This is a genomic window from Mesorhizobium sp. Mes31, from assembly GCF_024519675.1.
In the GTDB taxonomy this organism is placed as follows: Bacteria; Pseudomonadota; Alphaproteobacteria; order Rhizobiales; family Rhizobiaceae; genus Mesorhizobium.
On the sequence record NZ_JALJRL010000022.1, the window covers coordinates 57,672 to 104,872 of the forward strand.

Below are 47,201 nucleotides of genomic sequence, written 5' to 3' on the forward strand. Positions count from 1 at the left end.
AAGATGAATGGAGGCGCCGGTTTTGTCTGGAAAAGGCAGTAATTCTGTCAAGGTTCGGCATTACAATGAGCGTTTCGTGCTCGATGCCATCCGCAGACTGAAGGAGGCTTCCAAGTCTGACCTGGCGCGCGCCGCAAATCTGACACCGGCCGCTGTCGCAGCCATTGTCGACGGGCTGGAGTCCTCTGGTTTCGTAAAGCAAGTGGGAAAAAGGTTCGGGCAACGCGGATCTCCTTCCACACTTTACAGGCTGACGCCGGAGCGGATCTACAGCGTCGGCATCAAGATCGGCCGGCGTGCGCTGGAAGCCGTGCTGGTAGACTTCGCCGGCGAGGTCCGTGCCCGCGAGTCGCACGAATACCGGTTTCCGGATCCCGATCTGGTGCTCAGGGCCGGAAATATGTCGCTTGCCAATTTCGACAAGGTGGTCGCCGGTCTTGGCGATGCCAGCATCGTCGGCGTCGGCATTGCCTCGCCCTATTTCCTCGGTGGCTGGAGCGAAGAGCTCGGCTTTCCCGATGATCTTGGCAGCCGCTGGGATGCGATCGACCTGACGACATTCTTCACCACCCGGTCGAAGACCCCGGTCTTCGTGGAGAACGACGCCTCATCGGCGGCGTTGGCCGAACTCATCCAGGGGGCCGGCGCACGGTTCCGCGACTTCATGCATATCTCGATCGACACTTTCGTCGGCGGCGGGCTGGTGCAAGGCGGCAAGGTCCATACCGGTCCGCATGGCAACAGCGCCGCGCTCGGCCCGCTGCCGGTCTCGCCTTCAAGCCTCGATTCGGTGGCAGCCAAGCCGGCGCGCTACCAGAGCCTGCTGCATCGCGCCTCGATCTACGTGCTGGTCAATCATCTCAAGTCGCGCGGCGTCGAGATCAATCGTGTCCGGGAACTGGATCCGCTGCCGCCAGGAGCGCGCGAGCCACTGTTCGAATGGATCGACGATTGCGCCAACGCGCTGGTCGAGGCGATCATCGCCATCACCTCTGTCATCGACATCGAGGCGATCGTTCTCGACAGCATCCTGCCGCGGCCTATCCATCTCGAGCTGTTGGCAAGGGTGCAGACCCAGTTCAACCGGACCAGCGCCATCGGCATCGTGGCGCCGGAAATCGTTTCTGGACAATTCGGCCCCGAGGCGTCGCCGATCGGCGCGGCCATGTTGCCGTTCTCCGCGCTGCTGGCCCCTGACAGCGGCGTGCTGATGATCGGCAAAGACAGAACAATGTTGCTGGGCAGCCTCTCGAGGCTTGCCGGCCAAAGGTAACGGGCAAGATGCTCGCTGTCTTGTATGCAAGGCAGATGCGCTGCAATTCAAAGAGTATGAGTGATTTCAGAGGAAACGCTGGTGCTGCGAGAGAGGATTGAACTCTCGACCTCTCCCTTACCAAGGGAGTGCTCTACCACTGAGCTACCGCAGCCGCCGATGGCGGGGCTTCTGCCATATCGAACCGGCAAGCGCAAGGCCAAGAACCACGCATCTGTGAAAGCCTTTGCCGGATACCTTTTAATGACATGGCCGCGCCACAATGTTGGCTATGCCTGAATGGCAGGCTGGCCGGTCGCCGGCCGGGGCGGGACGATGAGCGATAAGACAATACCACCGAAGAAGGACGGCACGAACCGCAAGGACCGGCTCGCCGAGCAATTGCGCGCCAATCTGCAGAAGCGCAAGGCGCAATCGCGCTCGCGCCGCAGTGGCGACGCCGACAAGCGGCGCGCCGGGGAAACCGACCAGCGTCCGGATGGGTTGGGCGGATCGAAGGAAATGCAAAAAGATTAACTCAAATCAGCCACGCTTGGCCGAGGGTGGCCGAAATCCTAATTCTTGAACCAGACCGGCCAATGGTCTAGACGGGCCGATACTCAAACGATTGAACCGGCCTTTCCTGGCCGAGAGGGACGTTCTTCCATGGATCGCATCAGAATTGTCGGCGGCAACAAGCTCGCCGGAAGCATTCCGATCTCGGGCGCGAAAAATGCGGCCCTGCCCCTGATGATCGCCTCGCTTCTGACCGACGACACACTAACGCTGGAAAACGTGCCACATCTGGCCGATGTCGAGCAGCTGATCCGTATTCTCGGCAATCACGGCGTCGACTATTCGGTCAATGGCCGCCGCGAGAAACAGAATGAGGGCTATTCGCGCACCATCAATTTCTCCGCCCGCAACATCGTCGACACGACAGCGCCTTACGAGCTGGTGTCGAAGATGCGCGCGTCGTTCTGGGTGATCGGCCCGCTGCTTGCCCGCATGGGCGAGGCCAAGGTGTCGCTGCCGGGCGGTTGCGCCATCGGCACTCGGCCGGTCGATCTGTTCCTCGAAGGCCTGCAGGCGCTGGGCGCCGACATCGACGTCGACACCGGCTATGTCATCGCCAAGACCAGAAATGGCCGGCTCGTCGGCAATCGCTACGTGTTCCCGAAAGTCTCTGTCGGCGCCACCCATGTGCTGATGATGGCGGCGTCGCTGGCCAAGGGCGAGACGGTGCTGGAAAACGCCGCCTGCGAGCCCGAGATCGTCAACCTTGCCGAGTGCCTCAACGCCATGGGCGCGAAGATCCATGGCGCGGGCACGCCGACCATCACCATCGACGGCGTCGAATCGCTGTCGGGCGCCCGGGTCCGGGTGATCCCCGACCGTATCGAGACCGGCACCTATGCCATGGCGGTGGCGATGACCGGCGGCGACGTCGTGCTCGAAGGCGCGCGACCAGAGCTGCTGCAGACCGCGCTGGACGTGATTTCGCAGACCGGCGCCGAGATCACGCAGACCAATTCCGGCATTCGTGTGAAGCGCAACGGCGCCGGCATTTCGCCGGTGGACGTGACGACGGCGCCGTTTCCGGGCTTTCCGACCGACCTGCAGGCTCAGTTCATGGGCCTGATGACCATGGCCAAGGGCAAGTCGCGCATCACCGAAACGATCTTCGAGAACCGCTTCATGCATGTGCAGGAACTGGCCCGGCTCGGCGCGCACATCACGCTGTCCGGCCAGACGGCGATCGTCGACGGCGTGCCGAAGCTCAAGGGCGCGCCGGTCATGGCGACCGATCTTCGCGCCTCGGTGTCGCTGGTCATCGCCGGTCTCGCCGCGGAAGGCGAGACCACGGTCAACCGGGTCTACCATCTCGACCGCGGCTTCGAACGGCTGGAGGAAAAGCTGTCCAATTGCGGTGCGGTGATCGAGCGGATTTCGGGTTAACGATCGCTTCCGACAAGGACCAATCGCCGAAGTCAGCGCTGCCGCTTATCGACCTGCCAGCACTTTCTCCCCGGATAGTGACGGGGAGAAGTGCCCTGCAGGGCGATTTGGGGCAGCGCCAACCGAAGTTATTGGCGCGGTTGCAGCGAGCGACAAGACCGGCAAATTTCCTGCCGGAGCATGATCTTTTCCGAAAACCGGTTTCCACTTTTCGGGATCATGCTCTAACAGAAGGCTGAACAGTCAACTTCCAGGTGCGAAATCCGCATGAATGCCCTCAAGCTTATCGCACTCGACGATCAGGATCTGAGCATCGTCTCGGCCCATGTCCAGGACGCCGTGATGAAGGTCAGTGACCTTGAATTCCTGCCTGCGGCCAAGCGTTTCGTGCTGACCATGAACCGCTTCGTCTGGGAGGCCAAGACCGGCCTGTTTCGCCGGCACAATGAACGGCGGCAGGCCGTGCTGCATTTCGACCGCGTGCTTGGCGTCAAGACCAACGGCATCGCCCGCAACAAACCAGGCGAGATCTTGTCCCTGCTGGCGATCAGCTTCATCGAGATCAGCAAGCCGGCCGGCATCGTCGAACTGATCTTTTCGGGCGGCGGCACAATCATGCTCGACGTCGAGTGCATCGAGGCCCGCCTTGCCGATGTCGGCGGCGCCTGGGAAGCCACGTCGCGTCCCATCCACAAGGCTTGAGCGTCCGATGGCCATCACGCTTCGTCAGTCCGACGCCGATTTCGAGCAACATTTCGCCGCCTTCCTGCTGACCAAGCGGGAAGTGTCGGCCGATGTCGACGCGGCGGTGCGCGACATCATCGCGCGCGTGCGCGCCGAGGGCGACGCGGCGCTGATCGACTACTCCAGGAGATTCGACCGCGTCGACCTGGAAAACGTCGGGATTGCCGTATCGAAGGACGAGATCGCCAACGCCTATGATGGTGCCGACGCGCTGACCATCGAAGCGCTCAAATTCGCGCGCGACCGTATCCGCGCCTATCACGAGCGACAGCTGCCGAAGGACGATCGCTACACCGATGCCGCCGGGGTCGAGCTTGGCTGGCGCTGGACGGCGATCGAGGCCGTCGGGCTCTACGTGCCGGGCGGCACGGCAAGCTATCCGAGTTCGGTCCTGATGAACGCCATACCGGCCAAGGTTGCCGGCGTCGAACGCATCGCGATATGCGTGCCGGCCTCGGGCGGCGCCATACCGCCGCTGGTGCTGATCGCGGCCGACATTGCGGGCGTTTCCGAGATCTATCGCGTCGGCGGCGCGCAGGCGATCGCCGCCCTTGCCTATGGCACTGGAACGATCAAGCCGGTGGCCAAGATCGTCGGCCCCGGCAATGCCTATGTCGCGGCGGCCAAGCGACAGGTGTTCGGCACCGTCGGCATCGACATGATCGCCGGGCCATCGGAAGTGCTTGTCGTGGCCGACGGCAACAACGATCCGGACTGGATCGCCGCCGACCTGCTGGCCCAGGCCGAGCACGATGCGTCGGCGCAGTCGATCCTGATCACCGACGACCCGGCTTTCGGCTCGGCGGTCGAACAAGCCGTCGAGCGTCAGCTGCAAAGCCTGTCGCGCGGCGAGACGGCAGCCCGGAGCTGGCGCGATTTCGGCGCGATCATCCTGGTGCCGACGATCGAGGCGTCGCTGCCGCTGGTCGACCGCATCGCCGCCGAGCATGTCGAACTCGCCATCGACGATGCCGAGGGCTTCCTGTCGCGGATGCGCAATGCCGGTGCCGTCTTTCTCGGCCGCCATACGCCGGAAGCCATCGGCGATTATGTCGGCGGCTCCAACCACGTGTTGCCGACGGCACGCTCGGCGCGCTTCTCGTCGGGCCTGTCGGTCCTCGATTTCGTCAAGCGCACCTCCATCCTCAAGCTTGGACCGGAGCAGCTGCGGATTTTGGCGCCGGCGGCCATCGCGCTGGCCAAGGCGGAAGGCCTTGACGCGCACGGACGCTCCGTCGCCATACGGTTGAACATGTAGGCCATTATGTCGGACTACGATCGAACCCGCGCCAGGCTGATCGATGTCGAACTCGACGAATCGATCGGCCGCTCGACGCCCGATGTCGAGCATGAACGCGCGGTGGCGATCTTCGACCTAATCGAGGAGAACAGTTTCCAGCCCGTCAATGACAGTGGCGCCGGCCCCTACCGGCTGAAACTGTCGCTGGCCGAGCAGCGCCTTGTCTTTGCCGTGTCGCGCGAGGACGGCACTCCGGTCGTCACCCACATCCTGTCGCTGACGCCGCTGCGGCGCATCGTCAAGGACTACTATATGATCTGCGAAAGCTACTATGACGCCATCCGCTCCTCGACGCCGAGCCATATCGAGGCGATCGACATGGGGCGCCGCGGTTTGCACAATGAGGGCTCGCAGACACTGATGGACCGGCTGGCCGGCAAGATCGACATCGACTTCGACACGGCGCGCCGGCTGTTCACGCTGGTCTGCGTGCTGCATTGGCGGGGCTAGTCCTGGCACCCGGCGCCCTGCCTCGCTCTATCCTGTTCGTGTGCGGCATGAATGCCGTGCGCTCCCCGATGGCGGAGCAGTTGGCGCGCCGGATGCTGCCCGCCACTATCTTCGTCGCCTCGGCCGGCGTTCGTGCCGGCGAGCGCGACCCGTTCGTCGATGCGGTGCTCGCCGAGGAGGGCCTGTCGCTGGGCGAGCGTCACCCAAGGACGATGGACGATCTCGAGGACGACTATTTCGACCTCATCGTCACGCTGGCGCCGGAAGCGCACCACGCCGCGCTCGAGCTCACCCGCTCGCTCGCCGTCGAAGTCGAATACTGGCCAACGCCGGACCCGACCAATGCCGGCGGCACGCGCGAACAGATCATGGCTAGCTATCGCGACGTGCGCGAGCGGCTGAAGTTGCGCATAGGTCGACGTTTTTTGCTTCCAGAGGCAAAAAACGCGACGGATTAAGCGTGTTCACAAGCGCACGATTATCATATAGGTTCCGCCGAAATTCCGGCTAGAGTCGGATGATTTCAGGTCTGTTCGACCTGAAATCTGAATCCGGCTCTAAACCAAGAAGTAGAGCATGATGTCGACCGAAAACCGCTTCACACTTTTCGGCATCATGCTCTAGGCGCTGGAACTGCCATCCAAGCAAAGGTATCGAATGCCGAAGGAAGAAGTCCTCGAGTTTCCGGGTGTCGTGACGGAATTGCTGCCCAACGCGATGTTCCGGGTCAAGCTCGAAAACGAACACGAAATCATCGCCCATACGGCCGGCCGCATGCGCAAGAACCGCATCCGCGTGCTGACCGGCGACAAGGTCCTGGTCGAGATGACCCCATACGACCTGACCAAGGGCCGCATCACCTATCGTTTCAAGTAAGCGAAGCCCGGCCGGAGCGCGATGAGCATTTTGCAGAAGCTCGTGCTTGCCTCGGGTTCGCCGCGCCGGATCGAACTGCTGCAGCAGGCCGGCATCGAGCCCGATCGCGTGCTGCCGGCCGATGTCGACGAGACGCCGCTGCGCGCCGAACATCCCCGCTCGCTGGCCAAGCGGCTGTCGAAGGAAAAGGCCGAGAAGGCGTTCGCGTCGCTGAAGGCCGAAGCCGACTATGCGCCAAGCTTCGTGCTGGCCGCCGACACGGTGGTCGCGGTCGGGCGGCGCATCCTGCCAAAGGCCGAAACCCTCGACGATGCCGCCAACTGCCTCGGGCTGCTGTCCGGCCGCTCGCACCGGGTCTATTCCGGCATCTGCCTGATCACGCCGGGTGGCAAATTGCGCCAGCGGCTGGTCGAGACGCGGGTGCGCTTCAAGCGGCTGCCGCGCGAGGAGATCGACGCCTATGTCGCCTCGGGCGAATGGCGCGGCAAGGCCGGCGGCTACGCCGTCCAGGGTCTCGCCGGCTCGTTCGTCGTCAAGCTGGTCGGCTCCTACACCAACATCGTCGGCCTGCCGCTCTATGAGACAGTGGCGCTGTTGAGCGGCGAGGGTTTCAAGGTGCATGGCGGCTGGCTGGCGGGAAGCCGGCCATGAGTTCCGACCCCAAGGTCACGCCGCTGCGCCCAAAGCGCCCCTGCCCCGAATGCGGCAAGCCGTCGGCGCGCGACACCTTTCCGTTCTGCTCGACGCGCTGCAAGGACATCGACCTCAACCGCTGGCTGAAGGGCGCCTATGTCATCAGCGCCCGCGACGACGAGGAAGAGCCGGACAACGACGGTCCGAAGTAGGCCACGGTCAAGCGGCCTCATTCTTCCGGTTGACCCGCGCCCAGGCCGGCACCCAGTCGCCATGAGCGGCGAGAAGATCATCGACCAGCGACCATATCTGGTCGAGATCAAGCTCGGCGGCGGTGTGCGGGTCCATCATCGCCGCATGGTAGATGTGCTCCCGGTTCTCCGTCATCAGCGCCCGCACAGTCAGTTCCTGAACGTTGATGTTGGTGCGGATCAGCGCGGTCAATTGCGGCGGCAGCTCGCCGATATAGGTCGGCTGGGTGCCGGAGGCATCGACCAGGCACGGCACTTCGGCGGCGCAATCGCGGGGCAGCGAGGTGATGCAGCCATTGTTGCGGACATTGCCGTAGATCACCGAGGGTTCGCCGGTCCAGACCGAGTTCATGATCGAGGAGGCATATTCCTTCGACTGCTCGACCTCGATGCGGTCGGCCGAGCGATAGGCCTGCGCCTGCCCCTTCCAGCGCTCGATCTGTTCGATGCAGCGCTTGGGATATTCATCGAGCGGGATGCCGTATTTCTCGATCAGGTCCGGGCGCCCCTCCTTGATGAAATAGGGCGTGTATTCGGCGAAATGTTCGGAGCTTTCGGTGACGAAATAGCCCAGCCGCGTCAGCATTTCGTAGCGCACCTTGTTGGGGCAGCGCGGGTTCCAGCCGGGTTTGGGCGCGCGGCCTTCGCGATAGGCACGCACGAGATCGGGATAGAGGTCGCGGTAGGAACCGTCCGGCTGGCGGTGCTCGAACTTCAGGTAGAAGGCCATGTGGTTGATGCCGGCCGAGCGGTAGCGGATCTCCTCGAAGGGAAGGTCGAGGTCGTGCGCCAGTTCCATCGCCGTGCCCTGCACCGAATGGCAGAGGCCGACCTGCCTGATATCAGGATATTTCTCTGATATCGCCCAGGTGTTGATCGCCATCGGGTTGACATATTGCAGCATGATCGCCTGCGGGCAGACGGCGAGCATGTCCTCGCAGATCTTCCACAGATGCGGCACGGTCCTGAGGCCCCGCATGATGCCGCCGACGCCGAGCGTGTCGGCGATTGTCTGGCGCAGGCCGTATTTCTTCGGCACTTCGAAGTCGGTGACGGTGCAGGGCTCGTAGCCGCCGATCTGGAAGGCGACGACGACGAAGTCGGCGCCCGCCAGCGCCTTGCGCTGGTCGGAGTAGGTCTCGGCCTTCGCCTTGACGCCGAGCGTCGCGATCAGCTTGTTGACGACTATGGCGCTCTCTTCCAGCCGCTGCGGATTGATGTCCATCAGCGCGATCGTCGCGCCCGAAAGCGACGGCCGCTGCAGCACGTCGCCGACGATGTTCTTCATGAACACCGTCGAGCCGGCGCCGATGAAAGTGATCCTTGGATTTCTTGCCATGCTAACCTCCGGCATATGGTCAGGCCACGTCGAAAGCGGCCCTGACGAGCCGTTCGGTGTAGGCGGTCTTGGGATGGGACAGGACGTCATCGACGAGGCCCTGCTCGACGATCTTGCCGTTCTGCATGACGATGACGCGGTGGCACAGCGCGCGCACCACTTTGAGATCGTGCGAGATGAAGAGATAGCTCAAGCCCCGCTCGTCCTGCAGCTTGCGCAAGAGGTCGATGATCTGCGCCTGGACGGAGAGGTCGAGCGCCGATGTCGGTTCGTCGAGCAGGATGAATTCGGGTTCGAGCGCTATGGCGCGGGCGATCGCGATGCGTTGGCGCTGGCCGCCGGAGAATTCGTGCGGAAAGCGCGACAGGATATCGCCGGGCATACCGGCGCTGACCAGCGCTTCGCGCACCCGCTCGACCCGCTCGCGCCGCGTCGCCCCGATGCTGTTGACGATCAGCCCTTCCTCGATGATCTGGCCGATGGTCATGCGCGGGTTCAGCGAGGAGAACGGATCCTGGAAGACGATCTGCATGCGAGAACGCAGCGGCCGCATCTCGGTCCGTGAGAGGCCGTGGATCGGCTCGCCGTCGAAGCGGATCTCGCCGCGCTTGGCATCGATCAATCTCAGCAAGGTCTGGCCGAAGGTGGTCTTGCCGGAGCCGGACTCGCCGACAAGCCCCAGCGTCTCATGGCGGCGCAGGCTGAGGTCGAGGTCGTCGACGGCGACCAGCTCGCGCCAGTCCGGTTTCAGGAAGGTGCCATGGCGCAGCATGAAGCAGACACGCACGCCGCTCGCCTCGAGGATGGTGCCGCAACCTTCCGGCAGCGGTTGCGGCCGGCCACGCGGCTCCGAGGCCAAAAGCCGCCGCGTATAGGGATGCCGCGGATCGGCGAACAGCCGTTCGGTGACGTTGTGCTCGCACATTTCGCCGTGCTGCATGACATAGACGTAGTCGGAGAATTTGCGCACCACGGTCAGGTCGTGCGTGATCAGGATCACCGCCATGCGCAGCTCTTTCTGCAGGCTGCGGATCAGGTTCAGGATCTGCGCCTGGACGGTGACGTCGAGGGCCGTGGTCGGCTCGTCGGCGATCAGCACATCAGGATTGTTGGCCAGCGCCATGGCAATCATTACCCGCTGGCGCTGACCGCCCGAGAGCTGGTGCGGGTATTGCCTGAGCCGCGCGACGGGGTCTGGAATCTGCACGTGCTGCAAGAGTTCGAGCGCCCGCGCCTGCGCCTGCCTGCGGCCGATCTTGCGATGCACCCTGATCGCCTCGACGATCTGGCTGCCGACCGTGTAGATCGGGTTGAGCGAGCTCATCGGCTCCTGAAAGATCATCGAGATGCGGTTGCCGCGCAGCTTGCGCCGCTCGCGCTCGAGGAAATTCAGGATGTTCTGGCCATCATAGCAGATGCTCGACCGGGGCGAGACCGTGGCGCGGCGCGACAGCAGCCCCATGACGGCGCGTGCCGTCACCGACTTGCCCGAACCGGATTCGCCGACGATCGCGATCGTTTCGCCGCGATAGAGCTGGAACGAGATGTCCTTGACCGCTTCGACGACGCCGTGCTCGACCTTGAAGGCGACTTCGATGTTGCGGGCGTCGATGATGGGCTGGCCCTGGCGTCCGTCATGGTCGTGACGGACGGTGGGTGCGAAGGATTCGGCGAGCGCGACGGTCATTCCTGCCACCTCAATAGGGGTCGACGGCGTCGCGCAGGCCGTCGCCCAGCGCGTTGAAGGCAAAGACGGTGACGAGCACGAAACCGACCGGCGACAGGATCCAGGGATAGGTGCCGATAACGGAATAAGTCGCCGTGTCCTGCAGCATGAGCCCCCACGAGATCAGCGGCGGCTTGACCGCGAAGCCGAGGAACCCGAGGAAGGATTCCAGCAGCACCACCGTGGGAATCGCCAGCGTCACGGCGACGATCACATGGCTCATCACATTGGGGAAGATGTGCTGCATGATGATGCGACGGTCGGTGGCGCCGACCGCCATGGCGGCGCGCACATACTCGATCCGCGCCAGCGCCAGCGTCTTGCCGCGCACCTCGCGCGACATCTGCGCCCAGCCAAGTGCCGACATGACGATGATGACGAAGGCTAGGAAGACGTTGGTGGGCGCGGTGACCGGGATCAGCGTCGTTAGCGCCAGGTACAGCGGCAGCTGCGGGAAGGCGAGCACCAGTTCGACGAAGCGCTGCATCCAGACATCGAACCGGCCGCCGAAATAGCCGGAAACCATGCCGACGGTGGTGCCGATGACGGTGATGATGAAGACGACCGTCAGCGCGATCATCAGCGAGACACGCGAGCCGTGGATGGCGCGCGACAGCACGTCGCGGCCGAACTTGTCGGTGCCGAGGAAATGCACCGGCTCGCCGTCCAACGAGCCGAAGAAGTGCCGGTCCGCCGGGAAGAGCCCGAACAGCTTGTAGGGCGCGCCATGCACGAAGAAGCCAAGCAGCCTCGGATGGTCATAGTCGGGGCCGACGACGGGCTGGAAGGTGACCGGATCGAGATCCGCCGAATCGGACAGCGCATAGACCCGCGGCCGTGCGACGAAATTGCCGTCCTTGTCGTGGAAACCTGGCAGTTGCGGCGGCGCGAAGCCGACATCGGTGGCCTTCGGGTCCATCGGTGCCATGAACTCGGCGAACACGGCCATCACCAGCAGAAGCACGACGAGCCAGAGCCCGGCCATGCCGGTCCAGGAGCGTTTCAGCCTGCGCCAGACAAGCGCGATGTAGCTCTCATTGCCGCGCGCCGGTTTGGTCATTGCGGTTCCCTCGGCAGGCGGCGGTGGCAGTGATGTGTCGCGGGCCAGCATCTAGCCCTCCCCATACTGGCGGATGCGCGGATCGAGCAGCACGAGCAGCATGTCGGCGATGATGTTGCCGACGATCAGCGTCGCCGAAAGCACCATCATGAAGGTGGCGGTGACATAGACGTCGCCGACCGCCATCGAGCCGACGATCGCCGGACCGACGGTCGGCAGCGCGAAGATGATCGCCGTCTCGATCTCGCCGGTCAGCATATAAGGCAGCACCACGCCCTGATACATGACGAGCGGGTGCAGCGCGTTGGGGACGGCGTGGCGCATGACGACGGCGGCGCCTGTCAGGCCCTTGGCCCTGGCCGTTTCGACATATTGGGCGTTCAGCGTGTCGAGCAGATTGCCGCGCATGACGCGCATGTTGTAGGCGAGGCCGCCAAAGGTGGCGATCGCCACCACCGGCCAGACATGCTTGACCAGGTCGACGAACTTGGCCCACGACCATGGCGCACCGCCATATTGCGGCGAGAAGAAGCTGCCGATCTCCGAGACGTTGAACTGGAAGACCAGGAGATAGACGATGATCAGCGCCATCAGGAAGCGCGGCACCGTCATGCCAAGGAAAGAGATGGCCGACAGCGTCGAGTCGATCCAGGTGTATTGCCGGGTCGCGGCCCATATGCCGAACGTGATGCCGAGCACCGAGGCGAGGAGATGGCACACCAGCGCCAGAATGAGCGTGCGCGGCAGGCGCTCGCCGACCACGTCGGCGACCGGCTTGTTGTAGTAGAGGCTGTAGCCGAAATCGCCGCGGGTGATGATGCCGCCGATCCAGTTGAGATACTGGACGGGCAGCGGCTTATCGAGGCCGTGCTCGACGCGATAGGCCTGGGCCTGGGCATCGGCTTCGGCGAAGGAAGCACCCCCCTGGTTGATCAACTGCGAACGGATGTAGTCGGCGTAGTCGCCCGGCGGGGCCTGGATGATGGCAAAGGTGACGAGGCTCAGGATTGCGAGAACCGGTATCGCCGACGCTATGCGCATGAGCAGGAATCGCAACATGGACGGTCCGCTTCCTCATCTCGCCGATCGCGCCCCTTTGGTGCGGCCGGAGGTTGACTTTGACCGGCCGCGCCAGCGGCGCGACCGGAATTGTCCTGGTCAGGGGAGGTAACCCTTAATCCATCGGGCCTTTGTCTCCGGGCTTGCCGGGAAGCTCTTGCGGGAACAGTTCGTACTTCGCCTGTTTGTCGGCCGCCACAAAGACCCGTTCGCGGATGATCGAATCCTCGGCCCAGTTGCACATGAAGATCGGCGTGCCCTGCGGAATGTTCGAGAAGCGCTTGTTGACGATCAGCGCGCCAGGATATTCCGTCAGGCCGACATTGTAGATGTGTTCCGTCGAGATCTTCTGGAACTGTTTCATCAGACTGGCGCGCTCGTCATTGTCTTCGGACGCGACAAACTTGTTGACGATGGCGACCAGATCTTTCTCGAAGGGCATCAGGTCGACCTCGCCGCTTTCCGGGGCGCGGTGGTTCCAGCTGGTCTTCGGGCCAACGGGAGCAAGCTGCTCGGTGTTCTGCACGACGGAGGTCAGTTCCTGGTCGTTGCGGCGGATCAGCCAGTCGAAGCGGCCCGAGTACTGGGAGGCATCGCGCTGGGTGCCGTTGAGGCCGTTGAGCACGACCCGAAGCCCGAGCTTTTCCATTTGGGCAACGACGCCTTCGGCGAGGCTCTTGTCCGTGCCGTAGTCGTTGTTGACCAGCATCACGATCTCGACGTTCTTGCCGCCGGCGGTGCCGGCCGGGAAGTTCACGAAGCCGTCGCCGTCCGTATCCTTGAGGTCGGCCTTGGCGAGTTCCGCCTTGGCGCCCGCGAGATCGAACGGATAATAGACGGTCGACTTGCGGTCATAGAAGCTGGTGCCCGACGAGAAGCCGCCGGGATAGATGGCGGTGAACGGCCCCTTGACCAGCGAGTCGCCCAGCGCCTTGCGGTCGAGCGCCATGGTGACGGCCTTGCGGAAATCCTCGTTGCGGTTGAGCTCACGGATCGCCTGGCCGCGCTCGTCCGGGTTGCCCCAGCCATTGGCGGAGAAATTCATGCGCAGATTGTAACCGATGAGCCGCGGGCCGAAGGCCAGGCGCGCGGGCGCATTCGCTTCCGCCGCACGCTTCAGCGAGGCGACGAAGTTTTCCGGCTGCTCGAGGTTCGAGAAATCGCCGGAGCCGGCGACCGCTTGGACGTCGCGGTCGGCCCAGGTCGACAGCTTGTACTGCAGTTCGTCGAGGTAAGGCAGCTGGTTGCCCTTCTCGTCGACCTTCCAGTAGTAGGGGTTGCGGCGCATGACGATGATGTCGTCAGGCCGGTATTCGACCGGCACCCAGGCGCCCATGACCGGCATGTTCATGTATTCCGGCGGGAAGGCGTTCTTGAACTGCTCGTAGGTGTTCTTCGAATATTTCGGGTGCTGCGGCTTCAGGATATGCGCGGGGCCGGGACAGAAGGTGCCGTAGGCCATCGCATAGAGATATTGTTTGGGAAACGCTTCCTTGAAGGTCCATTCGACGGTGTAGTCGTCGATCTTCTTCAGCGTCGTGCCGACGCCGAAGGTTTCCTGCGTCGCGCCGTTCAGCGGCGAGACATTCGGATCGACCACCTCGTCGTCCCAGTAGAACATGACATCGTCGGCGTTGAAGGGGACGCCGTCCGACCATTTCGCACCCTCGACCAGGTGCATCGTCAATGTGTGGCCGTCCTTCGACCAGTCCCAGCTTCTGGCCAGGTTCGGCAACGGCTCGGTGTCCTTGGCTTCGACCTGGAACAGCGGCGCCGTGCGTGTCAGGCATTCGGAAAGGCCGATATCGATGCCGCCCCATCCTTGCGTCTGGCCGGCGCCATAGTTCCAGCCTTCCGGCCGGCCGCCGATGACATGACGCATCGTATCGCCATAGACGCCGATGCCGTCAGGCATGTTGGCCGTCTTGAAGACCAGCGGCTCCTTCGGCAGCCTGTCTTTCACCGGCGGCAGCTTGCCGGTCTTGACGTATTTCTCGGTAACCCAGTCCGGCTCGTGATATTGCGGCAGCGCCTTGAACTCCAGGATGGAGTCGCGCGCCACATAGTGGATCTTGCCCTCGGCCGGAAAGGTTGCCGGCGCCGGCGGGACCGTGGGCTCGGAAGCGTATGCGTTCAGTGCCGCAGCCGAGACGCCCAGCGCCAGTCCGGCAGCAAGGCCGATGTTTCGTAAATTCCTCACTGTCTCTCTCCCTCTTGTTTGTTCCGGAGCGTTTGCACCTGCTCCGCTTCTCCTCGAATTCGAAACGGCTTCGTCGCGGCGAACCTGCCTCCCGCAGGTCAGTCGCCGCGCGTGAGGTTTCAGCTGGCCTGTTTCAGCGCGGCCTTTTCGGCGCGCAATTCCTCGATCGAACGGACACTGCGCCGCGCCGCACCCGCCCATTCGCGGGTCTTTACCCCCGATGTCGACAGCCGCTCCCTGGCGGCCGGAACCGCATGGGCGTATTGCGGCAGCCATGCCGCCTGGGCGACGACCATTTCGTCGACCATCTGCCAGACCTCCTCCGGGGTCGAAACCGCTCCCACCAGCGGGTCATGCAGCACGGCGAGCTTCAGGAGATCGATGTCGCCTGATATCGCGGCGTGCACCGACATGCGCTGTACATTGATCGATGCGATGCAGGTGGCGGCGCAGGCTTCCGGCAGCGTGATGCCGGCGGCCATGTTGATGCCGAAGCGATCGACGAAGCCGGGCGACTCGATGATGGCGTCCTGCGGCAGATTGGTGATCACTCCGTCGTTCCTGACGTTGAAGTGGCCGCGATACACGCGGTTGGTCTCCAGCGCCTCCAATATGTGGCTGGCATGCTCATTGGAGCGTTTGTCCGGATCGATCGGCTTTGACGCCGCTTCGAGGAACTGCGGATATTCCGTCTCGAACCAGTTGCGGGTTTCCGTGGAGTGGCGGAGATAGCCGCCGGTCTCGCCATGGATCCAGTCGGACATGTCGATCCAGCGCGTGATCTCGTCGGGGCGCTTGCGGTACCAGGGCAGATACTCGGACAGATGGCCGTTGCTTTCGGTCGAATAGACGCCGAAGCGCTTCAAGACGTCGATGCGCAGCTTTTCCTGCTGCGAATAGACCGGATGCGCCTCGAAGGCGGCAACCAATTCGTTCTTGCCGATTTTGCGGCCGTTGAGCCGCAGGTCGATGAACCAGGTCTGATGGTTGATGCCGGAACAGACATAGTCGAGCTCCTGCCTGGACTTCGCACCCAGCACCTCGGCGATCTGCTCGGCGCCGTGCTGGACGCCGTGGCAGAGGCCTACCGTGTCGACCTTGCCGTATTCGATCGCCGCCCAGGTGTTCATCGCCATCGGGTTGGCATAGTTCAGGAATTTGGCGTTCGTCTCGGCAACCTCGCGTATGTCCTTGCAGAAATCTAGGATCACCGGAATGTTGCGCTGGCCATAGAGAATGCCGCCGGCGCAGATCGTGTCGCCGACGCATTGGTCGATGCCGTACTTGAGGGGAATGCGGATGTCGTCCGCATAGGCTTCGAGGCCGCCGACCCGCACGCAGCTGATGACGTAGCGCGCGCCTTCGAGCGCCTTGCGGCGCTCGGTCGTCGCCGTCACCCTGGTCGGCAATCCGTTGGCCTCGACGATCCTGTCGAGGATCGCCTTGATCATCTGAAGATTGTGCTCGCTGACGTCGGTCAGCGCGAATTCGATATCCTTGAATTCAGGCACGCACAGAATGTCGGTGAACAGCTTCTTGGTGAAGCCGACGCTGCCGGCACCGATGATAGCGATTTTGAAACTCATCAGCCGCACCTCATTTTATTCGAATGACAGGCAGGAAATGACAGGAGTGGATTGCAGCCACATGTCATGACATGTGTGCAAGACAAGCCGGATTCCGGCCCGCCAACCTCCCTATCCGCTCCTCGCCTGCGGATCTCTCTGGCTTTTCGTGGGTGATTATGCGCTTATTCGTGAGCGCGACCAGAGAAGGATTATGCTTTCAAGGGTAATTTTGTGCTGCAGGATTTGATCGCCAACGGACAATCGATGCGAACGATCTCGCTGCCACGCGGCGGCCAGCGCCTGCACGCCATGCCGACAAGCACGGGCTATGAAGTGCGCGAGGACGAAACCTATGACTGGGACGGGCGCAGGCGCGGCCAGACACCGTTCACCGTGCTCCAGCACACGATCAGCGGAACCGGCCAGTTGCGCTACGAGAATCGCAACTACCGTCTGCAAAAGGGTGACACGTTGCTGGTGCTGGTGCCGCACAACCACCGCTACTGGCTGGCCAGGGACGAGCGCTGGGAATATTTCTGGATCTCGATGAACGGCGAGGAGGCGCTGCGAATCCACAAATCGATCCTCGGCACCTCGGGTCCTGTGTTTCGGCTGCAGCCGGCGACGATCGATCATCTTGCCAATTGCAGCCTGCGCCTCATCAAGGGGGCCGCTTCGCCCGGCGCTGCTTCCGCGGTCGCCTACGAGGCCGCGATGGCACTCTATGACGATGTGTTCGGCTCACATGCCTTTGCCGAGAAACAGAGCGCCATGCAGCCGGTCATCGATCACATCAATGCCAATCTCGATGGGCCGCTGCCGGTGGCGGACCTCGTCCAGATCAGTGGCCTGAGCCGAGCCCATTTTTCACGTTGTTTCGCCGAGAGCGAGGGCCTGCCGCCGGCTGAGTTCGTGCTGCAGCAGCGCCTGCAGCGCGCGGCGAAGCTGCTGACCAAGGCCGATTTCCTGCCGGTGAAGGAAGTCGCCATCCTGTGCGGCTTCGAGGATGCGAACTATTTTTCGAAGGTTTTCCGCCGCCTCTACGGCACGACGCCCAGCCAGTTCCGCACCACCGGCATGTACGCCAGCATGAGAAGCCCGGCTCGACGCGGCGCCAGGATGCCTGGCGAAGAAACCTGACGCCGCCGCCTCGGGTTCCTGTTCATGCATGTCGTTATCCCAAAACCGCTGCGCACTTTTGGGCGACATGGATTACGCCGCGTGCCGGCTGCCGCCGTCCAGCCACTCGAGATCGGCCGGCGAAAGCGAGATGTCGAGTGCGCGCAGGCTGTCGTCCAGTTCGCCCAGCGTACGGGGCCCGATCAATGGCACCGACGGGAAAGGCTGATTGAGCACATAGGCCAGCGCGATATGGATCGGGCTCTTGCCCAGTCGCGCGGCAAGCTCGATCGCCCTGTCGCGGCGGCCAAAATTCCGCTCCGAATACCAGACCCGCACCAGTTCCTCGCTGTCGCGCCTGTCGCGCCCGGCGCGATCAGTGAAGAAGCCACGGCCCTGGCTCGACCAGGCGAAATTCGGCATCTGCCTAGATGTCAGCCAGGCCTTCCATGCATCGGTGGAGGAGGTGACGCAGCCGGCCCAGATCGGCTCCAGCATTTCTGCCAGCGAGAAATTGTTGGAAAGCGCGCCGGGCTTCTGCTTGCCGGTGCGTTCGGCATAGGCAATAGCCTCGTCCATGCGTTCCATCGTCCAGTTCGAGCCGCCGAACGGACCACGGATGCGACCCGCCTTGACCTCGCGGTCCATCGCATCGACGAATTCACCGACCGGCACGTCCGGATTGTCGCGGTGCATGAAATAGATGTCGACATGGTCCGTCTGCAGGCGGTCGAGCGACTGGGCAAGCTGCTTGCCGATCACGTCGGGATAGCAGAGCGGCGAATGCGCGCCCTTGGCGATGATCGCGGATCGCTCGCGCACGCCACGGCTTTTCAACCACTGGCCAAGCAGCGTCTCGGTGTAGCCGGCACCATAGACATAGCCGGTGTCGAAAAGATTGCCGCCGGCTTCGAAAAAGGCATCGAGCAGGATCGACCCCGAGGAGAAGGTGCGGAAATCCTCGAAGCCGAGGGCGACGACCGACGCCGGCTTCGACAGGCCCGGGATCGTGCGCTTGCCGATCGCCGTTCCGCCGGACCGCAAAGGTCGGCCGGAGATGGTGTTGGTGCGCAGCGGGGCCTTCTCGATCTCATACTCCAGCCCCACCGCCGCGCGCCATCTGTCGAGGACACGCAAGGTGCCGAGACTGTCGGCCCACGCCATGCCCGGCCAGGCGAACTCCTGCCGCCCGGCGAGGATGGCGTCACCGGCGGCGTCGACCTCGAAAGAATAGACATGGCGCTTCTCGTTGACGCTGATGATCTCATGTGTCCCGTCGGAAGCGATCACATCGATCCGGCCGAGGCCGACATCGCGGTCGCCGCCGGCGAACCAGAAGTCCGGCACCTCGATACGGCCTTTGGTGCCGAGGATGCGCAACACATTGTCCTGGTTCAGCGAGATGCTGCAGGACACCTCGGCAATGATGCCGCCCGGAAAGTGCAGCAGCGCCGAGGCCCATTCGTCGACGCCGGACTGGCCGAGATGGGCGGCGCCAACCACCTTGTCCGGCTCGGCGAAGGGGAGGCCCGCCGCCGCCCCGGCAATCAGCCGCGCCATCGACACCGGATAGCCGCCAACGTCCAGAATGCCGCCGCCGGCGAGATCGTTGGCATAGAGCCGGTGCTCCGGCATGAAGCCCGGCATGGCAAAGCCGAAGCTCGACTTGATCATCCTGATGTCGCCGATGATCCCGGACCTGATCAATTCCACCAGCTTCAGCGTCTGCGGATGCAGCCGGTACATGAAGGCTTCGCCGAGAAAGGTGCCGGCCTTGCGCGCGGCATGGATCATGGCGTCGGCCTCGAAGGCGGTCAGCCCAAGCGGCTTTTCGCACAGCACATGCTTTCCCGCTTCCGCCGCCCTGATCGCCCATTGCGCATGACCGGGATGCGGTATCGAGATGTAAACGGCATCGATGTCGGGATCGGCGAGCAGCGCTTCATAACCGTCGAGAATGCGTGTACCCGGGAAGGCCTCGGCGAGGCCTGATTTACCGGGGTTGCGCGCGCCGATGGCGGTGAGCACGCCGTTGCGCGAGCCGGCGACGCCGCCAGCGAAGGCCTTGGCGATGCCGCCCGGTCCGAGGATGCCCCAGCGGATTTTTCCTGGTTCGGAATTCATTTGGATCTCCCTGAATCGCCACGACGCATTGCGACCGGGCAAAGAAAAGTTTGGGTTTCATGCATGTCGTTGCCCCAAAACCGCTGCGCACTTTTGGGCGACATGCATCCTGGTTCATGCATGTCGTTGCCCCAAAACCGCTGCGCACTTTTGGGCGACATGCATCAGCGTATCCGTGCGCCCGAGGTGTCGAAGAGAAGCGACCGGGCGGCCTTGATCGAGACCACCAGATGATCGCCGCTCGCCCGCTGCCGCGAGGCCTCGCGCTCGATGATCAGTTCCTCCGGCCCGGCATTGGCATAGACATAGCTCACCGAGCCGAGATGCTCGGCAACGTCGGCCCGGACCGGTATGTCGCAGTCGCCCTCGCCGGCCTCGCAGAAATGCTCCGGCCGCACGCCAAGAACGACATCCGCGCCGACAGCAGGCGGCGCGCTCGAAAGCGATTTGTGCAGCCGGGCTCCGCCATGGTTGAGAAGCTCGACCACCGCCGCGTCCTTCTCCGTTGCGACGACCTTGGCCGCCATGAAATTCATCTTCGGCGAGCCGACAAAGCCGGCGACGAAGCGGTTGGCCGGATCGTCGTAGAGGTCGAGCGGCGCGCCGATCTGCTCGATATTGCCGGCATTGAGCACGACGATCCTGTCGGCCAGCGTCATCGCCTCGGTCTGGTCGTGCGTGACATAGATCATCGTGACGCCGAGTTCCTTGTGCAGCCGCGCGATCTCGATCCGCATCTGCACCCTCAGCTCGGCGTCGAGATTGGAGAGCGGCTCATCGAAGAGGAACACCTGCGGTTCGCGCACGATGGCGCGGCCGATGGCGACACGCTGGCGCTGGCCGCCGGAGAGTTTTCGCGGACGCCGCTCCATCAGTTCGCTGATGCGCAGGATCCCGGCGGCCCGCTTCACCCGCCGTTCGGTGTCGGCCTTGGGATTGCCGGTCATGCGCAGCCCGAAAGAGAGGTTCTGCTCGACGGTCATGTGCGGATAGAGCGCGTAGGACTGGAAGACCATGGCGATGCCGCGGTCGGCCGGCTCGACATCGTTCACCACCTTGCCGCCGATGGCGATTTCGCCGCCGCTGATATCCTCGAGCCCGGCGATCATCCTGAGCAGCGTGGACTTGCCGCAACCGGAGGGGCCGACGAAGACGACGAATTCGCCGTCCTTGACGTCGATGTTGGCGCCATGGACGACCTCGAAGGCGCCGAAGCGCTTGACGACATTGTTGAGCGTGACGGTCGCCATGCTGGTCCTGTCTATTTGATGGCGCCGGCGGCGATGCCGGCGATGAAATGACGCTGCAAGAGCACGAAGACGATGAGCATCGGCACCGTCAGCATCACCGCACCCGCCATGATGCCGCCCCACGACACCTTGGTGAGGCCGATCAGGGTGCCGAGCGCCACCGGTGCCGTCATCGAACCGGGCTGGCTGTTGATCAGAAGCGGCCACAGGTAATTGTTCCAGGAGGCGAGGAACAGAATGATGGCAAGCGCCGCCAGCATCGGGCGCGCCAGCGGCAGCGCGACGAAGAGGAAGATGCGCCACTCTTTCACCCCCTCGACGCGCGCCGCGTCGAACAGATCGTCCGGCATCATCGAGAAGCTCTGCCGCATGAACAGCACGCCGAGCGAATTGAACAGCGGCGGCACGATCAGCGCCACCCAGGTGTTGGCAAGCTTGAAGTCGCGCGCCACCATGATGAATTGCGGGATCAGCACCACCGCATAGGGAAGCGTGATGGTGCCGAGGATGATGGCGACAACCACGCCCTTGCCGAAGAACTGGTAACGGGCCAGCGCCCAGCCGGCCATCGACGTGAGCAGCACCGACAGGAAGGTATAGGTCACCGCCACCGAGACCGAGATGCCGATGGCGCCGACGAAGTCGGTGTCACGCTGCAGATTGTTGAAATTGTCGATGAAATTGCCGTGCGGCAAAAGCTCGATGCCCGGGCTGAAGATGCCATTGTCCGGCATGGTGGAGAACACCACCATCATCCACAGCGGAAACAGCCAGATCAGGGCCAGCGGCGTGAGGAAGAGATGCAGCGCGATGCTGCGTCTTAGCCTGGCGGCGGACAGCGAACTCATTGCTTTTCCCTCGTCAGCCACAGTTGCACCAGCGTTATCGCGATCGCCAAGCCCGCCATGGTGTAGGCAACGGCCGAGGCGTAGCCGAAATTGAGCGAGCGAAAACCCTGGCGGTAGAGCAGCAGGCCGAGCGTTTCGGTGCCGCCACCCGGTCCGCCGCGCTCGGTGATCAGGAACGGCTCGGTGAACAGCTGCATGGTGCCGATGATCGACAGCACGAGGCAGAAGACGATGACCGGCTTCAAGAGCGGCAGAGTGATGAAGAAGAATTGTTTGAGCTTGCTGACGCGGTCGAGTGTTGCCGCCTCGTAGACATCCTCGGGGATGGATTGCATGCCGGCGAGCAGGATGATGGCGTTGTAGCCGGCCCAGCGCCAGGTCACCGCGATCATGATCAGTGCCATCGCCGGCGTGACGTTGGAAAACCAGTCGACGCTGGGCAGGCCGACACTGTTCAGCAATTTGTTGATGATGCCGAAATTGAGGTTGAACATCAGCCGGAACACCGCCGAATAGGCGACCTCGCCGACCACGACCGGGGCGAAAAAGGCGAAGCGGAACAGGCCCCTCGCCTTCAGCAGCGGCGAGTTCAGAAGCACTGCCATTATCATGGCCAGGGCGATCATCACCGGAACCTGGATGACGAGGATGAGCAGCGTGTTTTTCAGCGCGTTGAAAAAGGCCGGATCGCCGATCAGCCGGCCCCAGTTGAAGGCGGGCGCGAACCGCCATGGCACCGTGCGCGTCGCCTGGAAGGAGATCAGGAACGAGCTGATGATCGGCCATACCCAGAAAACGGCAAAGATCATGAGATAGGGCGTGAGGAAGCGATAGGCCGTGGCATTGCGGTTGCGCATCTTCCTCCTCCTCCTTCGCTGCTTCTCGTGCTTTTTAGATTTGTGTCAGTTGAGGGTGCCGTGTCGAGCCACAGCCAATACGGCGCTGCGGATTCTGTTGATCTCGGCGCTGCCCCTCATCCGCCTGCCGGCACCTTCTCCCCGTATAGTGACGGGGAGAAGGGAGATGGCCGCAACGCCTGCGCCTTTCCTGCAACGCTTGCGATTGGCGAGACCATTGATGAAAGCATCCCTCCCGCCGTCCCTGTACGGGGAGAGGAATCTTCAGCTCACGACTTGACCGGCAGCCCGGTCGCCGCGGCGATCTGGTTCGCGGCATCGTCGAGCGCGGCCTTGGCGTCGGCATAGCCACCGGCAAGATATTTGGTCTGCACCGCGCGAACGATGATTTCGGCATCGCTCTGGAACTGGGTGCCGCGGCTGGGAACGACCTTGGGCAAGGTGCCGAGAATGTCCTTCCACACCGCCTGGCCACCCCAGTAGGGCAAGCCCTGCGAGACGTAGGGGTCATTGAGCGCTGACACCAGCGAGGGCACCAAGCCGAATTCCTTCAGCATGGTGATCTGGCCTTCATTGGTTCCGAGCGTGTATTTCAAATAGGCGTAGGCGGCTTCCTTGTTCTTCGACGCCGACGTGATGGCCAGCGAGGACCCGCCGAGATTGGCGGCGCGCGGCCCGTCGGCGGTGAGGCTCGGCATCAGATAGACGCCCCATTTGCCGTTCTCTCCGGCCGATTCGGTGCGAATGGTGCCTTCGTACCAGCCGCCATAGATCTGGGTGGCGACGGTGCCGGCGGTGTTGTTGGTGATCTTTGTGCCCCAGTCGGCGGAGGAAACGATGCCCGCATCCTTCATCTCCTTGACCTTGGTCATGGCATCGACGCATTTGGGCTGGTTGACCGTGATCGTTTGTCCATCGGCGGCGAAATAGGCGCAGCCCTGTTCGTTGGAAATCATGCGGAAGAATTCCGAGTCGCCATTGAAATCGGCGTTGGTCATCGAGACACCCGGATTGGCGGCCTGGATCTTCTTGCCGGCGGCGATGAAATCGTCCCATGTCTTGATCGAGGCCGGGTCGACGCCGGCCTTTTCGTAGAAGTCGCGGCGATAGAACGCGGCAACCGGCCCCGAATCCCACGGCATCGCATAGGCCTTGTCGCCGACTTCGAGCTCGGTGCGCTTGAAATCCGGGAATTTCGCCTGATCCTCAGCGCTATAGCCCAGCGTGTGCAGGTCGACGAAGCAGTCCGGGAACTGGCTCCAGTAGTTCTCGGCCTCGCCATTTTCGATGGTGACGATGTCAGGCAGGCCGACGCCGCCGGCCGCGCAGCCGGCGATCGACTTGTCGTAGGTCGGCTGGTTGCCGAGGTCCTGGACCGTCACCTTGATGTCGGGGAATTGCTTGTTGAAGCCGGCAACGGTCGCCTTCAACGATGACGCGGCGATGTTCCAGCTCCAGATGGTGATTTCGCCGGATTGCGCAAAGGCCGGGGCTGAGCCCAGGGCAAGCGCGAGCGCGGCGCAGGTCATTGTGATGCGCATTGAAATCCTCCCATTTCATTTGCTCTCTCACTGTGAGCGTGGCTAGACTATGCAGTGGGCAGGGCCTGTCGCCGTCAAAGGGAATATGAAATTGGCGGAAAGTAAGATGCCGGAACGGCCGTTTTACCAGCCAGGCGCCAGCAGCGTGGAAGGCCTGCCGCTGCTGCTGCAGATGTTTCACACCGCTCCTCTGGTGATGCTCAAGCCGCACTGGCACGCCCAGGTCGAGGTGAACTTCATTGTGCGCGGCAGCGTGCATTACCGCATGAATGACCACGAGATTTCGCTTTCGGCCGGCGAGATGTGCCTGTTCTGGGGTGGTCTGCCGCACCAGATGGACGATCTCAGCGACGACGCCATCTACGCCGGAGCGCATCTGCCGCTGGTGCATTTCTTCCGGCTGCATCTGCCCACGGATATAAGGCATCGGTTGATGACGGGCGCAACGCTGGTGAGCGGCGCCACCGACCAATCCGACCACCATAATTTCGAGCGCTGGAACCGCTACGCCCGGTCTGGCGACCAGGCCAAGGCAGAACACGCCGTCAACGAATTGCTGCTGCGGCTGGAGCGGGTGCGGTTCGAGCCTTATCGGCTGGTGCCGGAAACCGCGGCAGGGCAGGAAACAGGCAGTGCCTTCGACCAGCAGTCGTCGCGCAATGTCGGGCGCATGTGCGATTTCATCGCAGAGAACTTCCTCTACGACATCGATTGCGTGAACATAGCGGCAGCCGCCGACATCCATCCCAAATACGCCATGAGCCTGTTCAAGAAATCGACCGGCATGACGCTGAACGAATATGTCAACCTGTTGCGGCTGAGCTACGCGCAGGCGCTGCTGATGCATCAGGACGCCAATGTGCTGCGCGTGGCCATGGACTCTGGCTTCGGCTCGCTCAGCGCCTTCAACAAATCGTTCCGCAAGCTGGCCGGCATGTCGCCCTCCGATTTTCGCAGAGGCGTGTCCGGCCCCAGATAGGCTCGACGACCAGGCGCTTGTCCGGCACCGCGAACGGGGCGCCTCAATGGTCGGCCAAGAGGCCGGCCACATCGTTGCGGGCCGCGATGGCGACACGGAAAAGGACGCCGATGGCCGAAATACTCCCATGCCGCGCGCCATTCCGGCTGGAGAAGCAGCATGGGAACCGGCCCCCTGCACCGCACCTCTTTTCCCGTCTGAAATCGCCACCTAAGCGCTGGACAGGCCGAATTCCCGTGCTATAACCCACGCGCTTTCAAGGGGCGCCGTCGGCGCTTCCGTGAAATCCGGTGCACGAGATTTCGTTTGCCGGAACAGGCCCAGATAGCTCAGTTGGTAGAGCAGCGGATTGAAAATCCGCGTGTCGGTGGTTCGAATCCGCCTCTGGGCACCATCTTCTGATTAAATCCATCGCCTTGGGCCCTCGCCACCGGTTTGACGGAGGCCAGCGCCGTCGCATCACTGCACACCTTGCCCGACGAACGGCTTTGCTCCCATCGGCTGCATCCGGATCTGATTTGCTTGGTGATCCCCCAACCTTAGGGCAAACTGCCTGTCGGGGCTGCAGGAGGAGAAATGAGAGCACGCGCAGCAACGCTCGGGGATCTGGAGGATGTGTTTCGTGATTTGTCCAAGCGGATGTCGGACGAGTACGCGGCGGCCGGCAAGGACAGCAAGATCGCCTACGACAATCTGATGATGAACTTGAAGGAAGGGCGTGCTCACGCGCTTGTCGAGGGCGAGAAGGCCGTGGCGATCATCGCCTGGCATGAGAACGGCGACGCCGCCGATACGCTGTTCGCCGCGCAGGAGGATTTCTTCCGGGCCTCCACCGTCCGTTTCTGCAAGCAGCACATCCGCCACATTCAGGCGCTCGCCGGCAACCTTCCGATCCATTCGCGCAGCTGGCTCCCGGGGCCGGACGTCGCCAGATGGTTCAACATCATCGGCTATGTCGAGCGCGGCCAGGAGAACGGCGCCAATCTGTTCGAACTGCCACCAGCCCGCGCCGGATAGCAATCGCGATACGCGACAAACCTTGACGAACCTGGACTGTCGGGAGCCTCGCTGACGCCTGCCTGCCCCACCGGGAACGCCGTCTGCACCGCACGATTGGCCATCACCCTCGGCAGCGACATTTGGTTTCGCCGGCGTGCAGTTTTTGGCTCTCTTCCGCCTGGGAAGGACGCGGAGGCGCACCCGCACCCGTGAGACGCGCTGCCGTTGATTTCCCGAGGTTTCCTGCGACTATCGGCATGCGCGCTTGCGGCAGGTAGAGGTCGAAACAATGTCCCCCGAGCATTCAGATCACGTACTCATCGCCCTCGTGCCGGAGCAGTTTGGCCCGTCGGAAACGGTCGTCGCGCGATATGCCGGACTTGTCGCCAAGGCCTTTCGCTTCCGGTCTGGCGTCGCCGGCCTTCGGATCGGCAACGAAAAGGGCGAAATCGTCATGCTGCCGTTCCAGGGGCAGCAGATCTGGGACGCGACGTTCCTCGACCGCTCCCTGACCATGCGCTCGATGTTCGAGGAGCCGGTAGCGACCCGCGACTATCTCTCCAACTACGGCGCGTTCTTCCTTCACTGCGGTGCGACCGCGATGGGAAACCCGGGGCCGAACGACAGCCACCCGCTTCACGGCGACCTGCCCAATGCGCCCTACGGAGATGTGCAGCTCATGGTCGGGGATAATTCCGAAGGGCCTTTCATGGCCGTGACCGGGCGCTGCCGCCAGACTGTCGCCTTCAGCCACGACTATGTGATGAAGCCGACCGTGCTGCTGCAGCGAGATGCCACCAGCGTGGCCGTCGACATCGTCATCGAGAACCGGAAACACTCGCCCATGGAGCTGATGTATCTGGCGCACATCAATTTCAGGCCGGCGGATGACGGGCGTCTGGTCGACAGCGTGGCCAACGATCGCGCCGACATCGTCGTGCGTCAGGTGCTTCCGCCTTTTTTCACGCCGAGCAAAAGCTACCTTGCCTATCGCGACGCGATTGTCGCCGATCCCTCGCGGCATCGTATGCTGACCAAGGGCGAGCCGATCGACCCCGAACTCGTGCTGACGATGAAGGCGCAGGCGGATGCCGAGGGCTGGGCGCACGCCTTGCAGGTCCATCCGGACCAGACCGCGGATTTCGTCAGCTTTCGTCCATCCGAGCTCAACTATGCCGTTCGCTGGATCACGCGCGGCGCCGACCAGGATGCGCTCGGCCTCGTGCTGCCGGCGACCGCCGAACCCGACGGCTATCTCGCGGCGAAGGAAAGAGGCCGCCTGGTTCACGTCGCGCCGGGGGGAATATTTCGCTGCGCCCTGCGCTTTGGCGCAATGACCGCGGATAGGGCCGCGAGGCAGGAACGGATGATTTCAGAGCTTCGGGCCGGAGGCGCCTAGCCCGAGCCACGCAAACGCAGACGCTGCCTGGACCACGCGGTTGTCACCGGCAGGATCGACATGTGGGTTTTGCCGGCATTCAGGTCGAAGCTGGCGCGGACGCCCAGGAGGCGCTCCGCCCTCCCCGTTCGAGTTCCAGGCCGACAATGTACGCAAGAGCAACGCAGCTTGAAGCGCATTGCAGGAACCCATGACGAAGCGACGCGTACCTATCGACACTTGTCTCAAGGCGATTCGGCCCCTCACGGCCCCTGTGCGACGTCTCGCCCTACTGAAAATCTCCATCGGTGCGGCCGAACCCACCCGGCATCATCTTTCTTCCACGAATAGGCGCCATGATAATGGTCCACGGTCGCCTTCAGGCAGGCGCTCCCTGGGTTGTCTGAGGCAAAAAGACGATAGGGCATGAACCAAAAAGCAGGCTGCAGGCTTCCGTCGGAAGATGTTGAAGACCGTGTCTAACGCATCGCGGGCAGTGCGATCGGGTTGCGCTCGGCAAGGCTTGATGATTTGTTGCCGCTATACGGAGAACGAATGATGCGAGAGCCTGTCGGTCAAGACGAATATGGGTCGACCAGCCCCTTCGACCCGGACGACCTGTCGACGTTGAACGCGATTGGTCCAAGCATGGGAAGCGGCAACGATTTCGAGAAGTACGCCGTCGCGGTGATCATCGTGTTCGGCGCGCTGATCATTGGCGGGCTGATGGCGGCATCGATGACCTTCGGCCACCGTAACGGCTTCCTCTACGCGCTTGGCGGCGCCACATCAGCCTGGATATCCGGAAACGCGCTGCTGCTCGACCGGCCGCGCATTTATGCGCTGTTCGTCGGCATCGCGGCCCTGATGCTGGTTGCGTCGACCATCACACTGGTCTTGTGACGATCCACTGGAGCAGCGGGCGATCGGCCCGAATCGCCGCGCTCCAGCTTTTCCGATCCTAATATCCCAGCGCCTCGCCTGACGCGGCGCGGCTGTCGATGGCGCCGTTGTAGCGGGCGCCGCCACCCTTCTCGATTTCCGCCAGGCTCTTGCCGCCGACCAGTATGCCGGCCGCCTGGCCCCAGGTCGCGTCGCTTGGATCGAGGTGGTAGCCCATGCCGGCGAGCAGCTTTTCGGTGTCCGGCGAGAGTCCAAACGGCTCGATGTAAACCGTGTCGGGCAACCACTGGTGGTGGATGCGCGGCGCGTCGATCGCCTCCTGGATGTTCATGCCGTGGTCGATGACGTTGACGATGGCTTCCAACGTGATGGTGATGATGCGCGAGCCACCCGGGCTGCCGATGACCATGAACGGCTTGCCGTCCTTGGCCACCACGGTCGGGCTCATCGAGGACAGGGGCGTCTTTTTCGGCTGGATGGCGTTGGCCTCGCCCTGGACCAGACCATAGAGGTTGGGCACGCCGGGCTTCTGGGTGAAATCGTCCATCTCGTTGTTGAGCAGGATACCGGTGCCATCGGCGACGACGCCGGCGCCGAACGAGCCGTTCAACGTATAGGTGACCGCGACCGCATTGCCGCCATTGTCGATGATCGAATAATGCGTCGTCTCCTTGCTCTCGCCAAAACCCTTCGGCATCAGGTCCTGCGACACGCCGGCCCGGAACGGGTCGATCTTTTCGCGGATGTCCTTGGCATAGGCCTTGTCCAGCAGTTTCGAGACCGGATTGTCGACGAAGTCGGGATCGCCGAGTGCCGAATTGCGGTCGACATAGGCATGCCGCATCGCCTCGACCATGACGTGCACGGTCTCGGCTGAGCCGGCGCCGAGATAGGACAGCGGATAGCCTTCCAGCACGTTGAGGATTTCGCAGATGATGACGCCGCCGGAGCTCGGCGGCGGCGAGGATGTGATCTCGTAGCCGCGGTAGCTGCATGTCACCGGCTTGAGTTCACGGACCCCATATTGCTCGAAATCCTGCCTGGCCAGGATGCCGCCCTTGGCACCGCTCGCCTTGACGATAGCGTCCGCGATGGCACCTTTGTAGAACGCATCAGGGCCTTTTTCGGAAATGGCGGCGAGCGAGGCGGCAAGATCGGGTTGAACGAGGCGCTCGCCAATCGCGTAAGTCTTGCCGTCCGGCTTCAGGAAGATAGCGGCAGCGGCGGGATCCTTCGCCAGCCGAGCGGCGCTGCTGGAAAAGGAGGCTGCGTCACCCTGATTGAGGATGAACCCGTCCTTGGCATAGCCGATCGCCGGCGCCATCAGGTCTTGTCTGGACAAGGTGCCATATTTTTCGCGCGCCATCTCGAAACCAGCCACCGAGCCAGGCACGCCGACGGCGAGATAGCCATCCAGGCTGGCGCCCTTCACCGGGTTGCCGTCCTTGTCGAGATACATGGTTTTGGTCGCCGCCAGCGGCGCGCGCTCGCGGAAGTCGAGGAAGGTCGATTTGCCATCCTTGAAACGGATGGTCATGAAGCCGCCGCCGCCGATATTGCCCGCGGTCGGGTAGACGACGGCGAGCGCATAGCCGACGGCCACCGCCGCATCGACGGCATTGCCGCCCTTCTTCAGGACTTCGACGCCGACTTCCGACGCCAGATGCTGGGCCGTCACCACCATGCCGTGCTCGCCCTTGGCCGGCGCCGGAGAAGCCGCAAAGACACTCGTCAATGGCGCGAAGGCAATGGTGATGGAAAGACTGGCGGCGATCAATGTTCGACGGGTGAGAGGCATGGCGGGTTCTCCGGGCGGGGACGCCTAGAAGACCATCTCGGACCAATCGAGTCCATTCACAAAATGGCCACCTCAAGAAGCAAACCGGTGAGGCAACATCGGCTCAGAGTTCGCCTACACAATGCCGCCTGAGCCACCGGCGACCGCCGGGCGTTCCGCCGCGACCTTGGCGCGGTAGCCCGCCGCGCGGTAAGCGGCGACCGGGTCGATGGCGGCACCACGCTTCAGCCGCGCCATGGCAAGGATCGGCTCGACATCGGTGCGGTAGGCAACCTTCAGCGTCTGCGTCGCCATCAGCGCGTCATTGCCGTCCTGGAAGCCTTCCAGCGCCTTGCGGTCGACCAGCTGCGCCTGCGCATAGGCGCGCTGCACCTCGACCGCCGACAGCATCAGGCTTTCGATCGGATCGGTGACGTTGTGGCTCTGGTCGAGCATGTGGGCCGGATCAAAACCCTCGGCGCCTGACAGTTCGGCATCGACCAGTTCGTTGAAGACGAGGAACAGCCGGTAGGGATCGATCGAACCGGCATCGAGATCGTCGTCGCCATATTTCGAATCGTTGAAATGGAAGCCGCCGAGTTTCCTGAACTGGATCAGCCGCGACACGATCATCTCGATGTTGACGTTGGGCGCATGGTGGCCAAGGTCGACCAGGCAGAACGCCTTGTCGCCCAGCTCCTTCGCAATCAGGTAGTTGGTGCCCCAGTCCTGCACGACGGTGGAATAGAAGGCCGGCTCGTACATCTTGTGCTCGGTGAACAGCTTCCAGTCGGCGGGCAGCCCGGCATAGATCTCCTTCATGGCGTCGAGATAGCGCTCGAAGGCCTTGGCGAAATTGACCTGGCCGGGGAAGTTCGAGCCGTCGCCGATCCACACCGTCAGCGCCTTGGAGCCGAGCGTCCTGCCGATCTCGATGCATTCGAGATTGTGCTCGACCGCTTGCCGGCGCGTGCCGGCATCGGCATGCGACAGCGAGCCGAACTTGTAGGAGAGCTTCTGGTCCTTCGCGTCCGAGAAGGTGTTGGAGTTCATGGCGTCGAAGCCGAGGCCGAAGCGCGAAGCCGCCTGCTTCAGCCGGTTCGGATCGGCCTTGTCCCACGGAATGTGCAGCGAGACGGTCGGCGTCGCCTGCGTCAGTTGCTGGATGACGGCGCAGTCCTCGATCTTGTCGAAGATGTCGCGCGGTTCGCCGGCGCCGGGAAAGCGGGCAAAGCGGGTGCCACCGGTGCCGACGCCCCAGGAGGGAATAGCCACGGCGAATTTCTCGACCTTGTCGCGGATGGCATCGATGGCGATGCCGCGACGGTCGAGGCGTTCGCCAAGCGAGGCGTAGTCGCGCTCGAGGTTGGCCTTGCGCGCTTCATTGTCCTTGTCGACGAGATCGGCGGAGATGATGGATTCGGACACTAAGGTTTCCTCCCAAAATACGTCTGTCGGCGCAGCCCTCATCCGCCTGCCGGCACCTTTTCCCCGTATGGTGACGGGGAGAAGGGAAACGCTCCAGCGCTGGCGTCCCCCTCTCCCCGTTCTTCACGGGGAGAGGGTAAGGGTGAGGGGCGGCACCGCCTTCAGCGATTACCGCGTAAAGCTCTGCGCGTTGCCCGCGTCGACATTGATGATGTTGCCGGTCGACTTGGCCGACATGTCGGAGGCGAAGAAATAGATCGCCTCCGCGATGTCTTCCGGGAAGACCGAACGCTTCAGCATCGAGCGCGAGCGGTAGTGCTCCTCCAAATCGTCGGTCGACATCTTGTAGGCGGCGGCGCGCTGTTCCTTCCACTCGCCGGTCCAGATCTTCGAGCCGCGCAGGACGGCGTCCGGATTGACGACATTGACCCTGATCTGCGCTTCCGCGCCTTCCAGCGCCAGGCAGCGCGCCAGATGGATCTCGGCGGCCTTGGCGGTGCAATAGGCGGCGGCGTTGGGCGAGGCGGCGAGGCCGTTCTTGGAGGCGACGAAGACGACGTTGCCGCCGATCTTCTGCACCCGGAACAGCCTGAACGCTTCCCTGGAGACCAGGAAATAGCCGGTCGACAAGATGTCCATGTTCTTGTTCCAAAGCGCCAGCGTCGTCTCCTCGATCGGCGCCGAGGAGGCGAGACCGGCATTCGACACCAGAATGTCGATGCCGCCGAACTCGACCGCCGTCTCGGCAAAGCCGGAGACGACCTGGTCCTCCGAGGTGACGTTGATGACCACCGGCCGGATGAAATCCTTGCCGTAGGCCTTGGCCAGTTCTTCATTGGCGCTGGCGAGCGCTGCCTCGTCGATATCGGCCAGCACGACGCAGGCGCCCTCGCGCAGCAGGCGGTTGGCGGTCGCGCGGCCGATGCCGCCGGCGCCACCGGTGACCAGCGCGATCTGGCCGGCGAGCGCCTTCGGCTTCGGCATGCGCTGCAGCTTCAGATCCTCGAGCAGCCAGTATTCGATGTCGAAAGCTTCCTGCGCGGGCAGGCCGACATAGGACGAGACGGTGGAGGCGCCGCGCATGACATTGATGGCGTTGACGTAGAATTCGCCCGAGATGCGGGCCGTCGCCTTGTCGCCGGCGAAGGTGAACATGCCGACGCCGGGCATCAGATAGACCACGGCGTTGGGATCACGGATGGCGGGCGAGTCCGCATGCTTGCAGCTGTCGTAATAGGCCTGGTAGCCGACACGATAAGCGGCAATGTCGTCGGCGAGGCGGGCAATGACCGCATCGACGTCGGGCTTTGCCGGATCGAACTCGATGACCAGCGGCCGGATCTTGGTGCGCAGGAAATGGTCCGGGCATGAGGTGCCCAGTGCCGCCAGCGGGCGCAAATCCCTGGAGTTGACGAATTCGAGCACGGCAGCGGAATCGTCGAAATGACCGAGCTTGTGACTCTTTTCCGAGATCAGGCCGCGAATCCTGGGCATCAGCTTGGCAGCGATGGCCCGGCGTGCCGCGGCATCGAGCGACTTGACCGCCTCGCCACCAAAAATGGTGAGGCCCTCCGACCGGCGCTCGAACCATTCGATCGCCTGATTGATCACCGAGATCGTCGTCTCGTAGCATTCCCCAGGGGTGTCGCCCCAGGTGAACAGGCCGTGGCTTTCGAGAATGACACCCTTGGCGGTGGGATGTTCGAGACAGAATTTCTCCAGCCACAGGCCGAGTTCGAAGCCCGGACGCTTCCAGGGCAGCCAGCCGATGGCGTCGCCGAAGATCTCCCTGGTCAGCGCCTTCGAATCCTTGGCGGCGGCGATGGCGATGATGGCGTCGGGATGCATGTGATCGACAAAAGGCTTCGGCACGAAGGCATGCAGTGGCGTATCGATCGAGGCCGCGCGCGGATTGAGGTTGAAGGTGCAGTGCGGCAGGAAGCCGACCATCTCGTCTTCATGCGCGAGGCCGCGATAGAGGCCCTTCAGTGCGCGCAACTTGTCCATGTAGAGCGTGGCAAAGCCGTCGAGCTTGATCGAGGCGCTGTCGCCGCCCGAGCCCTTGACCCAAAGCACTTCGACGTTCTCGCCGGTGAGCGGGTCTTTCTGCCAGATCTTCGAGGACGTGTTGCCGCCGCCATAGTTGGTGACGCGCTTGTCGGAGCCAAGCACATTCGAGCGGTAGACGAGCCGTTCCGGCTCACTCATCGCCTGAGCCTTGGCCTCGTCCCACAGATTGGCGAGGCGCGCGCCGGTGCGCTTGTCGAGCATAGATATCCTCCCTGGGACGCAAAAAACCGCAGTCCATTTTGCCGGGAATGTCTACGCAAGCTGGCCGCTTGTCAATCACAAACGATCAAGATCAATCATATTGCACTGCACAATGAAATTATATGATCGGAAATGATTGACACTGCGCGTTTTGGGTGCCTAGATGCTCGGGCAGGGAGGAACCATGCACGAAAAAGAGCGCCACAGGATCATTCTGTCCGCCGTCCAGGAAAAGCCTGTGGTGACGGTGCAGGAGATGGTCGACCTGACGGAGTCCTCCGAGGCGACGATCCGGCGCGACATCGCGGCACTGCATGTCCAGAAGCGCCTGCGCCGGGTGCGCGGCGGCGCCGAAGCAATTTCGCCGCCGCAGTTCATCGGCCTCGCAGGCCGGCCCTTTTCCGTCAACGAGACAATCAATGCCTCGCAGAAGCGGGCAATCGCACGCGAAGCGGTGGAGCTTTGCAAGGACGGCGAGCCGATCATCATCAATGGCGGCACCACCACGTTCCAGATGGTGCATTTCCTGACCGGCCGCCGCATGCCGATCTTCACCAATTCCTTCCCGATCGCCGAGCACCTGCTCAAGCACTCCAAGAACACGGTGATGCTGTCGGGCGGCACGATCTACCGTGAGCAGAACATCATCTTGTCGCCCTTCGACAATGACGTGACGCGCAATTTCTACGCACGCCGCATGTTCATGGGTGCGCAGGGGCTGGGGCCGCTCGGCCTGATGGAAGGCGATCCGCTCTTGATCCAGGCCGAGCAGAAACTGATCGACCAGGCAGACGAACTGGTGGTGCTGGTCGATTCCTCGAAATTCCGCAAACGCTCCAGCCTGATCCTGTGCGGCCTGTCGCGCATCGCCACCGTCATCACCGATGACGGCATCGAGGATCGCGAAGCCAAGATGTTAGAGACCGCGGGCGTGACGCTGATCGTCGCCCGCAAGTCGGCAACCAACAAGGAAGAATCTTCACTGCAGGCCTGAGGCCAACTCGCGCCCGCAGCGGCGATGGAATGCAACGCTCAAGGGAGGATATTCGATGAGCTTCTTGAAGAAATTGATGGTTACGGCGGCCTTTTCAGCCGCCATGTTCGTGAATGCCGCCTATGCCGAGAACGTCAAGATCGCGCTGGTGGTGAAGTCGCTCGGCAACGGCTTCTTCGACGCCGCCAACAAGGGCGCCGAAGAGGCGGCCAAGGAACTCGGCGATGTCGACATCATCTACACCGGCCCGACCAAGGCGACCGCCGAAGCGCAGATCGAAGTGGTCAACTCGCTGATCGCCCAGAAGGTCAACGCCATCGCCATTTCGGCCAATGACGCCGACGCGCTGGTGCCTGTACTGAAGAAGGCCATGGAGCGCGGCATCACCGTCATCTCCTGGGATTCGGGTGTCGCCAAGGAAGGCCGGCAGCTGCATCTCAACCCGTCCGACACCGGCCTGATCGGCGAGACCATCATCAAGCTCGCCGCCGACTACCTGCCGGAAGGCGGCGACGTCGCCATCCTGTCGGCCTCCTCGACCGCAACCAACCAGAACGCCTGGATCGACGCGGCCAAGAAAATCCTGCCGGAGAAGTTCCCCAAGATCAAACTGGTCGCCACCGTGTATGGCGATGACGATTCGGCCAAGAGCACGGACGAAGCCAAAGGCCTGTTGAAGTCCTATCCGAATCTCAAGGCGATCATCGCGCCGACCACCGTCGGCGTCGTTGCCGCGGCCCAGGTCGTCACCGACGAGAACCTGATCGGCAAGGTCAATGTCACCGGCCTGGCACTGCCGTCCGAGTTCAAGAAGTTCATCGACAACGGCGCCAGCCAGGCCGTGGCCCTGTGGAACCCGATCGACCTCGGTTACTCCGCCGTCTATCTCGCCCATGATCTGGCGGTGAAGAAGGAAGAGGCCAAGCCCGGTGCGACGCTGTCGATCGGCCGCGTCGGCAAGGTCACGCTCGACGACACCAATTCGGCTGCGATGGCTCCGCCCTTCCAGTTCGACAAGACCAACATCGAGAAGTTCTCCAAGATCTATTGATCTAGGGCGCTTGCACCCTCCCCCTTGTGGGGAGGGTCGGCGAGGCGGTCTTGCGAAGCAAAACCGGCGAGACGGGGTGGGGATGGCAACATCTCCACGCACCAGGACCTTGATATGCTAGACAACCCCCACCCCGCTCACGATGTTCGCGACCCTCCCCACAAGGGAGAGGGTAAGGCCGCTCCACGCCTGACGCTGTCCGGCATCTCGAAGAGCTTTCCCGGCGTGCGCGCGCTGCACGATGTCAGCCTGTCGCTCTATCCGGGCCAGGTGACCGCGCTGATCGGCGAAAACGGCGCCGGCAAGTCGACACTGGTCAAGATCATGACCGGCATCTACCAGCCCGACGCCGGCACGATCAGCATTGACGGCCAGACCGTCACCTTGCCCAGCGCGCACGCCGCCTTCGGCCATGGCGTCACCGCCATCCATCAGGAAACCGTGCTGTTCGATGATTTGACGGTCGCCGAAAACATCTTTCTCGGCCACGCGCCGCGCACGCGCTTCGGCACCATCGACTGGCGCACGATGCGCAAAAATGCGCGCGAAGTTCTCGACACCATGCATGCCGGCCACATCGGTGCCGACGCGCGGCTGAAGGACCTCGGCATCGCCAACAAGCATCTCGTCGCCGTCGCCCGCGCCATGTCTATCGACGCGCAGATCGTCATCATGGACGAGCCGACCGCGGCACTGTCGATGAAGGAGATCGAGGAGCTGTTCCTGCTCATCGAGTTCCTCAAGGGCGAAGGCAAGGCGATCCTGTTCATCAGCCACAAGTTCGACGAGATCTACCGCATCGCCGACCGCTACACGGTGTTCCGCGACGGCGAGATGGTCGGCGAAGGCCTGATCAAGGATGCCGGCCAGAGCCAGATCGTGCGCATGATGGTGGGCCGCTCGGTCGACCACATCTTTCCGCAGCGCAAGGCCGAGATCGGCGCGCCCGTGCTTTCCGTCTCCGGCCTGTCGCACCCGACCGAATTCAACGACATCGGCTTCGAGCTGCACAAGGGCGAAATCCTTGGCTTTTACGGCCTTGTCGGCGCCGGGCGCAGCGAGGTCATGCAGGCGATCTCGGGCATCACCCGCACGTCCGGCGGCACGCTCACGCTGGAAGGCAAGACGATCGCGCCGAAATCGGCGGCGGATTCCATCGATGCCGGCATCGTCTATGTGCCCGAGGAGCGCGGCAAGCAAGGCGTGGTGATCGGCCTGCCGATCTTCCAGAATGTCTCGCTGCCCTCGCTCAAGCGCACCTCCAGATCGGGCCTGTTGCGGCTGGCGGAGGAGTTTTCGCTGGCCCGCTCCTACACCGAGCGGCTCGATCTGCGCGCCTCCTCGCTCAGCCAGGATGTCGGAACACTCTCGGGCGGCAACCAGCAGAAGATCGTCATCGCCAAATGGCTGGCGACCGCGCCCAAGGTGATCATTTTGGACGAACCGACCAAGGGCATCGACATCGGCTCCAAGGCCGCCGTGCACGGCTTCATGGCCGAACTGGTGGCGCAAGGCCTGTCGGTGATCATGGTGTCGTCGGAACTGCCTGAAATCCTCGGCATGTCCGACCGCGTCGTCGTCATGCGCGAAGGTCTCGTCGCGGCGGTCTACGACAACAAGGGACTGGATGCCGAGACACTGGTCAGGACGGCAGCAGGGATCGCGGCATGAAGGCTTTCTTGAAATACCGCGAAATCTGGCTTCTCGCGGCCATCATCGTGCTGATCGGATTGATTTCGACGCGTTTCCCGGCCTTTGCCGATCCCGGCAATCTGCGCCAGGTGTTCAACGATACCTCCATCCTGATGATCCTGGCGCTGGGCCAGATGGTTGTCATCCTGACCCGCTCGATCGACCTGTCGATGGCGTCCAATCTCTGCTTCACCGGCATGGTGGTGGCGATGCTGAATGCAGCGCATCCGGCCATCCCGATTCCGCTGCTGATCGTCATTGCGCTGGTCGTTGGCCTGGTGCTCGGCGCCATCAACGGCCTGCTGGTGTGGCGGCTGAACATCCCTTCGATCGTGGTGACACTGGGCACGCTCACCATCTACCGCGGCGCCACCTTCGTCATATCGGGCGGCGCCTGGGTCAATGCGGACAAGATGAGCCCGGACTTCATCGGCTTCCAGCGCGCGGTCTTCCTCGGCATTCCGGTGCTGTCGTGGATCGCCGTCCTGGTCATCGCGCTGTTCTTCGTGTTGATGACACGCACCGCGCTCGGCCGCTCGATCTACGCCATCGGCGTCAACCCGACGGCATCGGTCTATGCGGGCATCGACGTCGGCCGGACGAAATTCATCGTCTTCTGCATCTCCGGCATGATCGGCGGCCTCTCGGGCTATCTCTGGATCTCGCGTTATGTGATCGCCTCGGTCGAGGTCGCCAACGGCTATGAGCTCAATATCATCGCCGCCTGCGTCATCGGCGGCATCTCGATCGCCGGCGGCATCGGTTCGGTCGGCGGCGCGGTGCTCGGCGCGCTGTTCCTCGGCATCATTTCCAACGCGCTGCCGGTCATCAACATCTCGCCCTTCTGGCAGATGGCTATTTCGGGCAGCGCCATCATTCTCGCCGTCGTGCTCAACGCGCGCGGCGAACGCCAGCAGGGCCGTATCATCCTCAGAAAGATGGAGGCGGCATGACCGACATCCCTGCCCCGCGCCACATTCCCGACCGGCTCGACAAACCGTTCAGTTCGGCGATCTTTTCCTGGGAAGCACTGCTGGTCGTGGTGGCGGTCGCCATCTTCGCCATCAACAGTTTCGCTTCACCCTATTTCCTCGACCCCTATTCGCTGTCCGATCTCACCTTCAACTTCACCGAAAAGGGCCTGATCGCCTTCGCCATGGCGCTGCTGATCATATCGGGCGAGATCGACCTGTCGGTCGCCGCGATCATCGCGCTTGCCTCGACCATGATGGGCATGGCGGTGCAGGCCGGTGCCGGAACACCGGTGCTGGTGCTGATCGGCATCGTCGTCGGGCTCGGCTGCGGCGCCTTCAACGGGCTGCTCGTCACGAGGCTCGGCCTGCCATCCATCGTCGTCACCATCGGCACGATGAGCCTGTTTCGCGGCATCGCCTTCATCATCCTCGGCGACCAGGCCTACAAGGGCTATCCCGAAAGCTTCGCTTTCTTTGGCCAGGGCTATGTCTGGTGGGTGGTGTCGTTCGAACTGGTGCTCTTCCTGGTCGCGGCCGTCGTCTACTGGTTCGTGCTGCATCGCACGAGTTTCGGCCGCCGCGTCTTCGCCATCGGCAACAATCCGGTCGCGGCGCAGTTTTCCGGCGTGCGCGTCGGCCGCATCAAGTTCATCCTGTTCTGCCTGACCGGCCTGATGTCGGGCATCGCCTCGGTGCTGATCACCTCGCGGCTCGGCTCGACACGGCCGTCGATCGCGCAAGGCTATGAGCTCGAAGTCATCACCATGGTGGTGCTCGGCGGTGTCAGCATTCTCGGCGGCGCCGGCAGCATCCTTGGCGTCGTGCTCGCCGCCTTCATCATGGGGCTGGTGACTTTCGGGCTGGGCCTGCTCAACGTGCCCGGCATCGTCATGTCGATCTTCATCGGCCTGCTCCTGATCATCGTCATCGCGCTGCCGATCGTCTGGCGGCGGCTGCGCGGAGGGCGCTGATGCCGCAGAAATACGCGTTCAAGATGAGGCTCAAGCCCGGCATGAAGGCCGAGTACAAGAAGCGTCACGACGACATCTGGCCGTCGCTGGTCGCATTGCTGAAGCAGGCCGGCGTCTCCGATTACTCCATCCATCTCGACGAAGAGACCGGCACTCTGTTCGGCGTGCTGTGGCGGCGTGACGACCATGGCATGGACGATCTGCCGAGGCATCCGGTGATGCAGCGCTGGTGGGCACACATGGCCGACCTCATGGAGACCAAGCCGGACAACGAGCCGGTGGCCGTGCCGCTGGAAACCGTGTTCCACATGGCATGAGCGCGATGCGCCACATCGCCGTCATCGACATCGGCAAGACCAACGCCAAGGTGGCGCTGGTCGACCTCGCGACGTTGAGCGAAGTGGCGCTGCGCCGCATGGCGAATGCGCCGGTGCGGCAAGCACCTTACCCGCATCACGATGTCGAGGCCTTGTGGACGTTCATCCTCGACAGCCTTGCCGGTCTCAACCGCGAACAGCGCATCGACGCCATATCGATCACCACCCATGGCGCGACGGGGGCGCTGGTCGATGCCTCGGGCGAGTTGGTGCTGCCGGTCCTCGACTACGAATTCGATGGCCCCGACAGGCTGGCGGCGGACTATGACGCGATCCGTCCGCCTTTTGCCGAGACCGGCACGCCGCGCCTGCCGCTCGGCCTCAATCTCGGCGCGCAGTTTTTCTGGCAGCAGAAAAGCTTCCCGGCCGAGTTCGCCAAGGCCGCCGCGATGCTGATGTATCCGCAATACTGGGCCTTGCGGCTGACCGGCGTCGGCGCCAACGAGGTGACATCGCTTGGCTGCCACACCGATCTGTGGGACCCGTGGACAGCGGACTTTTCATCATTGGTCGACAGCCTGGAGTGGCGCCGTCTGATGGCGCCGGTGCGGCCAGCCAAGGACCGGCTCGGCCCGATCCTGCCCGCGCTTGCCGCGCGAACCGGCCTCGATCCGCAAACGCCGGTCTTCTGTGGCCTGCACGATTCCAACGCCTCGCTGCTGCCGCATCTCCTCTCCGACACGCCGCCCTTCTCAGTCGTCTCGACCGGCACCTGGGTGATTTCGATGGCGGTCGGCGGCAAACAGATTGCGCTGGATGCCGCGCGCGACACGCTGGTCAATGTCAACGCGCTCGGCAATCCCGTTCCCTCGGCCCGCTTCATGGGCGGCCGCGAGTTTTCCGTGCTGACGGAAGGCCAGCCGGAGACGTGGACCGAAGAGGATGTCGGCGCCGTGCTGGCGCGAAAGACATTGCTGCTGCCATCGACCCAGCAAGGCTCCGGGCCGCTCCCGCATCGTGCCGCGACTTGGCTCAACGCTGACGACATGAATAGCGGCCAACGCTTTGCCGCCATCTCGTTCTACCTGGCGCTGATGACGGCGACCTGCCTTGACCTGATCGGCGCCGACGGCCCGACCATTGTCGAAGGTCCCTTTGCCCGCAACCGGCTCTTTGCCGGCATGCTGGCGGCAGCGACAGCGCGCGCCGTTGTCGCTTCGGAAGCCGCCACGGGCACCAGCATCGGTGCCGCGCTGCTCGCATCAGGCCCGGTAACGGCGCAAGGCAAGGGCGAAAGAATGCAGCCGCCGACCGACAGGGCATGGGCCGAGTACATCAGCGCATGGCGCGCTGCGGTCGAGACGCAGGACTGATTACAAGATCCGCTTGCCGAAGGCCGACATGACGAAGTTGATCGCGTCGGTGCCGATCCGTGGCTCGAGATCCGCGGTAAGGCCTGAAACATCCATCGACAGCAGACCGCCGGAGAGCGCGATCGCTTCCATCGCCTGGTGCGTTTCGCGCACCGTCAGCCCGCCGGAGCCCGCCGCCCAGCCGGCGAATTCGGTCGCCGTCGGCGAATAGCTGACATGGAAGCCCTGTGTACCTGACGTGGCGATGCGGATCGCCTCATGCATCAGATCGCGCATGCCCATGGCGTCGATATCGGTCATGGTGAAGGCCGAAACGCGCGAATCCTTCAGCACCCTCGCCTCGGCCGGATCGGCGTGGCGCAGGCCGACGATGACGACATTTTCCGGCGACAGCTGCGGCTGCAACGCGCCTGGCTTGTGATCGAGGCCGAGCGTGCGGGCCAGCACCGAACCTTCCGGCAGATCGATGCCGTCCTCGTCCTCGGGCATGAGGGCTGCGATGGAATCGATCCAGATCAGACCGAAGGAATGCGTCGCACGCGCCGTCGCTGTCAGCGCCTTGTGGGCGATCCGACGGTCGGCGCCGGCGCTCAGCCGGATCAGCCCCGAAGGCGGCCGCTCGACATCGGCAAGTTCCACCACGTCGAAATTCATCGCCTCCAGCCGCGCGCCGGTACGCTCCCGAGCCAGGATGCCGGCGGCTTCCTGTTCGGCGGATATCGACACCATCTTGCGGCCCGAAAAATCCTCGACGTCGTGCATCGGGGCCTTCTCGACATATTCCGAAGTCATCGCCAGAAGCATGGCGCCATAGCTCATGCGGAAGGCGACGCGGTCGCCGACGGCCGGCGGCGGATCGGCGTCGGCGACATCCAGCAGCAGGTGATCGCTGGAGGCGCCGAGCACCCTTATCCCCTTGGCAATCGGCGTCAGCCCTTCGACCAGCACGTCCTCGCGGCCGATATTGGCGATGGCGCGCAGCCTGTCGCCCTCATCGGGGAAGACCGGCTGGTTGCCGAAGGCATCGTAGCCGGACTGGCCGATCGGCCGTGACGGCTTCAGCTTGACCTCGATGATGTCGCTGGTCAGCCGGCAGGCATCGGGCTCGAGTTCCGCCCATGGCGTGTCGCGAAAGGTCTCGACGCCGCCTTGCAGGATCGCCTCGCCGACGCGCAGATTGTTGATGCCGGCCGGCAGCTTGCCTTCGAGCAGCAGCGGCAGCGACGACGAGGCGCCGCCCGATATCCAGTCGAGGCTTTTGCCGGACAGGCGCTCGGTCTTGTAGGCATGGGCGACCAATTGTCCGAGGTTTTCCTCGGTCGGCATGATGGCGCCGAAGCAGCCGAGATTGGTGCCGATGCCGGCAATGCGCACGCCCTTCAGCTGCAGGATCTGCTCGACCGTCGGGATCAGGTCGTTCGGCCAGATGCCTTCGCGCAGATCGCCGAGATCGATCATCAGCATGATGTCGTGGACGCGGCCCATGCGCTCGGCGATGCGCGAGATCTCGCGAATGGTGCTCAATTCCGACTGCAGGCTGATGTCGACGGTGCGCACCACCTCCTCGACGCGCGCCATCGGCGGGCTTCGCAACAGCATGATCGGCGCGTTGATGCCGCTGTCGCGCAGCCGGCGGATGTTCTCGAAGCGGGATTCGGCGATGCCGGCGACGCCGCCGCGCAGCATGGCGCGCGCCACCTGTGGCATGCCGCAGGTGCCCTTGGTGACGCCGAAGACTTTGATGCCCGACAGCGCGCAGCGCTCGACGATGGTGCGGGCGTTGCGCTCGATGCGGCCAAGGTCGATGGCGACTTGCGGTCCCGACATCCTACCCCCCGTAGACCAGCCCTTGCGGGTCGATCTCCGGCTTGCGGCCGGCGACGAGGTCGGCAAGGAACTTCCCCGAGCCACAGGCCATGGTCCAGCCGACATGGCCGTGGCCGGTGTCGAGATAGAGGTTCTGGTAGCGCGCCCGGCCGATGACCGGCACCGAGTTCGGCATCATCGGCCGCAGGCCCGCCCACAGCTCCGCCTTCTTCTCGTCGAAGGCGCCTGGGAACAGGTCCTTGCCGGTCCTGAACATCGCGGCGAAATCGCTCGGCCGGAAGGTACGGTCGAAACCGGTGAACTCGGCGGTCGAAGCCAGCCGCAGCCGGTTGCCCAGCCTGGAATAGGCGATGAGCTGATCCTCGTCGGCGCCGCCCATGGTCGGACCCTTGCTCTCGTCCTCCAACGGAATCGTCGCGGTATAACCCTTCACGGGGTAGACAGGCAGGTCGATGCCGTAGCGGCGCCCGAGCAGGCCACTTTCCGGCCCCATCGAGATGACCACGGCATCGCCGAGAACCGGTCCGGCCGAGGTCATCACCGCGCGCACCCGGTCACCCTCTATGTCGAGGCCCTCGACCGTCGTGCCGTAGAGAAACGTCACGCCGAGTTTCCCGGCGGCGTGGGCGGCGAGCTTTTCCACGAACTGCCGGGAATCGCCGGTCTGGTCGATCGGCGAATAGACGCCGCCGGCGATCTTTTCCTTTACTCCGGCAAGACCCGGCTCGAGCTCGATCAGCCGGTCGCGGCCGACGATCTCGATCGGCAGGCCGTGCTCGGCGAGATAGCGGTAGTTGTCGGTGCCAGTGTCGAGACTGTGCTGCGAGCGGAAGAAATAAAGAATGCCCTTCTTGCGCTCGTCATAGCCGATGCCGGTCTCGGCGGAGATGGCGTTGATGCAGTCGCGCGAATAGAGCGCCAGGCGCAGCTTCACCCGGCTGTTGGCGCGCAGGCGCTCCTTTGTGCACTGGCGCAGGAAGCGCAGGCTCCAGGCGAGGAAATAGGGATCGAAGCGCAGCCGCACCTTGATGCCGAGGTCGTGATTGTAGAGCCCGCGCAGGAACGTCTTCAGCGCCGCCGGTGAAGCCCAGGCGGTAGCATCGCCGGGCGACACCAGGCCGGCATTCGACTGGCTGGTGCCGCGCGCCGGCGCCGGATGGCGCTCGATCACGGTGACCTCGTGGCCATCGCTGGCCAGATAATAGGCGGCCGCCGTACCGACAACGCCGGCTCCGAGCACCGTGATTTTCATGCCATCCCCCAAGAATTCCTCGCGGCGCGGCGCCTCCACGCGTTGCGAATGCCTTCAATAGCGCTTCGCTGAGCGCCTTGCGAGCCCTGAGGGAAAAGCCGCCGACTCAGCTCCGAGCGGAGTTCTTGCCGGTCAGGATACGCTCCCAGGCGAGCGCATCGGCAACGATCTGGTCGAGATCGTCGCGTTGCGGGGTCCAGCCGAGTTCCGCGCGGGCGAGATCCGAATTGGCAACCACCGCCGCGGCGTCGCCTGGGCGCCGATCGCCCATCTTCACCTCGAAATCATGGCCGAAGGCGCGGCGCACGCTGTCGATGACCTCGAGCACCGAATAGCCGTGGCTGTAGCCGCAATTGGCGACCAGGCTCGCGCCCCCGGCGCGCAGCCGTTGCAGGGCCAGGCGATGCGCCGCCGCCAGATCGCTGACATGGATATAGTCGCGCATGCAGGTGCCGTCCGGCGTCGGATAGTCGGTGCCGAACACCTGCATGAAGGGGCGCTTGCCGAGTGCGGTCTCGCAGGCGACCTTGATCAGATGGGTGGCGCCTGGCGTCGACTGGCCGGTACGGCCCCTTGGATCGGCGCCGGCGACGTTGAAATAGCGCAGCGCCGTGTAGCGCAAGGGGTGCGCGATCGCCGCATCGCGCAGCATCCATTCGCTCATCAGCTTCGACAGGCCATAGGGCGATTCCGGCGCCAGGCGGGCATCCTCGCGCACCGGCTCCAGTCCGGCGCCGCCATAAACGGCTGCGGTCGAGGAAAAGATGAAATGCGGCACGCCCTCGCGTACCGCGGTTTCGATCAGCGTGCGGGTCTTGGAGGTGTTGTTCTCGTAATAGGCAAGCGGGTCGGCGACCGATTCCGGGACCACGATGGAACCGGCGAAATGGATGATCGCATCGACCTTGTTGTCCCTGATGATCGACCCGACCAACTCACGGTCGGCGACATCGCCGACGACCAGCTTTGCCTCCGGCGCCACCGCCCATTCGAAACCGGTTGAAAGACGGTCGAGCACGACCACGCTTTCGCCAGCATCCAGCAACTCCCAGACCATGTGGCTGCCGATGTAACCGGCACCGCCTGTCACCAAAACCGTCATCCGCGTCCTCGCATCTCAAGATTTATCGGAAACTGTCTCAAACACCGCCTTACTGGAAAGCCTGCCGGATGGCCACTACAAGCCGTGGTAACCGGCATGGTCGGCATGTGGCATCATCCTGAAACAAAGTTGATCCACATCAAGGGAATAGGCCACGATCCGTGGTCGTTAGGAACAGTTCCGGGGCGTGGCATTTTGACCAAAAAGGCCCGGTGGACGACCAACAGGGCAATGACTATGATCCCGCGCAAAAATTGGGAAGCTGACATGAATTATCAGCGGTTCTTCGAAGAAGCGATCGACCAGCTCCATGCAGAGCGTCGCTACCGCGTCTTCGCCGACCTGGAGCGTATCGCAGGCAAATTTCCGCGCGCCATCTGGCGTGCCAATGGCCGCGCCGAGGAAATTACCGTCTGGTGCTCAAACGACTATCTCGGCATGGGCCAGCATCCCGACGTCATCGCCGCGTTCCAGAAAGCGGCCGGCCGGATGGGTTCGGGCGCCGGCGGCACCCGCAACATTTCGGGCACCAGCAACCCGCTGGTCGAGCTCGAGGTGGAGCTTGCCGACCTGCACGACAAGGAAGCCGCCCTCGTCTTCACCTCCGGCTTTGTCTCCAACGAGGCCTCGATCTCGACCATTGCCCGGCTTTTGCCCAACTGCCTGATCATCTCGGACGAACTGAACCACGCCTCGATGATCGAAGGCGTGCGGCGCTCCGGCGCCGAGAAGAAGATCTTCCGCCACAATGATGTCGCGCATCTGGAAAGCCTGCTGCAGGCGGCGGGCCGCGAGCGCGCAAAGCTGATCGTCTTCGAGAGCGTCTATTCGATGGATGGCGACATCGCGCCGATAAAGCAGATCGTCGAGCTCGCCGAGCGCTACAACGCCATGACCTATATCGACGAGGTCCATGCCGTCGGCATGTACGGACCGCGCGGCGGCGGCATCACCGAGCGCGAGGGCCTGGCCGATCGTATCGATATCATCCAGGGCACGCTGGCCAAGGCGTTCGGCACGTTGGGCGGATACATCACCGGCACAAGCGCGGTGATCGACGCGGTGCGCTCCTATGCGCCGGGCTTCATCTTCACCACGGCGCTGCCGCCGGCGATCGCCGCCGCCACCACCGCCTCGATCCGCCACCTCAAGCGCTCGCAGGCCGAGCGCGATGCCCAGCAACAGCAGGCGACGCGAACCAAGCAGATTCTTTCCGCCGCCGGCCTGCCGGTGATGGAATCGCCGACCCACATCGTGCCGCTGCTGGTCGGCGATCCGGAACTTTGCAAGATGGCGAGCGATCGCCTGCTTGGCGTACACGGCATCTACATCCAGCCGATCAACTATCCGACCGTACCGCGCGGCACGGAACGGCTGCGCATCACGCCGACGCCTTTCCATACCGATGCGTTGATCGCGGCACTGCAGGATGCGCTGGTCGAGACCTGGGATGCGCTGGGCATTCCCTATGGTTCGGCAGGCCGGCCCTCGGTGGCCGAGAGCGACCGCGTCATACCGCTGCTGGTGCCCAAGTCCGGCGGCTGAAGCCCCGTTTGAAACTCTACTCCGACGGCCATCTGACGCGGGTTTTTGCGCTTCCGGCACTTACGGACCTGAATGTCCGCTGCGCTCCGGTTCTCGAAACCCACGCCAGCTGACTCGCCGGAGCGATTTTCAATCCGGGCTTCGTCGGCGGCTTAGCTAAAGCGTGTCGCGATTAATTGGCCTCATATCCGGCAGCCTTGAAGAAGTTTCTG

40 protein-coding genes and 2 tRNA genes are annotated in these 47,201 nt (G+C 63.3%); 24 read left to right on the forward strand and 18 right to left on the reverse strand.

Going from position 1 to position 47,201, the window contains the following annotated elements:
• The first annotated feature begins 76 nt into the window (after positions 1–76).
• Complete coding sequence (locus NR193_RS27920) at positions 77–1,273, forward strand: ROK family transcriptional regulator (RefSeq protein WP_256753932.1); 1,197 nt, start codon at positions 77–79, stop codon at positions 1,271–1,273.
• A gap of 79 nt (positions 1,274–1,352) precedes the next feature.
• Here NR193_RS27920 and NR193_RS27925 read toward each other — a convergent pair.
• Positions 1,353–1,427, reverse strand: a tRNA-Thr gene (locus NR193_RS27925).
• Positions 1,428–1,588: 161 nt separating this feature from the next.
• Between NR193_RS27925 and NR193_RS27930 the strand changes: the two genes are divergently transcribed.
• The 9 genes from NR193_RS27930 (at position 1,589) to yacG (ending at position 7,426) form a co-directional block, all read left to right on the forward strand.
• Positions 1,589–1,789, forward strand: coding sequence for a hypothetical protein (locus tag NR193_RS27930; RefSeq protein ID WP_256753933.1), 201 nt, complete (start codon positions 1,589–1,591; stop codon positions 1,787–1,789).
• 129 nt (positions 1,790–1,918) lie between these two features.
• Complete coding sequence (gene murA, locus NR193_RS27935; protein ID WP_256753934.1) at positions 1,919–3,211, forward strand: UDP-N-acetylglucosamine 1-carboxyvinyltransferase; 1,293 nt, start codon at positions 1,919–1,921, stop codon at positions 3,209–3,211.
• 267 nt (positions 3,212–3,478) lie between these two features.
• The gene (locus tag NR193_RS27940) at positions 3,479–3,913 is read left to right on the forward strand and encodes a DUF2948 family protein (RefSeq protein WP_256753935.1); all 435 of its coding nucleotides are present in this window, start codon (positions 3,479–3,481) and stop codon (positions 3,911–3,913) included.
• 7 nt (positions 3,914–3,920) lie between these two features.
• The gene (hisD, locus tag NR193_RS27945) at positions 3,921–5,213 is read left to right on the forward strand and encodes a histidinol dehydrogenase (RefSeq protein WP_256753936.1); all 1,293 of its coding nucleotides are present in this window, start codon (positions 3,921–3,923) and stop codon (positions 5,211–5,213) included.
• 6 nt (positions 5,214–5,219) lie between these two features.
• On the forward strand, positions 5,220–5,705 hold the full coding sequence (locus tag NR193_RS27950; protein WP_091579908.1) for a UPF0262 family protein: 486 nt from the start codon (positions 5,220–5,222) through the stop codon (positions 5,703–5,705).
• Positions 5,693–6,163 (forward strand): low molecular weight phosphatase family protein, encoded by a 471-nt coding sequence (locus NR193_RS27955; protein ID WP_091579905.1) that lies wholly within the window; start codon positions 5,693–5,695, stop codon positions 6,161–6,163. Before NR193_RS27950 ends, NR193_RS27955 begins: the two co-directional genes overlap by 13 nt.
• Positions 6,164–6,362: 199 nt before the next feature.
• On the forward strand, positions 6,363–6,581 hold the full coding sequence (gene infA, locus NR193_RS27960) for a translation initiation factor IF-1 (RefSeq protein WP_006200926.1): 219 nt from the start codon (positions 6,363–6,365) through the stop codon (positions 6,579–6,581).
• Between the two features lie 21 nt (positions 6,582–6,602).
• Positions 6,603–7,232 carry a Maf-like protein gene (locus NR193_RS27965; RefSeq protein ID WP_256753937.1) on the forward strand — a complete coding sequence of 210 codons (630 nt, stop codon included), beginning with the start codon at positions 6,603–6,605 and terminating at the stop codon, positions 7,230–7,232.
• Positions 7,229–7,426 (forward strand): DNA gyrase inhibitor YacG, encoded by a 198-nt coding sequence (gene yacG / locus NR193_RS27970; protein ID WP_091579900.1) that lies wholly within the window; start codon positions 7,229–7,231, stop codon positions 7,424–7,426. The genes NR193_RS27965 and yacG overlap by 4 nt, the downstream gene beginning before the upstream one ends.
• Before the next feature lie 7 nt (positions 7,427–7,433).
• Here the strand turns inward: yacG and NR193_RS27975 are convergent, their stop codons facing one another.
• The 6 genes from NR193_RS27975 to NR193_RS28000 form a co-directional block, all read right to left on the reverse strand.
• On the reverse strand, positions 7,434–8,804 hold the full coding sequence (locus NR193_RS27975) for an alpha-glucosidase/alpha-galactosidase (RefSeq protein ID WP_256753938.1): 1,371 nt from the start codon (positions 8,802–8,804) through the stop codon (positions 7,434–7,436).
• Between the two features lie 19 nt (positions 8,805–8,823).
• Complete coding sequence (locus NR193_RS27980; RefSeq protein ID WP_256753939.1) at positions 8,824–10,491, reverse strand: ABC transporter ATP-binding protein; 1,668 nt, start codon at positions 10,489–10,491, stop codon at positions 8,824–8,826.
• Between the two features lie 10 nt (positions 10,492–10,501).
• Positions 10,502–11,641, reverse strand: a complete 1,140-nt coding sequence (locus NR193_RS27985; RefSeq protein ID WP_256753940.1) for an ABC transporter permease — start codon at positions 11,639–11,641, stop codon at positions 10,502–10,504.
• Positions 11,642–12,649, reverse strand: a complete 1,008-nt coding sequence (locus tag NR193_RS27990) for an ABC transporter permease (RefSeq protein WP_256753941.1) — start codon at positions 12,647–12,649, stop codon at positions 11,642–11,644.
• A gap of 115 nt (positions 12,650–12,764) precedes the next feature.
• Positions 12,765–14,849: an ABC transporter substrate-binding protein gene (locus tag NR193_RS27995; RefSeq protein WP_256753942.1), complete on the reverse strand. Its 2,085-nt coding sequence runs from the start codon at positions 14,847–14,849 to the stop codon at positions 12,765–12,767.
• A 119-nt stretch (positions 14,850–14,968) separates the two neighbouring features.
• Positions 14,969–16,435, reverse strand: a complete 1,467-nt coding sequence (locus tag NR193_RS28000; protein ID WP_256753943.1) for an alpha-glucosidase/alpha-galactosidase — start codon at positions 16,433–16,435, stop codon at positions 14,969–14,971.
• Between the two features lie 246 nt (positions 16,436–16,681).
• On the opposite strand from NR193_RS28000, the gene NR193_RS28005 reads away from it, so the two are divergent.
• A complete protein-coding gene (locus tag NR193_RS28005) occupies positions 16,682–17,557 on the forward strand; it encodes an AraC family transcriptional regulator (protein ID WP_256753944.1) in 876 nt (291 codons plus the stop codon).
• A 72-nt stretch (positions 17,558–17,629) separates the two neighbouring features.
• Here the strand turns inward: NR193_RS28005 and NR193_RS28010 are convergent, their stop codons facing one another.
• The 5 genes from NR193_RS28010 to NR193_RS28030 form a co-directional block, all read right to left on the reverse strand.
• A complete protein-coding gene (locus NR193_RS28010; protein ID WP_256753945.1) occupies positions 17,630–19,660 on the reverse strand; it encodes an aldo/keto reductase in 2,031 nt (676 codons plus the stop codon).
• 164 nt (positions 19,661–19,824) lie between these two features.
• Complete coding sequence (locus NR193_RS28015; protein ID WP_256753946.1) at positions 19,825–20,910, reverse strand: ABC transporter ATP-binding protein; 1,086 nt, start codon at positions 20,908–20,910, stop codon at positions 19,825–19,827.
• 11 nt (positions 20,911–20,921) lie between these two features.
• Positions 20,922–21,758 carry a carbohydrate ABC transporter permease gene (locus tag NR193_RS28020; protein WP_091579876.1) on the reverse strand — a complete coding sequence of 279 codons (837 nt, stop codon included), beginning with the start codon at positions 21,756–21,758 and terminating at the stop codon, positions 20,922–20,924.
• Positions 21,755–22,615, reverse strand: a complete 861-nt coding sequence (locus NR193_RS28025; protein ID WP_256753947.1) for a carbohydrate ABC transporter permease — start codon at positions 22,613–22,615, stop codon at positions 21,755–21,757. The genes NR193_RS28020 and NR193_RS28025 overlap by 4 nt, the downstream gene beginning before the upstream one ends.
• A gap of 269 nt (positions 22,616–22,884) precedes the next feature.
• A complete protein-coding gene (locus tag NR193_RS28030) occupies positions 22,885–24,156 on the reverse strand; it encodes an extracellular solute-binding protein (RefSeq protein ID WP_091579871.1) in 1,272 nt (423 codons plus the stop codon).
• An 85-nt stretch (positions 24,157–24,241) separates the two neighbouring features.
• Between NR193_RS28030 and NR193_RS28035 the strand changes: the two genes are divergently transcribed.
• The 5 genes from NR193_RS28035 (at position 24,242) to NR193_RS28055 (ending at position 28,415) form a co-directional block, all read left to right on the forward strand.
• A complete protein-coding gene (locus tag NR193_RS28035) occupies positions 24,242–25,135 on the forward strand; it encodes a helix-turn-helix domain-containing protein (RefSeq protein WP_256753948.1) in 894 nt (297 codons plus the stop codon).
• Positions 25,136–25,453: 318 nt separating this feature from the next.
• Positions 25,454–25,529, forward strand: a tRNA-Phe gene (locus tag NR193_RS28040).
• Positions 25,530–25,711: 182 nt separating this feature from the next.
• Entirely contained in the window at positions 25,712–26,152 is a 441-nt protein-coding gene (locus NR193_RS28045; protein ID WP_256753949.1) for a hypothetical protein, read from the forward strand.
• A 271-nt stretch (positions 26,153–26,423) separates the two neighbouring features.
• Positions 26,424–27,533: a DUF4432 family protein gene (locus NR193_RS28050; RefSeq protein ID WP_256753950.1), complete on the forward strand. Its 1,110-nt coding sequence runs from the start codon at positions 26,424–26,426 to the stop codon at positions 27,531–27,533.
• A 534-nt stretch (positions 27,534–28,067) separates the two neighbouring features.
• The gene (locus tag NR193_RS28055; protein ID WP_256753951.1) at positions 28,068–28,415 is read left to right on the forward strand and encodes a hypothetical protein; all 348 of its coding nucleotides are present in this window, start codon (positions 28,068–28,070) and stop codon (positions 28,413–28,415) included.
• Positions 28,416–28,473: 58 nt separating this feature from the next.
• Here NR193_RS28055 and ggt read toward each other — a convergent pair whose 3' ends face one another.
• The 3 genes from ggt to NR193_RS28070 form a co-directional block, all read right to left on the reverse strand.
• Positions 28,474–30,213, reverse strand: coding sequence for a gamma-glutamyltransferase (ggt, locus tag NR193_RS28060; RefSeq protein ID WP_256753952.1), 1,740 nt, complete (start codon positions 30,211–30,213; stop codon positions 28,474–28,476).
• A gap of 114 nt (positions 30,214–30,327) precedes the next feature.
• Positions 30,328–31,620: an L-rhamnose catabolism isomerase gene (gene rhaI / locus NR193_RS28065; RefSeq protein ID WP_256753953.1), complete on the reverse strand. Its 1,293-nt coding sequence runs from the start codon at positions 31,618–31,620 to the stop codon at positions 30,328–30,330.
• A 168-nt stretch (positions 31,621–31,788) separates the two neighbouring features.
• The gene (locus tag NR193_RS28070; protein ID WP_256753954.1) at positions 31,789–33,891 is read right to left on the reverse strand and encodes a bifunctional rhamnulose-1-phosphate aldolase/short-chain dehydrogenase; all 2,103 of its coding nucleotides are present in this window, start codon (positions 33,889–33,891) and stop codon (positions 31,789–31,791) included.
• Between the two features lie 184 nt (positions 33,892–34,075).
• On the opposite strand from NR193_RS28070, the gene NR193_RS28075 reads away from it, so the two are divergent.
• The 7 genes from NR193_RS28075 to NR193_RS28105 all read left to right on the forward strand — a co-directional run bounded on the left by NR193_RS28075 (position 34,076) and on the right by NR193_RS28105 (position 41,263).
• Positions 34,076–34,885: a DeoR/GlpR family DNA-binding transcription regulator gene (locus tag NR193_RS28075; RefSeq protein WP_256753955.1), complete on the forward strand. Its 810-nt coding sequence runs from the start codon at positions 34,076–34,078 to the stop codon at positions 34,883–34,885.
• A 55-nt stretch (positions 34,886–34,940) separates the two neighbouring features.
• A complete protein-coding gene (rhaS, locus tag NR193_RS28080; protein WP_065005696.1) occupies positions 34,941–35,936 on the forward strand; it encodes a rhamnose ABC transporter substrate-binding protein in 996 nt (331 codons plus the stop codon).
• Between the two features lie 114 nt (positions 35,937–36,050).
• Entirely contained in the window at positions 36,051–37,607 is a 1,557-nt protein-coding gene (locus NR193_RS28085) for a sugar ABC transporter ATP-binding protein (RefSeq protein WP_256753956.1), read from the forward strand.
• Positions 37,604–38,581 carry an ABC transporter permease gene (locus NR193_RS28090; protein ID WP_256753957.1) on the forward strand — a complete coding sequence of 326 codons (978 nt, stop codon included), beginning with the start codon at positions 37,604–37,606 and terminating at the stop codon, positions 38,579–38,581. The genes NR193_RS28085 and NR193_RS28090 overlap by 4 nt, the downstream gene beginning before the upstream one ends.
• The gene (locus tag NR193_RS28095) at positions 38,578–39,573 is read left to right on the forward strand and encodes an ABC transporter permease (RefSeq protein WP_256753958.1); all 996 of its coding nucleotides are present in this window, start codon (positions 38,578–38,580) and stop codon (positions 39,571–39,573) included. Before NR193_RS28090 ends, NR193_RS28095 begins: the two co-directional genes overlap by 4 nt.
• On the forward strand, positions 39,573–39,890 hold the full coding sequence (rhaM, locus tag NR193_RS28100; RefSeq protein WP_256753959.1) for an L-rhamnose mutarotase: 318 nt from the start codon (positions 39,573–39,575) through the stop codon (positions 39,888–39,890). Before NR193_RS28095 ends, rhaM begins: the two co-directional genes overlap by 1 nt.
• Entirely contained in the window at positions 39,887–41,263 is a 1,377-nt protein-coding gene (locus NR193_RS28105) for an FGGY-family carbohydrate kinase (RefSeq protein ID WP_256753960.1), read from the forward strand. The genes rhaM and NR193_RS28105 overlap by 4 nt, the downstream gene beginning before the upstream one ends.
• Here NR193_RS28105 and NR193_RS28110 read toward each other — a convergent pair whose 3' ends face one another.
• The 3 genes from NR193_RS28110 to galE all read right to left on the reverse strand — a co-directional run bounded on the left by NR193_RS28110 (position 41,264) and on the right by galE (position 45,444).
• Positions 41,264–43,090: an alanine racemase gene (locus tag NR193_RS28110; protein ID WP_256753961.1), complete on the reverse strand. Its 1,827-nt coding sequence runs from the start codon at positions 43,088–43,090 to the stop codon at positions 41,264–41,266.
• Position 43,091: 1 nt separating this feature from the next.
• The gene (locus tag NR193_RS28115; RefSeq protein ID WP_256753962.1) at positions 43,092–44,342 is read right to left on the reverse strand and encodes a D-amino acid dehydrogenase; all 1,251 of its coding nucleotides are present in this window, start codon (positions 44,340–44,342) and stop codon (positions 43,092–43,094) included.
• A gap of 106 nt (positions 44,343–44,448) precedes the next feature.
• A complete protein-coding gene (gene galE / locus NR193_RS28120) occupies positions 44,449–45,444 on the reverse strand; it encodes a UDP-glucose 4-epimerase GalE (protein WP_256753963.1) in 996 nt (331 codons plus the stop codon).
• Positions 45,445–45,711: 267 nt separating this feature from the next.
• Between galE and hemA the strand changes: the two genes are divergently transcribed.
• Positions 45,712–46,989 (forward strand): 5-aminolevulinate synthase, encoded by a 1,278-nt coding sequence (gene hemA, locus NR193_RS28125; protein WP_256753964.1) that lies wholly within the window; start codon positions 45,712–45,714, stop codon positions 46,987–46,989.
• Positions 46,990–47,201 lie beyond the last annotated feature (212 nt).

Excerpts from the sequence above, each read along its gene's own strand:
- NR193_RS27930 (WP_256753933.1), top strand. The coding sequence starts at position 1,589 with ATGAGCGATAAGACAATACCACCGAAGAAGGACGGCACGAACCGCAAG.
- murA (WP_256753934.1), top strand. The coding sequence starts at position 1,919 with ATGGATCGCATCAGAATTGTCGGCGGCAACAAGCTCGCCGGAAGCATT.
- NR193_RS27940 (WP_256753935.1), top strand. The coding sequence starts at position 3,479 with ATGAATGCCCTCAAGCTTATCGCACTCGACGATCAGGATCTGAGCATC.
- hisD (WP_256753936.1), top strand. The coding sequence starts at position 3,921 with ATGGCCATCACGCTTCGTCAGTCCGACGCCGATTTCGAGCAACATTTC.
- NR193_RS27950 (WP_091579908.1), top strand. The coding sequence starts at position 5,220 with ATGTCGGACTACGATCGAACCCGCGCCAGGCTGATCGATGTCGAACTC.
- infA (WP_006200926.1), top strand. The coding sequence starts at position 6,363 with ATGCCGAAGGAAGAAGTCCTCGAGTTTCCGGGTGTCGTGACGGAATTG.
- NR193_RS27965 (WP_256753937.1), top strand. The coding sequence starts at position 6,603 with ATGAGCATTTTGCAGAAGCTCGTGCTTGCCTCGGGTTCGCCGCGCCGG.
- yacG (WP_091579900.1), top strand. The coding sequence starts at position 7,229 with ATGAGTTCCGACCCCAAGGTCACGCCGCTGCGCCCAAAGCGCCCCTGC.
- NR193_RS27975 (WP_256753938.1), bottom strand. The coding sequence starts at position 8,804 with ATGGCAAGAAATCCAAGGATCACTTTCATCGGCGCCGGCTCGACGGTG.
- NR193_RS27980 (WP_256753939.1), bottom strand. The coding sequence starts at position 10,491 with ATGACCGTCGCGCTCGCCGAATCCTTCGCACCCACCGTCCGTCACGAC.
- NR193_RS27985 (WP_256753940.1), bottom strand. The coding sequence starts at position 11,641 with ATGCTGGCCCGCGACACATCACTGCCACCGCCGCCTGCCGAGGGAACC.
- NR193_RS27990 (WP_256753941.1), bottom strand. The coding sequence starts at position 12,649 with ATGTTGCGATTCCTGCTCATGCGCATAGCGTCGGCGATACCGGTTCTC.
- NR193_RS28000 (WP_256753943.1), bottom strand. The coding sequence starts at position 16,435 with ATGAGTTTCAAAATCGCTATCATCGGTGCCGGCAGCGTCGGCTTCACC.
- NR193_RS28005 (WP_256753944.1), top strand. The coding sequence starts at position 16,682 with ATGCGAACGATCTCGCTGCCACGCGGCGGCCAGCGCCTGCACGCCATG.
- NR193_RS28010 (WP_256753945.1), bottom strand. The coding sequence starts at position 19,660 with ATGAATTCCGAACCAGGAAAAATCCGCTGGGGCATCCTCGGACCGGGC.
- NR193_RS28015 (WP_256753946.1), bottom strand. The coding sequence starts at position 20,910 with ATGGCGACCGTCACGCTCAACAATGTCGTCAAGCGCTTCGGCGCCTTC.
- NR193_RS28020 (WP_091579876.1), bottom strand. The coding sequence starts at position 21,758 with ATGAGTTCGCTGTCCGCCGCCAGGCTAAGACGCAGCATCGCGCTGCAT.
- NR193_RS28025 (WP_256753947.1), bottom strand. The coding sequence starts at position 22,615 with ATGCGCAACCGCAATGCCACGGCCTATCGCTTCCTCACGCCCTATCTC.
- NR193_RS28030 (WP_091579871.1), bottom strand. The coding sequence starts at position 24,156 with ATGCGCATCACAATGACCTGCGCCGCGCTCGCGCTTGCCCTGGGCTCA.
- NR193_RS28035 (WP_256753948.1), top strand. The coding sequence starts at position 24,242 with ATGAAATTGGCGGAAAGTAAGATGCCGGAACGGCCGTTTTACCAGCCA.
- NR193_RS28045 (WP_256753949.1), top strand. The coding sequence starts at position 25,712 with ATGAGAGCACGCGCAGCAACGCTCGGGGATCTGGAGGATGTGTTTCGT.
- NR193_RS28050 (WP_256753950.1), top strand. The coding sequence starts at position 26,424 with ATGTCCCCCGAGCATTCAGATCACGTACTCATCGCCCTCGTGCCGGAG.
- NR193_RS28055 (WP_256753951.1), top strand. The coding sequence starts at position 28,068 with ATGATGCGAGAGCCTGTCGGTCAAGACGAATATGGGTCGACCAGCCCC.
- ggt (WP_256753952.1), bottom strand. The coding sequence starts at position 30,213 with ATGCCTCTCACCCGTCGAACATTGATCGCCGCCAGTCTTTCCATCACC.
- NR193_RS28070 (WP_256753954.1), bottom strand. The coding sequence starts at position 33,891 with ATGCTCGACAAGCGCACCGGCGCGCGCCTCGCCAATCTGTGGGACGAG.
- NR193_RS28075 (WP_256753955.1), top strand. The coding sequence starts at position 34,076 with ATGCACGAAAAAGAGCGCCACAGGATCATTCTGTCCGCCGTCCAGGAA.
- rhaS (WP_065005696.1), top strand. The coding sequence starts at position 34,941 with ATGAGCTTCTTGAAGAAATTGATGGTTACGGCGGCCTTTTCAGCCGCC.
- NR193_RS28085 (WP_256753956.1), top strand. The coding sequence starts at position 36,051 with ATGCTAGACAACCCCCACCCCGCTCACGATGTTCGCGACCCTCCCCAC.
- NR193_RS28090 (WP_256753957.1), top strand. The coding sequence starts at position 37,604 with ATGAAGGCTTTCTTGAAATACCGCGAAATCTGGCTTCTCGCGGCCATC.
- NR193_RS28095 (WP_256753958.1), top strand. The coding sequence starts at position 38,578 with ATGACCGACATCCCTGCCCCGCGCCACATTCCCGACCGGCTCGACAAA.
- rhaM (WP_256753959.1), top strand. The coding sequence starts at position 39,573 with ATGCCGCAGAAATACGCGTTCAAGATGAGGCTCAAGCCCGGCATGAAG.
- NR193_RS28105 (WP_256753960.1), top strand. The coding sequence starts at position 39,887 with ATGAGCGCGATGCGCCACATCGCCGTCATCGACATCGGCAAGACCAAC.
- NR193_RS28110 (WP_256753961.1), bottom strand. The coding sequence starts at position 43,090 with ATGTCGGGACCGCAAGTCGCCATCGACCTTGGCCGCATCGAGCGCAAC.
- NR193_RS28115 (WP_256753962.1), bottom strand. The coding sequence starts at position 44,342 with ATGAAAATCACGGTGCTCGGAGCCGGCGTTGTCGGTACGGCGGCCGCC.
- galE (WP_256753963.1), bottom strand. The coding sequence starts at position 45,444 with ATGACGGTTTTGGTGACAGGCGGTGCCGGTTACATCGGCAGCCACATG.
- hemA (WP_256753964.1), top strand. The coding sequence starts at position 45,712 with ATGAATTATCAGCGGTTCTTCGAAGAAGCGATCGACCAGCTCCATGCA.